This is a genomic window from Oceaniovalibus sp. ACAM 378 (assembly GCF_008085915.1).
Taxonomy (GTDB): Bacteria; Pseudomonadota; Alphaproteobacteria; order Rhodobacterales; family Rhodobacteraceae; genus Oceaniglobus.
Genome location: NZ_VSJK01000004.1, coordinates 280,798 through 338,468, shown reverse-complemented (window position 1 = coordinate 338,468; position 57,671 = coordinate 280,798). Strand labels below are relative to the sequence as shown.

Below are 57,671 nucleotides of genomic sequence, written 5' to 3'. Positions count from 1 at the left end.
TGTGGCGGGTCGAGGAAATTCCGACTTCCAGCATATATTTGCTCGCTTCACCGAGGCCCTCGTCTCCGTCAGCACTGATCGGCGTGCCGTGGCCCATTTCTTTGATAATGTATTCCTCGATCACCACCCGTCCGTCCGTGTCGCACCAGACTTGCCTGGGGAAGCTGTCGACCGTTTCCACCCGGGTCGGCGGTCCTTCGACGCTGTGGACTTTCTGCCACTGCCCGACGATGGAATCGGCATTGGAACTGTCGACGGTGTCATCGCTTCCGCCGTGCCAGACAGAGATTGTAGGCCAGGGCCCAGTGGATTCCGATGCTCCGCGCACGAGTGCGTCGAGTGTGTGGTCCGACGGGCCCCCATATCCCTTCATGCGAATGATCGCCTCCATCATGTTGCTGGCACTGCGGTAGGGCAGTCCAGCGATGATTGCGCCTCCCGCAAACACTTCCGGATAGGTCGCCAACATCACAGACGTCATTGCGCCGCCCGAGGACATCCCAGTGATGAAGACACGAGACGGGTCCACTTCGTGATCTTCGACGACCTGTTTGATCATTTGCCGGATAGAAAGTGGTTCGCCGCCGTCGCGGTGGCTGTCGCCAGTTTCGAACCAATTGAAGCTGCCAAGGAGGTTGTTGGCCAGTCTTTGCCCCGGAAACAGGAGCGCTATCCCGCATTCGTCGGCAAGCGTAGACCAACCCGAGCCGACATCATAACTTTCCGCTGATTGGGTGCTACCGTGCAGCACGACTACGAGCGGGCCGTTTTTTGGGAAGTTTTTCGGAATATAGGTGTCCGCACTCAGCGAGCCGGGGTCGGTTCCAAAATTGTCAAGGACAGTCAGTCGATTAGGGAGATTTGAGGATATCGAAATGAGTTTTCCTTTTCTGGAGCCCGTTATTGGTCACCGGGGATCAAACACACCAAGCAGAAAATGGTTCCCGCCCCAGGGCGGAATGAAGCTGGAGGCGACACTTATTGGACTATTCGAACGCGTCAGAGAATGGTGGAAGACAACCTGCCCAGCAAGAACAAAGGCATTCAACCGCGTCAAATCCCCATAGACCCAGCTGACCTACACAATTCCCACCCCGCGATCTCCCGCTTGAGCGGTTCTCCGACGGCAGGCAACACCCTGCGTCACTCAATGGCGCGCGTGACGTCGGATTACGGCGCCGGGCTTGCCGGAGGCTGATCTGTGTTAGTTACGCGGCCCTATCTGATCTTTCCAGAGCCGCGTAGAAGTTTGCCTCTGCGTCGGATGATGCTCCATCCTACTCATGAGTGGGAGCCTCCGGCAAACCCGGAGCAGTTCACTTACGACCGGGCGCGGTTCGCACGACGGTCCGAGAGGCCTGGTTCTGCCACGACGGGTGCTGCGGATGCGCAGCAGGCTTTCCTCTTCGAGGAGATCGAGACGGCTCTCCCGGCGCTACGGGCGCAGGTCGGCGAGGGCCGGGCTTCACCGGAGAAGCGGGTGTCCCGGCCCCGCTAAGGCTTTCCGCCGCATCTCGAGCGCGTCGAAGGGATCATCGAACCGGACCACCTGGAGCACGCCGGCAAGCAGAAGGTGCTGATCGGCGAGGACGTGGCCGAACGACTGGATGTGCAACTGACGATAGTTTGTGGCTATTCACCAGCCTCTATGCGAGGCCCAGAGCGTGTTTCTTATCCGTCGCCCATTTCATGATAACCACATCAAAAGTGAGCGCCATAAGTGATACGCAGATCCCAAGGACAAAGTTCTTTCCAAGGTCCGTCCCTGCAAGGGTGCGTTGCAATTCTTGTCCCAGATCCTGGGTTCCAATAAACGCGGCGATGATAACCATAAAAAAGGCAAACATGATCGCTTGGTTAAACCCAACAGCCATAGTTGGCAAAGCCAGAGGCAATTGGACATTCACCAACTTCTGCATGCGGGTTGCACCAGCCATGTCCGCCGCCTCAGTCATTTCCGGCGGCACGGTGCGCAGCCCCTCGATAGTATAGCGGGTCAACGGAACCATTGCGAAGATCAGGATCGAGCCTACAACCGCGGTGGCTGTAATCCCGAATAACATGATTGCGGGGATCAGATAAATGAAACTTGGGAATGTTTGCGCCGTATCGCAGGCGATCAGTATCCGGCGCGACCATTTATCAGACTGCGATGCCCAAATTCCAAGCGGGATACCGAGAAGCATCGCGATCGAAACGGCGGCCAACACCGAATACAATGTGATTATGGACCGGTCCCACCAGCCTGAAAGGGCTATCAGACCAAAGAAAATTGCGGCGATGATGCCCTGACGCCGTCCGCCCAACCAGACCGCAAATGCCACAACCATCATGATCATCGCAGGTGTCGGAATCGACAGCATGAAGTCGCGAAATGGGTTCAAAACCCACACGTTCAAGACATAGCGAATGCCATAGGTGACACTTTGCACGCCATCGACAGCAAGTAACCATTTGATGAAATTATCCAATTCCTTACCCTGGCTAAAGTCTTGTCCTCGCTCGATGGTTCCGGCGATGGGCACAACCTTTGAGAGCAGGGTGAAGCCGACAATGACGCACAAAGCCGATACAAGCGTCTTGTGACGGCAAAACCATGACGTTCCTTTATCGAAATGCACGGGCTGTTTGACGGCCCAAGCCTTGGACATGCGGTCAAGCGTTACGGCAAGCAATACGATTGTGATGCCAATTTCCAACGAGCGTCCAAGTTTGAAACTCCCCATCATCGCAAGAAGTTTTGCCCCAAGGCCGGGCATCCCGATAAAGGCGGTCAATACGACCATCGCCAGACACAGCATGATGACCTGGTTAACGCCAACCAGAATATCGCCCCGAGCTGACGGGATATAAACGTGGCGTAGCATTTGAAATCTGGTGCAGCCGGCCATTTTCCCTGCCTCGATGACTTCAAGTGGTACTTTTTGCAGGCCAAGCGTCGTCATCAGGATCATTGGGGGAATAGCATAGACAATAGTGGCCATGGCACCCGCCGTTGGTCCGACCTTAAAGAAAATCACGGCCGGCAATAGATACGTGAAAAACGGCAGCGTTTGTAGGACCGATAAGACGGGCCTTATCGCCTTATTGACCCAAGCATACTTCCAAGCGGCAATGCCGAATGACAGACCGATGACAAAGGCCAAAGGGGCAGCCACGACCAGAACCGACATGGTTTCCATCGCGATATTCCACTGGCCGATCAACGCTGTCCAAACGAATGTACCACCGCCCAGCAACGCCAAACGCCAGCCACCAAGGGAATAGCCTATAACGGCGGCAACACCCGCAACCGCAGTCCAAGGCATCGGGCCTAAGTGGGGCCAGCGGTATTTGCCGAAGAAAATATTACCCGTAGTATCGAGTACATTTTCCAAACCCTCCGTAAAGAACCGGGTAAACTTAAGTAGTCCAAGATCGTCTTTAACAAAGTTGAAAACCACGTCCAGCCATGCCGCGAAAGGCGGGACCATTGCATCGGGGATACGGTGCAGCCATGCAGGCAAAACGGCTGCATATTGCAAGGTCGTCAGGATCACAGCAACGGCGAGAAGCAGCATCGCGGCGCGGTTACAAGTGATCGCTTCGGCAGTCTTCTTCGACAGGGCAACCATCACTGATCCCCCAATAGAACATCCAGTGCTTCGGCCCGTGACAGCGCACCAATAGGTTTGCCTGCGCGGGAAACAGGTATGAAATCGCGGGTATCATCGACCAACATTCGGGCCATCTTGCGAACGGTTTGGGACGCATCCACAGGATCACCTGTGCCAGTTTGATCGGCCTCGGCCAGGCCGCCGGCACGAACCACGCGGGCCTTATCGACGTCTTCGGTGAACTTGCGCACATATTCGGTGGCAGGCTTCAGAACGATTTTATCGGGGGTATCGCATTGCTCGATCGCACCTTCCTTCATGATGGCGATACGGTCAGCAAGGCGCAGGGCCTCATCGAAATCATGGGTGATAAACACGATGGTTTTTTTGAGCAATTGTTGCAGGCGTAGGAATTCGTCCTGCATTTCTTTGCGGATCAGGGGATCAAGCGCCGAAAACGGCTCGTCCAGGAACCAGATATCAGGCTCGATCGCCAGGGACCGGGCGATGCCGACGCGTTGCTGTTGTCCGCCAGACAGCTCGCGCGGGAAGAAATCCTCGCGGCCCTCCAGGCCGACAAGTTTGATCACCTCTAGAGCGCGTTCGCGTCGGGTGTGTTTGTCCTGGCCGCGCATTTCCAGCGGAAAGGCAATATTTTCGAGCACAGAGCGGTGCGGCAGCAATCCAAAGGATTGAAACACCATCCCCATCTTCGAGCGGCGCAGTTCAATCAGGTCTTTTTCGGCCAAGGACATGATGTCCTGCCCTGCAACCTCGATCGTGCCGCTTGTAATGTCGTGCAGCCGGGAAAAACAGCGCACAAGCGTGGATTTTCCAGACCCGGAGAGGCCCATGATCACCAGCATCTCGCCCTTGTTAACATCAAGCGATACGTCTTTGACGCCTGCGATGTACCCGTCTTCGCTCATTTCATCGAACGACATATCGGGCGGCATTTTGGCAAGGTATCCTTCGGGGTCGTCCCCAAAAACTTTCCAAATATTTTTGCACGATATGACGGGGCGTTCAGACGACATGTTATTCCTCAGATATACGCAAGGCCCCGCCCGGCACCTGACCGGACGAGGAGACATTCACTCAAAAGAAGGGGTTTATTTAACCCAAGTTTCCCAGACGCCTGGGTTTGCTTCCAGCCATACTTCGGCTGCTTCTTTTGGCTCCAGTTCATCGATATCGACGAGTTTTGCCATTTCAGCGATTTGCGGGTTGGTGAAAGAAACGGCTTCCAGCGTCGCAAATGCCGCTGGCCACTTGTCTTCCATTCCATCCCAAGCTGCTTTTTTCAGGTAACCCGTCGCTGGGTTGCCGCAATCGAAAAGCGCGTCAGGGTTTGGACCCACGGATGGGTCCGTGTCACAGCCATCTTCCCACGTTGGGAACTCGACGAATTCACCGGGCCAAACGGCTTCGGCAAAGTTTGGTGTCCAGTTGAAAACAACGATCGGCTTTTTTTCGGCTTCAGCGGCACCGAGTTCGGCCCACAAAGCAGCGGCGGAACCTGCGTTTACCACAACAAAGTCCATATCCAGCGATTCAACGCGTTCCTGGCCGTGCTTGAGCCAGTCGACTGGACCATCAAGATAGCGACCTTTGTCACCCGTTTCAGGTGTCGCGAACAAGGCTGCGCAGTCGTTCAACGCTTCCCATGATGGCAAGCCCGGGCATGCGTCTTTGGTCCACATTGGGTACCACCAGTCTTCGCGTGTGACAGCATTATGGTCGCCCACATCAACGATGCCGCCTTTTTCCATCGCGGCACGGAAGGACGCGCCGAACGCACCTTCCCAAACCTCAAGCTCCATAGCGACATCACCAAGACGCACGGATTCATAAACCGCTTGGCTGTCTGTGGTAACATATTCGACGATTGCGCCCTGAGTTTCGAGAATTTGACCAACAACGTTGGACATTACGATTTGGCTGGACCAGTTGTGAATTGGAATGACGATTGGATCGCTGCTGTCGGCGTGGGAATCAGCAAATGCTGACAACGGCGCAAGTGCCAAAACACCTGCGGTTAACGCTGTAGTCATCGTTTTCATTGTCATTTCCTATCTATCTACTCTGATTTCAGAGCGTTCTCAGTTTCCCCGTGAGGGTCCCCGATTTTGTTTGGTTCGACTGGGCCCTTTGATGCAAACGCATGCAACTTGGCCTCCCTTTCCTTAGAAAAGGTGGTTTGGGGCGCAACAAAATGATGCCAAAAGCATCACCTTGAGTGCCAACAGTCGATGTCAGTCGGTAATGCGCTATCACGGCAGTTTTTTGGCCGCGTAAGCAACAATTGCATTTTTTCGATTTTGGGGCTGATGAAAGCCCAACATATCTTAGTAATCTATCAAAAAGGCTGACAAATTATGCAATCGACTGAGCGCACCGTATGTCTCATTAGAGCCGTGGCGTAAAGTGTTAGAATACCAAGCCTGAGCGAAGTCGGCTTTTCGCCCTTATTTACAAGGGCGTCAGGCGTGAGCGTGGTCTTGTCCAACGGCAGGTTTGGTGAAGGTTTTCTGATACGGGGCGCGTCGGAAAGTTGCGCACTGGCGCGACCACGACCCTCCCAAAGTGGAAGGCGCGGGGGTCTTGGTAGAGTGTGCAGTTGGTTTAGGCGACGGTTACATCAGGGGGGCGGCTGAAGGTGAGCATGGTCACCTATACGCTCGCCCATTCGGCCGAGAAGCTACGGCTGGGTTCGCGCCTGTTCCATGAGCGCCGACGCCGCGGCGAGGGTGTCCCGGGAGCCAGTGGTGCGGCCGGGGACCAGCAGCAATGCCTTGAGCCAGAGCGCGCCCTGGATGTTGCTGCCCCGTCCGAACCAGTCTTCGTCCAGGCGAGCACCGATGACCTGATCCGCCTCCGGTGTCCGCGTTCCGGAACGGCAGAAGTCGGCGGCGGTGGCCAGCAGCGCGTCGTTCCGGGCACCACCAATCCGCTTAAGCAGATCAAGGCCGCGCGCGCCCGCATTGGCCAGCGCCGCATCGCGCAGATAGGCCGCCGCGGCCCCATCGCGGATGCGGTCCGGGTTGGATTGGTCGGGCTGCGCAAAGAGCCGATCGTAGCGGTCGAGGGCCAGCGCATAGATGTCGGGCGCCCAGGTCTCCTCCGTCAGCCAGAGCGTGAGGCCATAGGCCTCATAGCGCTGCGCAGCGGCAAATTCCGGGAATTTGCCAAACTGCTCATCGCGCTGAATCGCATCCTCCAGCCAGTCGCGCATCTTCCAGACAAGACGCATTCCCGGCTCATCCATGCGCAGGACCAACGCCATGACGGCGGCGTTCAGCCCCATCACCGCCGCGTTGCCGACGGCATCGGGCAGATAATCCTCATAGCGCGTTTCAAGGTGGAACTTCAGACCGAAGCTCTCGAGCCCCTGACGCTCGCGATCGGGGTCAAAGCCCATGCGCCATCCTCCCGCTCATTTCGCATCCTCCCGTACTTCGCCCATCGTCGCCGGATAGACACCGGCATCGCCGGGGCCCGGCGCCTTCGCGGTATGGGTCGCGATCCGATACTTGCCCTTGCTCAGGTTAGCCAGTGCCTTGGCCTTGAGTTCGGGTGAGAGCCGCGGGTGATTGGTGATCACCTGCTGGGCCTCCTCCAGAGCCTTGGCAAGTTTGCCGGGTTCGGCGAAGGTGTCCGACATGGGCTGCACCGCGCCGCTTTCGCGGAACTTCGCGTCCCAGAGCGTCACCCGGCCCGTCGTCGGGTCCACCGAGATCACATCTGCGCCATGCGAGGCAGTGACGTGGTCGCCGTACCAGACCACGTGCTCTCCAAGGTTGTCGGCGATGTGGTTGGCAAGGCGCAGCTCTGCCTGATAGCCGTGGCGGTGCCGCATCTCGCTCCAGTATGAGGTGGTGTCGCTCGTTCTGGGCGGGCGGTAACCCCAGCCGTCAGCGCCTTTTTTCTGGACAATTCCGGGCAGCGGCAGCTTACGACTGAGCGGCACGCCGTTAAAGGTGAGATGGGGCGCGCTCTTCAGGTGTTCGATGGTCCGGCGCAGGCGCGAAACCGAATGCTCTGCGGCACGGATTTCCAGTTCCAAGGCGTGACGACGGCTGATCGCATCGAACCCGAGCACCTCGCCGCCCACGTGCCGGTAGGACCGCAGCAAGATCAGCTGTTCCCGGGAAAAACGGATGGCCCCCTGATCGTGGCGCGCGAGTTCGGTTTCGGCGTGCCGCAGGAGCGCCAGCACGTGGTCGTTGTTATCGAGATCCATCTCGAGTTTCGACCACGGCAGGTCGAACTCTTCCCGCATCTGTTCCAAAACCCGGTCCAGATGCCGCATAAGACGGTTCTCGTCACCGGCGATGTTGCCGAGGTGTCGCTGGCTGTCGATGTCGGACGCGGCGCGCCGACGAAGTTCATCCAGCCGCTTGCGGGCGGACTCGAGCCGACCGGTGAAGTCGATGATCTGTGACAGCGGGTCGGGGGGCGGGGGCGCCTTGGCATTGACCGGGACGAGGGCGGTGACCTCCTTTGCGCGTGACACGTCCGGCCGCGTCGCCGGACCCTCGCCCCCGGTGCGCCGAGCGGCCTGTGCGTCCGGGCGGAGGGGCTGTGCCTCGGGCCTCTCTCGCGTTGCGGTCTCGTCGGCGTCCTTGCTGCGCGTGGGTGTTGCGTCCTCGTTCAGGCCTTCGGCTGCCACATAGCCGCGCGGCTCGGCGGTGACGTCGCCCGAGAGGATCTTCGAGGCCCGTTCCTGCTGCGCCAGCAGATGCTCCACATCGCGTTCCAGCTTGCGCAGGCGGGCGGGGTTATCGGAGGCAAGGATCATGCGGCGGATGCGGTTCTCGATGATCGGGCCAAGCTTGCGCACCTCACCTGCAGCCTCGAAGCGGGCGCGGTCGGTGGGGTTGACCATGTCGATCCCGACCTTGCCGGCGAGGCTGGCAAGTTTCTGGCGCGCACGTCCCAGTCGGCCCATCCAGCCGCGTATCCGCCGAACCTCGCCCACGTGCAGCGCCACGTCGACGGGGCGCACACCGGGACCGACAATTATCTCGACGCCGGTGATCGGACCGTGCGCGGGCACCGGTTTCACCCGAACCGTGTCAGAGGGGAGCGAGAGGTCGCGGCGGATCGGGGTGCTCTCGCGGTAATGCTCGGGCAGGGCGGCCTCCAGGGTCATGCCGCCCGATCCGGCAAAAACCCTGTCGCGCAATTCACCCATCAGCGGCCGGACGGCAGAGGGGTTGGCGCCTTCGCGGATCACCACGATCGCCTGACCGTCACGATAGACCACCGCCGCCCCGCCGGGTACATCCCCCGCAATCGCGCGGAACTCGGCAGCGCTGAGTGTCTGGATCGGCACGCTCGCATAGCCGCCCCGCGCCTTTGGCGGCAGTTCTGACAGCAAGGCCTGCCGCGCCGCGCGCACCTGATCCCGGGCCGCCTGTTCGGCGTGAATCTCCACCCCGGCTGTCGCCTGCCGCTGGCGATAGAAGTCCCGGTAACCGCCTTCGGGATTGTCCACCTTCCAGCGACGGAAATCGGCAAGCCGATCTTCCGGTTTGCCCATCCGGCCGAGGATGTCGCGCGCGGGCGGCAGGTCCGGTTTCGGGGTGTTGTGGCTGAAGGCGGCGACCACCTGACCGACCAGCGGCCCAAGCAGCTTGCGTCCCCCGGCCATTCCTCCGGCGACGCCGATGCTCATGCCGATGCCCATCGCAGTGCTCGTCGCGGTTGTCGACAGCACATGCATCGGCCCACCGGGCTGGCGCCAGGTCCGCTCGTCCAGGAGCGCGCCGGTAAGATTGGCCGGGACGCTTTGCACCGTCTGTTCGATCAGTTCCGCCGTGCCTTGCGCAAACAGCTTCTTGAAACCGCCCGCCTTGATCATCCCCTCGAAGATCGCCTTGCCTTCGACCTGCCGCGCAAGCGCGCCCGCAGTGCCGAGCTTTGCAGCCGCGCCCGCGGCTCTGGCCTGCGCGCGGGCGGCAGCCTGCCCGACGCGGCCCATGCTGCGCAGGTACTGCTGCACGACGGACTCGCTTACCGGTGTAATAAGCCCCCGGGCGCCGCCGGTCAGCCCCTTGGCCAGCCCTGCCGTCAGCATGGCGAAGGCGGCATCAATGGCGCCGACGGCGAGGTCAGTGGCAAATTCTTCCGTCCCATAGGCGCCGCCCTTGATCAGCGCCTTGGTGCCGATGGCAGCAGCCGTGCCCGCAAGCGAGGCGATCAGCGCCGCGGCCACAACCGCCGAGCCGCCGCCCGACACCGGCGCCAGCAAAAGGCCGACAATCACCGCCGTCACGATGGCGGCGACCATCGACCAGGTGTCGGCCATCGAATCGATGGTGTTGCGCTGGATCTCGATGGCACCGAGCGAGCGCTCGACAGCGATGTCAAAACCGTCCGCCGCCGCACGCCGCTGCCGGGTGGTGAGTTTCGGGTTCTTCAGCGCCGCAAGCTGGTCATTCATGAAGGCCAGCTCGTCCCGTGCCGCCTGGATCTGGTGCGCGGTCGCAGAGGCACCGAAGCCGGAATCGTCGTCCCGGTCGCGGTCAAATTTCCGCTGTGCCGCTTTTGCCATATCGTCAAGGTTCTGCGGCGTGCCGTAGATCGCGAGATCCAGCAGGTCGCCTTGTTCGCGACCGCTCGTGTCCCAGATGATCGCGCCATAGATCGACTCGCCGTCGTGCTCCGTCTTCCAGCGCTCACGGGCCGCCGCGAGCTCTGTCGGTGTCATTGCCGCGAGGGCCGACTTGGCCTGCGGGACATCGGTCCCGAGGCCTTCGATCGAATACTTGAACCGCTGATAGTTGGAGAGCGTGCCCTTGTTCTCCAGCCGGGCCAGCGCCTCGTTCTGCGACGCGCCGGACATGTTGGCATCTATCATGGCGCCAAGGGTGCGCCCGGCAGACCTTTCGTATCGCAGGCCCAGCTCGTTGAAGCGGGTTTTCGTTACCGCGTCCGCATTCCCGCGCAACTGCCGTTCCCGCGCGAGCATCTGCTGGCGGATGAAGTTCTGCCGCCTGAGCTCGTCGCCGCCAAAGGCGTCGGCCTTGTCCTTCTCGGCCAGTTCGGCGGCGTCCTTGGCCCGCAGAATGTCGCCGTAGTCGCGGGTCGTGTCGGCAAGGGCCTCCTGATCCAGATTCCGCCAAACCATGTTGATTGCGGCATCGTCGGCATAGACGCCCGCGTCCTCGATCTGCAGCCGTGCGGTCTGGATACCCGGCCGGTCGTTGCGGGCGATGGCCGTCATCAGTTCGCCCTCGGCCTTGCCCTTTGGGCCGAAGTTGGAACCGAAAGCCACGTCAAGCGCCGACTGCCTGCCGTCGCCTTTCCCCTGCTTGGCCCAGAGCGCATCCTTGTACTGGGCGTTGAAGGCCAGGGAAACCTCGTGGTTGCGCAGCGCGACCTCGGCCTCGATCTGCTCTGAGGTCATCGGCGGGTCCCGTTCCGCGCCCTGCTTTTCTACGTCCTTTCGGATCTGGTCATAGACCTTCTGCGCCTCCTCGGTATCGATGGCCACCGTCTGGCCGTCGGGGTTTTCCCGCACCAGCAGCGTGGCGCCGATCGCATGGGCGTCGGCCTCGGCGATCCTCCCCTCGGAGAGCAGTTCGAGGTTGCCTTTTTCGTCTCCGCCAAGCCCCCATTCGCTCTGGATTTCGCTTTCGAGCGAGACGCCGTAGCGGGTCTTGTAGAGCTTGACGACCTCCTTTCGGTCCTCCGTGCTGAGGGTGCGCAGGATGTGCTGGGCGGCCTCCTTGTCGGTGCCCCAGCCGGAGAAAGCCGACCGCAGGCTGCCGACGGCGCCCTCGACGACCTTGCCCTCCAGCAGGGCGTTGGCGGCCTCCATTTCCTCGCTGTTGAACTCGTCCCTGAGAGCCGCATCAAGCGAGCGCCCACGGTCGAGCAGGGGGTACTGGATTCGCAGCGCCTTGACCGCGAGGGGCGTCAGTCCCTCAAGCGCACCAAGCACCTTGGCCTCGTCGGTGCCAGTCTTGTCTGCGCCGTACTTGAAGATCTGCTCGGCGGCCTTTTGCACATCCCACCCCGGCTGGACGCTCGGGAGCAGTTTCGCGAGCGTCCCGCGCAGGATTGTCGGCGTGTCGGGCAGGCCCATGACCTTGGCCTCGAAGGCCAGATCCAGCCCGGCTTGCTTGTCGCGCCGGACGTCCTCGCGGATGCCAAGGGCGAGACCCGCGACCACGTCGCCGCTGGCCATCGCCAGCACCACGGTCCGCCGCTCTTCGTCGAGCGATTTAAGGTAGGTCGCCGCGGCTTCCTTGTCGCCGGATTTCAGCTTGGCGGCGAGTTCGTTATACCTCGCGAGGTCCTGCGCCAGGCTGATCCGCAGGGTCTGGGCCTGTCCTGCAGCAAAGGCGTCGGACTCGCCCTTGGCGTCCTTCTCCCAGGTTGCGAGTTTGGAATCGAGTTGGCCGAACCAGTCCTCGGTGGCGAAATCCTGACTTTTCGCCCATATGCGCAGGTCGGAAAAGGCGATCCGTCCACTGGCCGCAAGCTCTGCGATATAAAGGTCCGTGGTCTTCTGAGCCGCAAGCCCCATGTGGGTCTCGACGGCCTTGAGCTTGCGGATCTCGCCGTCGGCCCAGCGGCGGGCGCGGGCCATGTCGCGGTAGTGGTCCCAGAAGCTACTTTCGCGGTCTCGGCCATAGAAGATCTCGTCCTGCAGCAGCGCCATCCGGTAGGCCGCGCTCTGCTTGCGGACGGCCTCGCTGATGCCGCTTTTGCGGTTCTCGAACTGGATGTTGTAACGCCCGGTTTCCTTTGCCACGTCCTCTCGGATCTTCTTGACCGTATCCTCGACACGCTCGCGCGCCGTCGGTTTCGGGCGTCTCGCCATGGCCGCAGCCTTGTCCCGGGCGATGGCGCGCTGCATCTGCTCTATGCTGGCCTGACTCTGTTCGGCCACCTGCGTGGTTTCGGCTGTGGCTTTGTCGGCGGCACCCTTGGCTGCGGCGTCGGTTTTTGCCTCCGCCGCCTTGCGCTGCGTGGCCACCGCCTGCTTGCGCAGGGTCACCGCCTCGCCGATCTGGGTCTTGGTCAGCCCGAGACTGTCACCCAGAAGCCCCGCCTGCGCCACGAGGGCCGACTTGATGGCGGGCTTCTCCCCCGGCAGCTCAATCTCGGGCGCGATCCGGTTGAGGACACCATCCTTATAGACCGAGTGATGCCCGGCGGCCTCCTCGACGACCTTGCCGGTCATCTCGTCGGCCTTGCCGACGATCTCGCCCACCACGCCCTCAAAAACGATCTGCTGTTCGGGTGTGATGTCCACGCCCGAGACCGGCGTGTCCTCGATCGGTACCGAGGTCGGCGGCACCGGAGCCGGCGGCGCAACATCGGGGGCGATCGGCTTGCCGTCCGGCCCCTTGAGCTTGGCATCAGGCTCGGCCGGCAGTTTCGCAGGTGTCTTGGCCGCATCCTTTCCGACAGGATCCTGCGCATCCGATCTGTCAGCCACCGGAATTTTCGGGGCGGGCGGGGTCGGGCTCTCCTTCGCGGGCGGCTCTGGTGCCGGAGCCTTGGCGGTCTGGCCATTCTCCAGTCGCGTTCGGATATCGAGGAGCTGTTTCTCCTCTGCATCTGACAACGGGAAAAGCTTGATCGCCATCGGGCCGAGCCGCACCAGCCGGACCTGTCCCGGAGTCAGGACGGGCGCGCTGAGGTCCGGCAGCGTGCCGCGCGGGCTGCGCGTCACTTCCGGCAGCTTCTGCTCACCCAGCGGGCGCGCGGTCTTGTTCTTGAGGGCGGTCATCGCCTCGGGGATCGGCCCCGGGTCGATCTTTGGTGCCGCGCCGGGGCGGGGCGCGCCACCGGCAAAGCCACGCGGTGCCCGGGTGGCGATGCGCAGCCGCGCTTCGGCCCGGGCGGCCGCTGACGCGCTGGCGGTGTCAATGGCGCCGGTGGCATCAAGCCGGGCGGCAATGTCGGGCCGGGTCATTGCCCGGGCGGCGCGGGCCGCCTTCTGCGCCACCTCCTCGGGGCCGAGCACCGTGCCCTCGGGCGTGGCTTCCATGAACTGTTGCGAGGCCGGGGCGGCCCCGGGGGGTGCTGGTTCCACGCTCGCCATCGCACCGTTCGCGTCCGAGGACGAATCCGCACCGTCCGGCGCCGTCGCGGCTTCCACCTTCCCTTCGCCGGGCTTGCCCTTCGTCGAAACCTTCGCCGTTGTCTCGCCAGCGGTTTCGGCGGTCGGCGGCGCATTCGGGTCGGCGACCGTGGCAGGGTGCACACCGCCTGCTCCGGGTGCCGCCCCGTTGCGCCGGAGCGAGGCGGCAGCGGCGTTCCCTGCGCGGGCCTGCATACCGCGAAACGCCGCCTGTACCTGCGGATCAGTTGCTGTCTGCGCCGCCGCCCGCTTGGCCCAGAGCGGCCCGTGGGCCATGAATGGCGTGATCGAGGCGATGGCTGCGGGCTTGCCGGTGGGCGTGGCGATGCTGGTGCCCTGAACGGGCGCGTGTTCGGCGAGGGGGCGGCGTGAGGCGCTCACGCCGACGGCCTCCGGAAGGCCGGGGTGGCGCCGTTGGTCTTGACGTCCGTTCGGCTTGGCATCCGCCCGCCCTTGCGCAACTCCCGAGCGACACTCTGCACCAGATCTGCCATGGCGATGGGCCGATCGTCTCCGGCGGCGGCATAGGCTGCCCCGAGTGCTGCGTTGCGAATGCCGCCGCCACTGAGCTCGAACCGCTCGGCCAAGGCGCGCCAGTCGATGGCGTCGTCGCGCGGCGCAGCCTCGGGGAGGGCGCGCGCCCAGAGTCTCCGGCGCAGCGCGGCATCGGGCATCGGAAAGTGCACGGCGACGGCGATGCGCCGCAGGAAGGCGCTGTCGATATGGGCCGAGAGATTGGTGGTCAGCACGATCAGCCCGTCGAAGGCCTCGATCCGCTGCAACAGGAAGGCGACCTCCTGATTGGCATAGCGGTCGCGGGCATCCTTGACCTCGGATCGCTTGCCGAAGAGGGCGTCGCCCTCGTCGAAGAGCAGCGCCGCCCCGACCTCCTCGGCCGCCGTCAGCAGGGTTTCGAGCTGCTTCTCCGTCTCTCCGATGTACTTGCTGACCAGCGCCGAGAGATCGACACGGTAAAGCGACAGCCCCGCCGTGGCGGCGACAAGCCCGGCCGCGAAGGTCTTGCCGGTGCCGCTCGCGCCGTTGAAGAGCGCGAGGGTGGCGCGGGGACCGGAACTGCGAAAGCCCCAGTCGTCGTGGACGCGGCTGCCATGGGTCAGGGCGCGCAGGAGGATCTCGAGGTCGGCGCGGGACTCCTCGGGCAGGACGAGGTCGTCGAGCGTGCCCTCGGCCTTGACCGACTGGCCGAACCGAAGCAGCGCGGGGCTAGGTGTCGGACGGATGTCGAGACTGCGGCCATGGCGCTGCAACTCCCGCGCCGCGCCGAGCGGCCCGAGACGGGTCGAGGCGGCGAGGCGGTGCGCCATACCGTCCGGGGCCGAGGCGGGCAGCAAGGCTGACCAGACCGCCTGCCGCTCCCTTATGCCAGCGGCTGGCAAACGGCATTCAAGAAGCCGGGCCCCCGGCGGCAGAAGGCGTTGATCCACCGGCTCTGTGCCGCACAGGAACACCGGACAACCGGGTCGCAGCCCCGCAGCGATGCGGGGCGCGTCCGACACCGGTGCGTCGCCTGACAGGAAAAGCGCTGCATCCGACAGGCGCAGCGCGCGGCCAAGGCGACTGGCGGCGACGGGTGCGCAAACGCCGGGGTGATGCGGATCGAAAGCGAGGAGCGGCCAGCCGAGCCGATGGGCCACGGCGGCGGCGAGGCCTTCGGCGCCGCAATCCGGGCGCGGAACGATCAGGGAAACCAGTGTTGGCGCCCCGTCCACGAGAGCGGCGAAGAGCCTCTTGGCCTCATCCTCCAAAACTGGCCAGAGCCGGGGGAGCGGCTTAAGGAGGTGCAGCGCCGTGGCAAAGTCCGGGTCCATTGCAGCAGCTTCGGCAGAGTCCCCAAGAATCCAGGGCAGCATCCCCGGGGCCAGCCGCAACGGGGTGGACAGACCGAAAGCTTGGTCATCGCCAGCCTCGAGCAAGGCGAAGCGCAGGAGTGGTGCCTCCGGGCCGAAGCGGCAGCGCAGTGCCGCGCGCGCCTTGAGGTCAATCCCTGTGCAGGCTTCGTTGCCCAGTTCCAGGATCAGGCCCAACGTTGGCCGTGTGCGTGAAGCGTCGTTCTGGGCGTAGGAGAAGAGCGTGGCAAAGCCGGGGTCAATTTCGGCGGCCGTCGCGGCGACGAGGGCGGTCATCTCGCCTGCGCCGAGGCCGAAGGTGGTTGCGAGATGAACAAGCGGCAGGCCCGTGTCGCCCATGCATGTCATGGCCGCCTCGATACCGGCGATCCGGGCATCGAACCGGGCCAACTCGGTTTGCGCAACGGGATCGGCATCTAACGGGTCAAGGATCGCTTCTGCCTGCGCCGCACCGACATAGAGGCCCCGAAACGGATCCTCAACGAAGCGTCCGGTTGCCCGAAGGAGTGCAACCTGCCGCGCCATGCGAAGCCGCAGAAGGTCCATGTGCGCCTCCAGATGCGCCAGGGCGGCCGTGCGTGAGGTCGCGCGGGCGGTCGTGGTCGCAGAGGCGGCGCCGTCCATCACCCGCCCCCCTGAAGTCTCAGGCCGATGGTGACAGGAGGCGTCCCCGGCAGGGTGTAACGGTCGCGATACGCGCCGATCATCTGAAGCAACAGGGCGAGCGGCGGTGGTTCGAGCGCGACATCAAGCTCCAGACCATCGGCGCGGGACCAGGCTGTGACGGTGGCGCTGCGCGGCAGGGCTTCGCGGGCAAGCTCGGCGAATCCCATGTGGGTGAGCCCCGGAAGCTTCGATGCGTAGTCGCGCAGGACATGGGCGCAGAGCGCGGCCCAGGCCCAACGGCTCTCGGTATCGGCGAAGGGCTGCGTCACCTGTGCGGCGTCACGCGCCAGTTGGTCCGGATCGCGAAGCAGTGGAGCCCCGGTTTCCGGGTTCGCTCTGTCTGTCATCAGGGCCACGAGCCCGGAAGCGTGTCGCGCGAGCACGGGCAGGCTGGGCATGGAGCGGGTGTGAAGCTCATCGGAGAGCCAGAGCGTGGCACCCGGGGCAACCCGGCGGCAGGTGGCACCGAGATCGACCGGACCGGGCAGACCCCCGGGCAAAAGCGCAAGCCAGCGGGCGGTGACCGCGCAGGCCAGTATCGCGACGCCGTCCGGCAGGACGCTGGCAAGGACATCGGCAGTCGGAGAAGGGAGATCCGCAAGTCTCCGGGTCAGTGCGTCCGCCGTGCCGACGGGCAAGGTGGGCGGCTGCGCGGGGGCTGCGTCGTCGTGCTGCCGCAACAAGGGCGCAAGGGTCGGGTCGTCAGGAGAGGGGCGATCCGCAGGTCTTCGGGTCACTGCGTCCGCCGTACCGACGGGCCGGGTGGGCGGCAGCACGGGGGCTGTGTCGTCGTGCTGCCGCAACAAGGGCGCAAGGGTCGGGTCGTCAGGCAGGAAAGCGCCGGGGGCAGAGCCCAGAAGCCCCCGCGCGAGGGCCAGCCGGCCGGTGGCCGGATCCCCGGCGAGACCGGTCGCCAGCGTTTCCAGGTCTTGCGCGGCCACAACCTGCCAGAGCGCGAAAAGCACACCGTGGGGCGTGTCGGCCACCCAGTCCGGGGTCGGCTCGGACTGGTGCGACGGTCGCGGAGTGTCGTTTCGGCGAGAAGTTTCCGTGACCAGTCCGGGAGCGGTATCCGTCTCTGTGGCGATCCGGGGCAGGGCAGGCGGCTGAGTTCGGGCGTGCCCCGGCGGCCACAGACGTCGGAAAACCGCCGCCCGGGTGGCCTGCCGCTCGGCCTCAGGGGCGTCAGTTAGGGCCAGCGCGAGAACCGCCACAGCCTGTTGCCAGACGTCCCGTCCGGGCAGCGCGGCCAGCGCGTCCCGCACGGCGCCGTCCACGCGTCGGCTGGCCGGGCCCCCGGGGCGCGGAGCCGGAACAGATCCGGGGCGAGGGCTCCAGGCAAAGACGACGCGTCGGCTTGCCCGGGGTCCGAGTGGGGCGAGGATCTCTGCCATGGTGCGGACACCCGCGCGGACAAGCGCCCGGGGCCCCTGATCCGGCGCTGCGGCCAGCAACCGGGCCACGGCCTCGCCACGCGGTGCGTCAAAGTGGCGGCCAAGGGCACCGTGGTGCCAGCGCCGCTGCAGGCCGCGCGCCAGGTCGTGCAAGGCGCGCGCGAGGTGGTCCACCGGGTCGACGTGGATCGTCCCCGGACGGTCCGCACCGCGCCGCGCCTGCGTCAGGGCGATCAGAATGCCCTGTGCGATCCGGTCGCCGATCTCGTCTTCCGGCCAGGCGAGGTCGATCGCAATCTCGACCTGCAGCGCGCGGATCAGGGTGATCTGACCGCCCTGCGGGGCGCTCTGACGCTGCCAGCCGTCCCGCAGGGCGGGGAGTGCCCGGCGCAGCAGAAGGTCACGCAATTCGGCCTGCCCCGGGGCCCGGGCCGTCTCGACCGGGAACCGGGCCCGGACGTCCAGATGCCCGACCGTCAGCATCGGCCTCAGGCGGCCGCGTCGGCTGCGGACGAAGGGACCGGCACCGCAGCGTCGCCTGCATCAAGGCATTCCTCCAGCACCGTGATAGCGCCGGAGATGCGCAGCAATGTGCGGACCACCTTGTCGCGTTCCGTGTCGATCTCGGCCAGTTGGTGTTCGCCGAGGCGCAGTTCGGCCCGCAGGGCCTCCAGCCGAGCGGTCATCTGGCGGCTCATTGTCTCGTTGCTGTGTGGTGTCGCCATGGGAAACCTCCGTCGGGGTCAATGGGTGAAGATCGCGATCCAGCTGAAGGCGACGAGAAATCCGTCGCTGTCATCCACCTGCCAGAAGATCGGAAAGCGCGCGGTAGAAGGGCCAATCGGCTGGGCCGGTCCATTCGGCTGGACACGCCAGCGTGCGTTGACGGCTGCGTTGTTGTTGCGGATGTCGCTGAGCGCCACCATCACCTGCGCGTTGCTGAAGGCGGTGAGCCGGGTGTTGACATCAAGGTTGAAGACCCCGCTCGCGGTGCTGCCGATGACGGGTGTCTGGTTGATCACCTGCATACCATTCTGCACGTCGATCACCGGCGCGCGCACCCCCCGGACGACGAGGCCTTGGGTGGTCCGCAAGTCGCCCGTCACCGCGAAGCCGTTCACGGTGTCGTATTTCATCGCAAGCTGTCCCCCGCCGGGGTTGCTCCGGCCATCGTCATGGAGTCCGCCCAGAAACCAGCAGTAGTCGAAGTTCGAGCGGAAATAGAGCGTCGCGTTCTGCACGCCCACGCCGTAGTCTTCGTTGTGCAGGTTCAGGGTCTGCTTCAGGCCGGGATCGAAGGTAAGCCGGCCCTGACGGTCGAGCACCATGAGCGTCGTGCCGCCCGGTCCGGGGTTTTGCGAAAGGTCGACGTGGCTGCCACCCCGGAACCAGGCAAAATCCCGGTTGGCGCGGCAATAGAACGTGCTGTTCTGCACGCCGATGGCGTATTCGTCGCGCCAGAGGTTCAACATCTGCCGGGTGGTGTCGCCGAAGTGGAGCCGCCCGCCGCCGTCGAGGCGCAGCAGCGTGGAGCCACCCTGACCGGGCGCGCCTGCGGTGTCGTCATGGGCGCCGCCGCGGTACCAGTAAACCTCGCCGGAGGTACGCGTGTACTGGGCGCCGTCCTGCACCCCGAGGCCCTCTGGCCCGTCAAGATTGTCGGCCCCCAGCGACAGGTCGATGACCTGGCTGCGCTGGCCCGGGAAGCGCAGCTTGCCGTCTGCGAGGTCCACCCGCCGGTCGCCGCGCACCGCCAGCACCGGCTGGTTGGCTGGCCCGCCGGTGCCCACGGTCAGGCGTCGCGCCGGGTCATCGGCATCTTCACCAAGCTCGATGTGCAGTTCCGCATCAATGCTGTTGAGGGCCGATGGTCGGCGGCCAATAGAGAGCGGTATGCCATCATCGAACCCGGCGTCGCTGAGAAAGAACTGCCGCCCCCAGAGGTCCACGTCGCGCTCTGCGGAAAGCCGACCGGCGATCCGCAAACGCCCCTCGACGGCGGCAAAGTCCTGCGCGTCGGGATCGGCAAAGGCGGCGCGGGGCGCGAAGCTGAGCGCACCGGACTCGCTGCGCAGCGCAGCGCCGACGAAACCCGCATAGATCCGACCCTCGGCCAGCACTTCCGGCCCGGCTGCGGCGGCGAACCGGCCTTGCGTGGAATCCCACAGCACGCTGCCCAGTTGCAGCATCCAGCGGCGCTGCTCGCCTGACGCCTCGAACTCCTGCACTGCGACGCTGCCATCCGCCGGGATCTGAATGTCCGGCGGCACCACGCCCGCCGCCGAAGGCCCGGCGATGGTCGCGCCCGCAACGAACACTTCCGCAGCTTCGAGGTCGTGGAAGCCGTCTTCCTGTGGCCCGCCGAAAAGCCGGAACGTCTCGCGCACGCGGGAATAGCTGTCCGTCCCTTCACAGATCCGGCGTTCGGCCATGTCGTCGCGAAGTGCCTGTTCTTCATAGGAAATCCACACCGGCCGGTTCTGCACTCCGCCGAGGCTGGCGAAAAGCGCGGTGTCCAGCGGCGCGGGCTCCAGAACCAGAATCTCGCGGCCGAACAGGTCGATGGCGAGACCGGGCATGACCACTAGGTCCACAAAGCCGGCCTCGCCCTCACGCGGCAATTCTACGAGGTGCAGCCCTGTGACGATGCCGATGCCGTGGGGGCCGAGATTGTGACGGCGCCGGTGGGTCCGGTGATAGACCTGCTCGTCGGTGAATGCCTCGGAGCCGAGCAGCATCCGCGGAAAGTAATGGAGGCGTTCAGCAGAGCCGGTCACGTCTTCTTACCCCTCTTTGTGGCGCTGGTGCCCGACCCTCGGGCCTTGCGCAGCTCCGCCACTTCGGCGCGCAGCGCGTCCATCTCGGCGCGCAGCAGGGCGATGTCGTTGGGTTCCTCGTCAAAGCGAGCCTCAGTGCCGGGTTTCGGCTGCACCTTTCCCGTGCCCCTCGCGATTCCGATCACTTTGCCGTTGTGAACCGCGAGGGTGAGCGTCTCTCCCTTGTCCGCGACCACGGCCCCCAGCGTGGAGAGCCGGATCCCGGCGCGCTTGGGGTCCTCGATCTCGAGAATCTCGGTGTGGATGCCGCGGGTCTTGAGTGTCGCCACAGCGGTGTCCGTCTCGGCACCGATGACGCCTGCGGTGGAGACTGGCTGCACCTTTGGCGCGGCTTCCGCAAAGATCCGGCCCAGAGAGAGTTCCGGCAGGATCCGGTTCACCGTCCGGACCAGCGCGAATTCGTCCTGTGCCACGGTATTGCGCCAGTCATCGTTGGGGTCGAGGCTCTGGATCAGCGGCATCAGGTGGTTGACCAGCGGCGAGTTGCGGGTGAGTGCATCCGGTGCGCAGCAAAGGATCGCCAGAAGCCGCTGGATCAGCGGCACCACCGGCACCAGCGATTGCCAGTAGTACAGCGACGGGAAGGCGCCGGCGTAGGTGCGGCAGGAGTGGTTGCAGATGTCGATCACCTGATCGCCACGCATGGTGACACAGGCGATGGGTACCCGGTCGTCGCAGGGGTCTTCCGAGCAGGGGGGTAGGAAGGCTCCGCAAATGCAGTCCATGACGGTCTGGAACAGAACGGTGAAGATATTCTCCAGCACTGGCCGGGCACGAATGATATAGTCGGCGGCGATCTCGTCGCCCTGAATCTGCGGCACGGTGATCGCGGCAAATGTGCGCAGCATCTGGCAGCGCACCGGATCCTTGGTCCGTACGAGGTCAAGCACCGCGGCGCGCGCGCGGCAGAGTGCGTCGCGCACCTGCTGTGGCGTGAGGTTCGCCGGGGGCGGATTGGTGCCCACCACATATTCCAGCGGCGCGAGGTCGGCGCCCTGCACACGGTCGGCGAGGTAGGCCGCCATGTCGGTGAAGCAGGCGATGATCCGCCCGAGCAGGCTGTCAGGCTTGATCAGGTCGGCGAAGAGGCCGCCGCCGGTGGGAACGTTCGTGGAGCCGACGGGGTCGCGCCGCCACTGTGGCTGGCAGGGGCCGTCGTGGGGCATGATGCCGATTTCCACGCATTCCACGATTCGCCGCGGCGTGCAGCCCGCGGTGGTATAGCCAAGGGCGGGCGAAGGAGAGGTGCCGCCAATCGGCGCATGGCTTCTGGCATTCGCGCTCTGCCCGCCGCAGCCGCACCCGGCCGAGCTTTGCGATGTGCCGCCGCCGCACCCGCAGCTGTGGCCGGAGCCGCCGCATCCGCAGTTCTTGCCGCCGCCACACCCGCAGCCGCCCGAGGGAACCGGCTGCTTTGACAGCGCGACGGTGTGCCCGCTCTCTACTTCACGGAAGCGCAGGGTGACGCACCAATGGCTCTCCACGTCGCGACAGCCGGGGTCAGGGGGCGGCACGAAGGGGTCGCAGTCGCCCAGCTTTGGGCGCTTGGCGTTGCAGCAATCCCGGATCGCCTTGGCGATGTCGAAACGTGTCGCCTCGGCCAGCACGAGGTCGTTGCCGCAGGGGTCGAGCGCGTAACCCGGCAGCACCCGCACCGAGCCCTCGCAATCGTCGCAGATCACCTTGAGCCCGCAAACCGTTCCGTTGCCATGCAAAAAGCGGTTCTGCAGCCGTGACTTGGCGCGGACATAGGCCTGCTCGCTGGAAAGGTCTTCCGCCGAAAGCAGTGCCCCGGTGCTGTACTTCGGGGCCTCGAAACAGGTGAGGCCGCGGCACACGGGGCAGCAGCATGCGCTGGCATGTGTCCGCTGGCCGTTCGTCGATGTCGTCTGCATCGTCCTAGCTCCCCTTTCAATCAACCCTGATCGCCGGTGACAGTGAACCAACTCAGGAACCGGCCACCTTCGATCGCATCGCCCGTGGGACAGCGCCCGGCCTGAAGGCCCGGGCTGAAATGGTCGGCATCAAGCCCCGGCCGGACCACGATCCTGTTTTCCGGATCGGTCGGGTCCGGGACTTCGACCTCGCGCTCACCCAGAATGTGGTGGCCGTCGAGCACCACCCGGTATCGGCCGGGCTCCCAAAGGCCGGGCAGTGGCTGCAACTCACCCTCGACGCCGCGGCGCCCCGGCACGATGCGCAGCGCCGAGACCGGCCCCGCAGTCACGTCCTCGTCGAAGGGCGGGGCATCGTCGATCAGGTCGCCGCAACCCCGCTCCAGCCTGAGGCCGGTGACCACGGCATCGACCTGACACCAGCAACTGTAGGTGAATCGCGAGTCTCGCGGCTCTGCATTGGCGCGCAGAAGTTGCACCGAATGCTCGTGGAATGTCTCCGCAAGGACGAGGTGACCCGGATCGAAGGCCACCAGCAACCCGTGGCGGAGGATCACCTGAAAGGCCGGTTGGTTCGGTCCGAGCCGTTCCCCATGGGGCCAGCCCAGGGCGACGATCCGTGGCAGGTCAAGTCGCGGCCAGCCGCCGGGCGGGCCTTGCGGTCCCGGTTCACCCTGCGCACCCGGCGGCCCTGCGGGTCCGGGCTCGCCCTGTGGCCCCGGCTCGCTTTGCGCACCCGACTCGCCTTGCGGTCCCGGTGGACCGGCAGGTCCCTGCGGTCCTGCGGGGCCTTCGCTCGCCGGGTCCATCGGTTGGTCGAGCAGGCAGAGCAGCGTCCTTTGCAGGGCCCAGGTGCTGGCAAGCTCGCGCCGGGCGGGGCCATGGTCGAGATCGGCCGCATCGACCGCATCGCCAAAGCGGTACTCGGGGATCGTGGCGAGGACGAGCACGTCGTCCGGGCCGCATTGGGGGCAGGTGTCGGCGCTCAGATGGTCCCGGCAGTCTGTCCCCGAAAGCGCAAGCACGGCCACCCCGCCCGACGGGCCGCCCGCGCCGTCATGCGTGGCAAGAAGCGTCGTGGGGCCCTCGAAAGCAAGCGCCCGGGGCGCGCCCTCTACGGGTTCGGGGGCGCTGAAGGCCACTGGCTCGTCCAGCGCGATGCGGTTGACCGGGGCGACCTGGACAGCACTTGAGCCGTCGGGCATCTTGCTCAGAACCGCCACCGTGGCACCACCGGGCGAGAGAGCGACCGCTGCTGGCGGCGCGGCCAGATCGGTCCGCGGCGCGCCAATCGGCGCGATCTGGTCCGCCGGATTGGCGGCTTCGGGTTGCACGCTCACGAGATGCACCGAGTCATCTGAGCCATCGACGATCGCCAGCGTGTCCGTACCGGCCCGCCGGCTGGCGGTCAGGGCGGTTGGCCGTGCTGTGCCGCCCGTTCCCAGCGCAAGCACGACAACCGCAAGATCGCTCAGGCGGATTGCGGCGATCTCGGCATCCTGCGTCGCGGCTATATAAGCGTGGGTCGCAGGGCCGGGGGGCAATGCCATCGGCCCGGGCGCAGAGGCGACCCCCAAGACGGCGGGCGCTGCGGGTGGTGCATTGCCGGTGACATCGCTGCCCCAGATGCGAACTTCGTCGGCCGCACCCACCGCGACGGCCAGACGCCCGTCCGGAAGCGCCAGCAACCCGAGCGGACCACCGTCCCCCCCGGTCAGGGCAAGGGTTTGCAGCGGCGCGGCGGCGAGGTCGTTCGCATCAAGCACATGCAACTCCGGATCACCGCCGCCCTGGGGCGCGAGGATCAGGAACAGGTGTGCCCCGTCCCCCGAAACGGCCATTTCGCGCGGGTCGAACCCGGGAAAGGCGGCGACATCAAGCAGGGTGCCGGTGTCCAGCGCGGCGGAAATGACCGAGGCCTGCGGCCCTTCGGCGAGAATGAAAAGCCGGGTTTCGTCGGTCACCGCGCGCATGGCACCAACGCGGGAGATGGTCGAAGACCAAGCGACCGAAAGCCCGGCAAGGTCGGGCTCGGGCAGGGGGCGGTCCACCCTGAGGCCAAGTTCGAACCCCTCGGCGATCCGGTCGGGCAGGCAAGACTCGCCGCCCGGCGCGCAGCCCTCGAAATGCACCGGCACCGGCTCTGTCGGACACTCGGCATAGTGCAGGACGATCTCCAACCTGTGCGGTTGGTCGTCCGGCTCTACGCCGGCACCGTTGTTGCGCTGCCAGTCTGCCAGAAAGGCGGCGCGGAAATCGAAGAGTGTCGGCGTGTCCACCCGGATGTCCCGACCGCAGCAATCCACTGCGGCCCCGGGCTGGACGACGACCCATTGCTCCCGGCAGGCGGGGTTCGGGTGTTCGCTGACGTGCAGCCCGCAAACCACGCCCCAGCCGTGCAGCAGCCGGGTGTGGCGATTGGCACGGGACAGGAAATAGGTCTGCTCGTCCGCCATGACCCGGTCAGTGACGATCTTTCCCGGAAACCAGGTGTTCCTGATCCGCCGGTCCTCCGGGCACGTGGGACACTCGATCGCGCCCAGGATCCTTGTATTGTGATCCATTCTCTCCCCCTATCCGGTCAGATGCGTTTCGGTTCCCAGCCGCGCGCCGCCGCGCGGACCGAGCTGAAAGCGTGGCGCGCCCGCAAGGCGAACGGGTGGGCCGAGTTCTGTTTCATCAAGCGTGACGCGGCCCGGCTCGCAGCGCAGGCGTGTCGTGGTGCCGATGATGGCACCGCAGCCGATCACGAAGTCCGGCTCCACAACGCGGATTTCAACCGCGACATGGGCCGGAGCGGCTGCCGCCACGATCCGCTCCAGCGTCGCGGTGAGGACCTCCCGCTCGGCGCGTGGTCCTGGCGGGACCGCCACGATCAGCGTTGCCCTGTGGGCAAAGACGTTGAACGGATCGAGCAGCGGATCGCCGCTGTCCACGAGCACGAAGCGACCGATCTGGTCGTAGGCGTCAAGCTCCAGCCGCGCGGCTGCTTCCGGGCCCCAGAGCGCGGTGTCGGCACCGAGCCTTCCCTGTCCGAGGGCCATCCAGCGGCGCAGGCGGAAGTGTTCGATAAGTTGCGGCTGGATGCCGGTATAAAGCTCCACGTGGCGCTTCACCCCTTCCGGCGTGCCGCGCATTCGGTAAAGTCGCGCCGCCTCGCGCACCAGCCGCCGCCGGGCCTCGACCGGCCAGTTCCGCTCAAGCGTCAGACCGAGCCAGCCGCCAAGCCAGTCAAGGAAATCGCGCCCCGCTGCGCCTTTGGGTGCGGTGGGCGTGGCGCATGGATCGAAGAGCCCGGCGATGTCGTCGAGGATCTCGGTATAGCCGCTGCGGATCTCTCCGAAGAGATCCATGAACCGTTCCAGAAAGTCGTGCGAGGCCGGGTCCGGGGCAAGGGCGGTCGGCAGGTGCCGGGCGAGGCTGTTGCGCGGGTAGCGCAGATCGATCCGCGAGACGCTGGGGCTTGCCGCGCCGTCGCCGGAAAGCCGCAGACGCAGCCAGAGGTATCTGCCCGCGGCACTGCGGATCGCGGCATTCCAGGTGCCGTCGTGGTCGAAGGCGGTGAGCCGGGTTTCGGTCCAGCGGGCCTCGGGCAGGGTGGCGATTTCGTCAGCCGTCCAGACGCCCTCGGCGGTGAAGCTGGCCACGGTCAGGCGCGAACCTTCGGGCAGGCGTCCGGTCAGCGCGATGCGGTCCCAGACGCAGCCCGAGCGGCGACTGTCCAGTGGCGTGGTATAGAGCGTGCCGTCGGTGGCGAAGGCCCGGGCAGGGGCGCGGCTGAGGCAGGGCTGCCGCGCGTCGCCAAGGATTGCCGCGCCGTCCCGGTCGAAGGCCAGCACGGGGCAGTGGGCGGGCACGCGCCGAACCTGCTCGCAGGGTGTGCACCGCCCGGTGGCGTCCCGGCGGATGCGCTGCTTTGGCCCGGGAACGCGGGGCGAGATCCAGATCGACCCGTCGGCATCAACCGCAACCACCGGCGGAAAGGCGCGGGGTTCCAGTTCGGCAAAAAGCGCCACGTCCTCGACAAAGCGGCCCTGAGGGTCGAGAATCCGCACCGACGCTTCGCCCTCCTCGATCACGGCGACACTGCCATCCGCCAGCGATGTCAGGGCCACCGGTGCGCCAAGCGGCCGCCCCGCCGGATCGTCGGCGTCAAGCTGACCTGCGGGGCGGCCCATCGGGTCGATCCGGTGAATTGCCTGCCCGGCCCGGTCGGCCACCCAGAGCATCGCGCCCGTCCGGGGCAGGGCCGCCGTCGGCTCCCAAGTGCCGGTCGGATAGGTCAGGGCACCGGTGGGCAGACCGTCAGGGTCCAGCTCAGGGGCGGGCGACACCGGCACAAGTGCCCCGGCCTCGGCGCGGAACGGTCCGATCACCTGCGTGATCCGAGAGAGACGCGGATCGTAGACCTGCACCCGTCTGTTGCCGGTGTCCGCGATCACGAGCCGACCGGCGGCATCCACCGCAAGGCCACGCGCGCCGCGCAACGCACCGATGCTAGAGCCGGGGCCATGGAAACACGCGAAAGGATGGAATGCCTCGTCGCAGGGATCGAAGGCGAGGAGCCTCGCGCCTTCCTTGTCGAGGATCACCAGAGCGCCGGCGCGAAAGACGGCGGCCCAAATCGGCCCGGAGAGCCCGCCGAGCCGGTTAGAGGGGTCGGCAATGGGGTCGGGGGCGACGGGGTGATCGGCGAGGCGGATCTCATCGCCCACGGCGATCTCGAAGCTGGCCGCTGCGGGCCAGCCCAGCCGGGCATCCAGCACCAGACGGCGGACGATATCCAGCCCCGCGGTCATGACCCGTTCCCCCGGAACCGGACAGTGACGTCATGGCCCTTCGCGCAGGTCAACTCGTTTGGGCAGAGCGGGATATCCCGGCAGAACTGGCTGGCCTCGCCATCGACGCGGACCTCCATCTGGCCATCGGCGAGTCGGGCCACGCCATCGGTGGCGAGGATGAGCTGAAACAGGTCCGAGACGAATATCGTCGCGCCGAACGGCAGGCCGCCTGCGCCGGGATCGCCCGTGGCCGGGTTCAGGCCGCCCTCGAGCGGGTGGAAGAAACTGTCGAGCCGCTGTTCCACCAGCCGCCGGACCTCGGCGGCATCGGCGTCCGGCCGGGCCTCTACCGTCACCGCCACACGGACCTCGCGGTAGCGCGGCGGGGCAACGTGAACCTCGGAGGTCATGAGGCGTACGGTATCCAGATGCTTGCAGACAAGCGTCAGGGTCGAGGCACTTGGCATCGGCGCGGGGCCGTCGCCATCGGGCACGACGATGACTGTCACCACGCCGGGCACCTCGGCCCCCGGGAACTGCGGATGAAAGCGTGCCACGGCATGGGCGCGGCGGATGCGGGCGCCGGGGGTAGAGAGCGCCCGGGTCTCGAAATCGGCGGCGGTTACGGCGCGGCCATTGCTGGCGATCTCGGCGGCGGCACGGCGCTTCACGTCCTCCACCGGCTCCTCTTCGGCACCGCCCTCGGCGGCGAACGGGTTCGTGACCTCCTCGATCCCGGCAACGAAGCTCTGGATCTGGGTCACGGTTCCGGCGGCAAGGTTGCCGCGCCGACCGCCGCCCCAGAAATACTCCTGCGCGACGATTTCTCCGCCGCCCACCGCTATGGGAATGCGTCCGCGCCGGTTGTCCCCGAGGGTCACGAGGCCGGTGCCATGGTTCAGCGTGAAATGGCGATCGTCGGGGCCGCTGGCAAGGAAGTCGGGCACCTCCTGCCATGGTACAAATCCCTGACCCTCATCCACCTCCAGCCGAAGACTGGGGACTGAAATCGCCACGCCGTCCGGCGTAAGCAGCTTCATCGGTCTGTCGCGCGGCACCACGGGGAGGTTGGCCAGTGTGAAGCTCTGGTCGGGTCGGCCATCGCTGCGGCCAAGGAATTCTTCGGTCGCGGTGGAGGCCTGATGCGCGGGCACAGTGTTGATCAGCACCGAGTCGAGGCGTGGCGGGCGTTCGTAGGCCCCGCGCTGGAGGCGGCAGCGCAGCCAGTAGAGCGGTGTCTGCACCTCTCCGACGATGGCCTGACGTGCCACTGTGCCGGGGCCGGCGATGCGGACATAGCCGTCCTGAGTAAACGCGCGGCTGTTGTCGCGGATGGTGGAAATCGGCTCCCATCCGGTCGCGTTGCGCACTTCCCAGACAAGGTCCGCCGGAAGCGGATCGATCGCCACGTTACAGCTCAGCGGCGTGGGCGGGCGCTCGTTCCGGGGCAGGCGGATCAGCAACGAGATGTCCTGAGCGGTGAAATCGGCGGTGGGCTGGAAACCCAGCAAAAGCGCAGAACCGTCGCGGGCGAGCGGGCCGAAAGGGTCGATGGTCTGGCCCTCGGCCCGGGCGCGGGTGGTGGCGATCCGATAGCCGAAACCGTCATAGACCTGCACCTCGACAAGCGGCGTTGCCACCACGCTCAGAGGCTCCAGCGTCTCGAACAGGATCGGCCCGTCTTCGTCTGCCGCAGCGGCGACCTGAGTGCCTGCGGGCACCACGATATCCGGAACATCCTGCCGGGCGGGCGTGAAGCTCAGCTCGGTGCGGGCAGGGCTCGCGGGCTTCGGCGTCACGTCGATCAGTTCGAGGAATTTGACGTAGGCCCGCTCGGGGATGCGATTGACCCGGTAGAGCGTCAGGTCCGTCATCCAGCAAAAGAGTTTGGCGATGAGGATCGCGGGCTGGCTGTCGGTGAGGTCGGTCTGCTCCGGCGCATAGCGCGGCATCAGGGTGCGGACCTCCTCCAGCAGGTCGTCATAGCGGCGGTCGTCGAGGTCGGGGGCTTTGAGGACCATCACAGATCGCGTCCTTCGCGCACATAGAAGGGGTAAACCAGGTTGAAAAAGGCGTTGTTGGAGCGCAGCCGATAGTCGATCTCGATCCGGATCTCGGTGGGTTCGGTCCCTTCGGACACGCGGAGGTCGATGAGGTCGATCCGGGCCTCCCATTCGGTCAGCGCCTCGGCCACCTGCTGGGCGATGATGGCGCGGGCGGCGGCTGTGTTGTCAGAGAACACCAGCCCGTGGATGCCGCAGCCAAAGCGTGGTTCCATCTCGACCGAGCCGCGCGGCGTCGTGAGGATGATCCAGATCGACTGCTCCACCAGCGCGGGACCACTCACGAGGTCCAAGCCGCCGCGGGTGTTGGGGCGGAACGGAACCGCGGTGCCGCGGCCCAGAAAAGGACGGATGTCGGGGGATTGTCTCATGGGATTGTCTCCACCACCTGTTCAAGCAGCACGACGATGTCCTCGATCTTTTGGATTGCCTCGGTCATCGCCTCCAGGTCTTCCGGGTCGGCGGCTGCTGGCAACTCCACCTCGACAGGGATTCCGGCAATTTCCAGAAGGGGTTTCACTAGATCGATAAGGTTCACGACCGGTCCCAGCCCGTCCTGCAGGGTCTGGTTGGAATTCGCCGCGTTCTCGCGGGCGCATTCGTACAGTTGTTTCAACTCGTCATTGCCAAGCGCCTCGGCCTCGCCGATCTTTATCGTCAGCCCGCCGAGTGTTTCGATCATCGATTTCATCGCGCCGATGAAACATTTGAGGAACTTGATGATGAGAAGCAGAAGGTCACGGATGAAATCGAAAAGGCCCAGCGGCGTAAAGGCCAGTACGCAATCGGCGATCCCGTCCGCCGCCTTGAAGAACTTTTCCAGAGTTTCGAAGGACGGGATGGGGAGATCCTCGACAACGCTCTTGACGGCCTCGAGCATGGCCAGAATCTGGACCAGACAATGCGTCGACATCAGGAACGGGGCGATCTGAAGCGAGATCGACAGCGCGAAGGAGCAATCGGTCGGAATCCCCTTCGAGATATCCGCGAACGCCTGCACCTTGGGACCGCCCGGCATCTGTACCGAAAGCGGCTTTGGCCGGTTCAGCCGCAGGAGATCGCAGCTCGGGATCTTCAGGAGTTCCTGAAGGTCGGCCTCGATGGGGATCTCCTTGGTTGCCATGGATCGTACCTCAGAGCGGGTTGTTGTTGGGGGTCATGACACGGCGCCAGCCGGACCCCGAGAAAGAGAACATCTCGGCCTTGAACTCCACGAGGCAGACCGAACTGACGGTGATCTTGCCGTTGGAAAGGGTGATCCGGTTGCCGTAATGATCCTCGATCACGACGGCGCCGAAGTCGCCCTTCTCCCCCTCCTTGTCGAGCATCCGGAAACCGGGATGCACCAGCGACGACCAGCGCCGCTCGCGGTAGGAGGTCGAGGGCGGCTTGTCCTTCCCGTTGTAGAGCGCACCCAACATGTAAGGATGCTCGGGGTCGCCGTAGAGAAAGCCGCAGAGGACCTCGTCGCCTTCTTCCGGCATTGCCCACAAGCCGCGGCCGTTTCCGGCCATGGGTGTGACAACCGGCGCCCAGGCGAGCACGCTGCGGCCCTCCTGCGTCTGCAATTCCAGCAGGACCTTGCCCTCGCCATCCGGATCATCAAGCGACACCACCGTGGCAATCGTCTGTCCGGACATTCGGGGGCGTTGTGCGTCAGAGCGTTTCATGGCGGTCCTCTCATGTTTCCGGGTTGATGCGGCGTGCCTGGAACCGGGTGCGGTAGCCGTTGATGCCGATCGTGTGCCTTGTGCCCGTCACAAAGTACTTGCCGTCGAAGGGGACGCCGGTGCCGCGAATGGCGACCACGCGGCCGGCGCGCAGATCCACCAGCCCCACCGTCTCGCCGGCGGCGGTGATCATCTGGTGCTGCTGCTCGCGCAGGATGTCGGTGGCATGGCGCTTGGCTTCTTCCTTGGATTTCACCGGATGGTCGGTGATCACGTCCTCGCGGTTTGCCACTCGCGCGGGCTCGATCAGGTCCTTGTTCGGCAGATCGACCGGGTCCATCGAATCCAGCGTGACCCGCTCGGAGATCTTCGCCTTCTTGCGCCGGTCCCAGCCGGTGACGGTGACGGCGTAGAGCTGCTTGGCCGAGGAAAAGACCGGTTTGAAGCTGGTGAGCGACTTGCCCCATTCCAGAACGTAACTCACGTCCTTGAGCGAGATCGTCGGGCCGAAATACAGGATCTGCTCCGACTTCCCGCTGGGCTGGATCTCTTCGTCGATGGTCACCTCATAGCCGCGCCGCCGGGCCCGCTCGAGCAGGAAGACGATGGGCACTTCGTTGTTCATCATGATGTGGTCCACGGGAGGCTCGCGATCCCGCGCGCCCTTGTCGATGCGCACCCGCATTCCAAGTCCGGGGCGGCCCTTCTTGTCGTCCGCCGGGCGGGCGAGGGCGAGCGCGACGTCACTGTCGCGGATCGTCTTTGCCCCGTCATCGGGCCAGGTCCAGGTGAATTGCCGCTGGCGCAGCCGGTCGATCACGTTGAGTCCGTGCACGGTGAGGGCGGTCGCCCCGTCTTCGCGGTATTCCACATCCAGCATGGTGATATAGCCGGTCATCAACAGCGTCAGATCGCCCTGATAGCCCATGAAAAGCTGTACCTCGTTGCCGGGTGAGAACAGCTTTGCATCCTTGGTGTTCTGGCGGTCCTTTGACAGGCCGACATATTTCGGCCGCCGCTCGGTGGCGTCCCAGTTGGCAAGCGAAAGGTGAAAGCCGTCCACCTTGTCCACGTTGTCCTCGTAGACGACTTCGGCCACGTCCCGCACCACGTTGCGCGGCAGCGGCGCGCCCTTCACCCGCAGCTCGAAGGTGGGCACGTAGTAGGAGGCGTTGGTTTTCGCCAGTTCGATCAGGGTGGGGCTTGCCGGGGGTGCCATGGGTCATACCTCCGGAGGCACGGCAAGCTGCGTGCCAGGTGCGAGGGAGAATGGGTCGTCGATTGCGTTGGCCTCGGCGATCCGCCGCCAGGAGCGCGGATCGCCCGCCGTCTTCTGCGCAATGCGGGTGATGGTCTCGCCGGTCTGCACCACATGGGCCTTGGTGTGGTCGGGTGAGCGCAGGTTCAGTTCGGCGATCTGCTGGTCAAGGGTCTTGTACTCCCTCAGCGTCAGGCTCAGCGTTGCCCGGAGCGGCACGCCAAGGCTGGAGAAATAGGTGAAGCGCTGGCGCACCTGCTCCACAAGCGCCTTGAACCCGTGGCGGCTTTGGCTGTCGGGGCGGCGGTGGCCGGGGAAGGTATCAGCCCCCCAGGCAAACAGCACCACCGGCGGCGCGTGGGTCTCGCCGTCGATCTTGATCAGATCATAGAATTCATCCGTGCGTTTGGTGACCGGCTTGGCCTCGGTCCCGGTGCCGTCCTCGGTGGAGTCGAAGAAGAGCTCGAAACTCATCGTCTCCGAGGTGCCGGCGACGAATTGAAGGATCGGGCTGTCGATGCCGAAAATCGGGATCTGGGCGATCTTGGCACCCTTGACCAGCGTGTATTCGTTGGGATTGAACTGCACTGTAAGCGACTTGCCCGCAGGCGTGCCGTCGGGGTTCAGCCTGTGGATTTCTGCCTTTGCAAGCGCCTGGACCATGGCTCAGCCTCCCTCGAATGTGCGGTCGGCGGGCTGGCCGAGGTTGCGGTTGGCGTTCTGGAGTTGGCGCTTGCGGGTGTCGTCAGCGAGAATCTGGCGGACGAGCGTCAGCACGCGGGCCTCCTGCGCCGGGGTCAGGCTGCCGCCATCGGTGGCGGTGATGTCCACGTTCAGGGTTTCGACATGCACGTCGTCCATTGCGGTCTCCTTCAGAACAAGGCGCCGATGGCGCTGACAAGGTTGGGGCTGCCGGTGCCGGTGATGCCCTCATGCGCGATCTCGATCTCCTCAATCGCGACCGCCGCCTCCATCGCGTTGAAATTCGGTCCCAGCCACTTCACCGGCAGGCCATTGAGAAAACGCCAGGAGCGCACGGCGTCACGGTTCTGGTCGAGCAGGGTGACGACACCGTCGCGCCGCACGCCGCGACCCTCGATAAAGCCGATGTGCCAGTCCCAGAGGTCGGAACTTTTCACCACGCCGCGGCGCAGTTTCAGCGTCGACCAGCTTGCCGCACCGGGGAACACAAGCTCGGTGCCGTTGTTGCCGCCTTCCTTGTACTTCTCGGGTTCGATCGAGACCTCGAGTCCCGATACCTCGCTGAACCCCGCCTTGGAGGGCACGCCGGTGGTGAGAGAGAGGAACGCGCCGACGCTCTGGGCGTCCACCAGTTCGACCTCGAAGTTGTAGGCGAGGGCAGGATCGTTTCGGTCGCCGGTCATGCCGCACCTCCCTGCGCCACGCCCGCCGACACCGCCGGTTCGCCGATCGAGATGGCCTCGTCGATCCGGGTGACGGTAAGCACGACAAATTCCGCCGGTCGCACGGGGGCGACGGCGATTTCGACAAGCAGGGTGCCGGGCCCAAGCGCCTCGGGCAGGGCGATGTGGACGAGGAAGGCCTGATCTGCCGTGGCACCTGCAAACCGCCCAGCCCGCCACCAGCGTTCGAGAAATCCTTCGACGGCGGTCTGCAACCGGCGGCGCAGCGCAGCGTTGTCGGGTTCGAACACGACCCATTGCAAGGACTGGCGCAGACTGCGGCGAAGCTGGATCAGGATGCGCCGCACGTTGAGCAGCGCAAGGTCTGGCTGTGGCGAGAGTGTGCGCGCGCCGTAGATCCGGACGCCTGCGCCCGTGAAAGGCCGGATCGAGTTGACGCCCCCCGCATTGAGCAGGCCCAGCCGTGCGGTGTCTGTCTCGCGGCTCAGCGCCTCGACAAACAGCAGCGGCTGGTTCGCCGGGGCCTTCTGTGTCCCGTGGGCGACATCGGACCGGGCCCATGCGCCAAGGACGTGCCCAGAGGGCGGGATGGTGCGAAGCCCGCCGAGCCTGTCCAGCGGGTCCACGGCCAAGACCCAAGGCCAGTAAAGCGCGGCATAGGAGCTGGCCTGTCCCAAGGCCCAGTCGATCGCGCTCTCCGGGTCAAAGGGATCTGCGGCGTCGAGATCGCGCGGGGCGTCAAGCACGGCGATGCGATCACCCCGGCCTTCGCAATGTGCGACCAGTGCGCGGGCCAGCGCGGCGTGGGCCCCGGCCGAAATGACCGGTGCGGCTTCGACGATGGTCGAGAGTCTGTCGGGGATCGGAACCGCGGCCGATGGGTCCAGGGCGCAAGGGTCCGGGACCACCGGGGGAGACGGCAGGGTCTCGGAGGCGGCTATGACAGGTGGCTGGATGTCCGGCATGGCGATCGCCGCAGGCTCGTCCTCGTCGTCATAGGGAGCGAGCCCGGCGAGAAAGTCTTCGGGCAAGAGCGCGGCGATTCCGTCGAGCCCGCCATCAAGTCGCAGCGCGCCGGATGTCGCGAGTTGCTCGGGATGGGGCAGGGGATAGGGCTCGCTGGCGATGGCCAGACGCTCGGCGATAATCCGGCTGCCCGCGATAAGCGGCAAGACGCCTGCTTCGGGCAGATCGAGATCCGAATGCAGCTCCACCAGCCGGTCCCGCTCCACTACGGAGAGGGTGAAGGTCTCGCGCCGCAGCCGAACCGGCCGGACGCCTGAGGCCGCCTGAGCCATGGAAAAGCTGACGGGCAAGTCTGCATCCAGCCGGATCTGCCGCTCCGGGCCGAGCACCCCGGCCACCCGGCGGCGCACCGGGGCGGCACCCTCCTGTTGGAGCGTCAGTGTCGCGCCGACGGGCAGGCCCTGAATCCGCGCGAGCGAGAGCAGGTTCGGCGCGTCGGGTGGCAGAGGCGCTGGGCGGGTGCGGGTCTCGGTCTCGGCCGCCGAGCCGCGCGCGAGCCGGACCACCAGCGCGTTTCCCCAAGCCCCCGGTGAACTTGCCTGTATTCGCAGCAGCGGCACGCCACGCTCGGAGGGCAACTCTCCCCCCGCCGTGCCGCGGCCACTGCGATAGTCGATCTGCCGGTTGCGCACGATGTTGCCCGGCAGGGGGCGGGTGAAGGTCAGCACATTGCCGCCCGCGGTGGCCATGAGCCGGGTTGCGGTATGGGTCACGGTGAAATGGATCTGCTGGGTGAGGTCGTAGTCGAGCGTCAGCGGCTCCCGGAAGGTGATCGCGCTGGCGGCGTCGTCGACGCGGGACAGCACCCGCCAGAGCTGGGTCAGGTCCCCCTGGCGGACCCGGACCATCGTTCCGGCCTGGAGCCCGGCGGTCGACGCCACGATGGAGGAGGCCCGGTCGGCGGGCTGCGGGCCGACGGACGCGGTCTCGATCTGTTGGGATGCATGTATCGCCGCGCCCGCAACGAATCCGGCCGAGGCGACCACCGCTGCGGTGATCCCGTCGCCCGAGAGCGGCTGGAGCGGGTCCGATTGCGTCTCGGCCGCCGGGGCTGCGACGCGGGTCACATGACAGCGCGCGCCGCCGTTCTCGAAAAAGGCGAAGACGGCATAGGCGAGATGCGCATTGGGAAGGTAGCCGCCGAAAACCTCGCGGTAGGCCGGCCAGCCCGAGAGCGCCACGCTCTGCCCGATGGTGCCCCGCTCGGCCACGCCGATGAAGGCGGGTACATCGATACGGCTCGCGTCGATCCGCGCCGGAGGCGCTGGTGGCAGGATATGAAGCCCCGGAGTGCGCATTCAGACCTGCGCCTCGATCCGCTCCACCGCGATGTCCAACGCTTCGATCGCGACCTCGTTGGCGGTGGCGTTGAAGCTTGGACCCTCCCACTTGGTCGGAAAGGCCTCGAAGAACAACCAGTGCCAGCCTGTGGGCTCTCCATCCTGGCCGAGGAGCGTGATCGAACCGTCCCGCCGGGGGGCGTTGCCGTTCAGCGCCTCAAGGTACCAGAGGTAGAGCTGCCGGTCCTCGATGATGCCGCGCTTGAACTGGAGGTTCTGGAAGGTGCGCAGCCCGTAGAGTTTTCTGACGTTCAGATTGCGCGAGTTGCCTTCGCGGTACTCCACCGGTGCCACTTCAAGCGAGAGCCCCATGCACTCGCGAAAGCCGATGTTGGTGATCGCGCCGATACTGACGCTGAACATATAGCCCAGATAGGGGTCGATCCGGTTGCCGTTTGCCATTTGGAAACCTCCTCAGCTTTCATCGATGAATGCGCCGGAAGCCATCTGGCTGATCCGGATGATGACGAATTCGGCGGGTTTCGACGCGGCGACACCGACGGTCATGATCAGCCGCCCGTTGTCGACGTCGTCCTGCGTCATGGTGTTGAGCCCACAGTCGATGAAGAAGGCGTCGGACTTCTTCAGCCCCAACAGCGCGCCATCAAGCCAGAGCCGCGTCAGGAAGGCGTTGACACTGTCGATGAGCCGCTGCCAGGTGGTGGGATTGTTCGGCTCCCAGACGGCCCAGGCGGTGCCGATCTCGATGGATTTCTCAATAAAGATGAACAGCCTGCGCACCGAGGTGTAACGCCAGTCCTGCAGGCTGGTGGCCATGCGCGCACCATAGAGGCGGATGCCGCGCCGGTCGCCGCGGAAGTCGCGGATCACGTTGATCGCCTCGGGGTTCAGCACCTCGTGCTCGCGCTGGTTGACGGTGCTCTCCAGACCCAGAATCCCGCGAACGATCTCGTTGGCGGGTGACTTGTTGACCCCGCGCACGGAATCCACCCGCGCGATCAGCCCGGCCACGTGCCCCGAGGGCGCGATGGCCCGCCCGGTGCCACCCAGCGCCGTCGGCACCATGATGCGGGGGTAGAAGACAGAGGCATAGCGGCTGTCGACCTCGTTTCGCTGGTCGCGGATCTGCTGGATGTTGGGGGCGACGCCGCCCACCAGCCGCGGGTCGAGCAGGACAATGCGGTACTTCAACCGCTCGCACTGGTCGATCATCGCCTGCTTGACCACGAGGTCTCCCCAGCCCGGAGCGGCAATCATGCCGAGGCTCGGCTCGTCCTCGAACGAAAAGAGGCCGGTGCGCTGTCCGGGACCGTTGTCGGTGCCGACGATGTCGTTGGCCGAGGGGACAGCATCGACGCCGGACACAGCCAGCGTGATCCGCGCACCATCGTCGCCCGCCGGGAAGAGCAGGGGGTTGGTGTTGGTGCCGAAGAGTGGTGCGTTGAGCGGCAAGGCGGCCTCTTCCATGCGGATCAGGCTGGAGCGTTGCAGGACTTCGGTGATGAAGTGCCCCGGCACATTGGCCAGAGTAAGGCCGGTGAAGGTTTCGCTCTGGGTTTCGAAGCGGGCGGTCAGCGTGAACTCGCAGACAGTGAATCGGGTGATGGACCCGGCCGGGGCCGGGGCGACGTCTCCGGCCACGAGGGCCCCGCCGAGCAGAACCAGCACCGTGCCTTCGACGTGATCAAGCTGGCGGTACCGTTTACCGGCGTTGGGGCCGCGGTCGATCTCCACCCATGCGCCGGGATAGAAGCCGGCCGTCGAGACGACCTGGATCCGGTTGTCGTCGACCGCGCCGAAGATAAAGCCTGCGAGCGTGGACTGCGCGCCGTCGCCATGTTGCGCGGTGACGACAAGGCCGTCGCCCCAGGCCCCGCCATTGGCGGCAAACAGGTCACCGATCACTTGGCGCGCGCCCGTGTCGATGAGCCCGGCCGCGTCGATGTCGTTGGCGTTGGTGACGACTCCTGTGGCGCCCGGGGCGAACGACGCCGGTGTGTTGGGGCCAGCGGGGGCGATGTCGATGGCCGCGGTAAGGGTCACCGTGCCGGTATCGCGGTCAATCCCGTTGGCGGCGATGGTCAGCGCGCTGGAGCTATAGGCGACCCCGCTCACGTTGGTCTGGAAGGTGACGTTCAACCCGTCGCGCAGCCCGCGCAGGGATTGCGGGCGGAAGGTCGTCTGGCCGACCACCGCAGCCTCGCCGGGGCGCAGCCGTGTCAGGATGCCGCCGCTCATCGAGAACGCGGCCGGAGTCGTGCCCGCCGGGGCCACGCGCCGGACGTAGAGCCGCCGCCCGCCATTGGCGAAGAACCCTTCGACGGCGAAAGGCAGATCGCCCACCGGGTTCACCGGCGAGGTCGGATCGAATGGCCCACCGAAAGTGCGCAGGAACTCCGGATAGCCGGTGACCAGCACTGGCCCGCCATCGGTTGGCCCGCGCCGGGTTGCGCCGACAAAGCCCGCGGCACTGAGGCTTACGCCTTCGATCGCGGGTGGTTTCAGGTCCACTTCTTCTACAAAGACGCCGGGGGCGAGATATTCTGCCATGTCGCGTGTCCTCGTTGGCTGGGGTTACGGTGCGAGCCGGAAATCGAGCTGCATGCGCAAACTTGAGGTCTGAGTCAGGGTACGGGTTTGATCGGTGAAGCCGGCGGCGCTGGCCGTGACTTCAAGAAAGGGAAATCGGGCGAGGCCCGGTATCGTATAGCGCCCGTCTGCGTCTGTCGGGTCGAGAGGGGCCATCACCCGATCGTCTGCAGCTGGGCCGATGCGCAGCAGCATGCCCTGCACCGGCTGATCCGTGAGAAGGAGAGCCTCGCCGCTCCGCGCAGTGCCGATGCTCTGCCCGCCCTGTACGAGGCCGCCCAGGGTCATCGGCGCGGCCGGTGCGCCCTGAGGCGCGCTGGCGGGAAGCGGGCCGACCAGAAAGACCAGCCCGGGTTGCGTGAGATCCGCCGGCACCGGAGAGACGGCTGCGATCTCGGCCAGAGACCGGCTGCGGCCCGCGCCAAGGCGCAGGTACTGCCCCGCAGCAAGGCTCTGGCGGTCATCGAGCAGGAGCGCCCTGTCCCCGGCATTTGCGGTGGCCCCGAGTGTCTTGACAGGGACAGGTCCAGCCACAGCTGCAAGGCCAAATCCATCGATCTGGGTTCCGGGGGGAACATCCCAGGGCAAGGGCGTGGCCAGTTCGATCAGGTGCTCCCCGGCGACAGGCGGTACCGGCACGACCGAGATCGTCGCGCCGGTGATTGGCGTGCCATCGGCCTCTCGGACAACCCGGCCCTGCAGGACGCCGGGCTGACGCCTGAGAACTATGTCGGGCAGGTTTTCCGGCAGGATGGCGTTCTGGGCAACCGAGATGGCAAGCGTCTCGGAGCGGTAACCGACCTCCCCGACAGTGAGCGTGGCGTCCAGCGGCGCCGGGGCCGGTGGGAACGCGGTGTCGGGATCACCCGAGAGGCCGACGAGGCCGGAGCCGAGATGGCGTGCGGTCACACCGGGCGGTCCGTCGAGATCGAGGGTCAGACGAGCCAGCGGCAGTCCGTCGGTTCCGAACACCCGGAAGGTTGCCAGACCCACCTGCAGGATTTCCCGATCGAGGGTGCGGGGGGCAAGGCTCATGACCGACCTCCCGAGGGCACCGCGGCGTATTCCAGGCGCTTCTCCACCACCGGTGGCCCGGCGCGATCCTCACGCATGGAGGGCAAGGGCAACACGTCCACGAGATAGCAGGCGGAGAGTTCGTAGGGTCGGGTGAGCGCGTGCCAGACCCGTGTCAAATCCTCCAGCGATTGGGAATTGAGGTGGATCGACAGGCTGCGGATGCGTGCGTTGATCAGCGGTTGTTCAAGGTCGCCGGGCTCGACGAAAGCGTTGTCATGCATGGTCTGCATCGCCATGCCCAATACCCGCTGGCGGGTCAGCGTGTCCGCGCCTAGCGGCGTCATGAGGTAATGCAGGCGCAGCGGCAGGGGGCGGCGCTCGACCCGATCCACCGCGACGCGTCGCGGCGGCACGTTGAGCAGGTCGGGATGGCGCTCGACCATGTGCAGCCAGACCGAGACCGCGATCTCGTTGGCCTGCGGCTGCGCGAGGTTCGGCGGTTCCAGCGTTGCAGTGGCGGCGGGGAAGGCGATGCGCACCCCGTCCTCGACGAGGGCGCGGAGGGTTTCGCTGGCATCTGCTATGATGGTGCCGTCCATGTCACACCCGCCTTGCCGTTGAAAGTGCGTCAAGCAGCGCGTCGGAAGAGGTCTCTGGCAGCGGTTGCCCGTCGCAGGAAAGCCTGTACAGCCACGCCTCTGCGCCGCTCTCGCTTAGGGCGAGCACCACAAGATTGTCGAGCAGTGCAAGACGGGGATCATTCGTGAAAGGTGCGCGGGGATCCGGAACTGCAAGCATGATCGCGCTTGCGCCGGAAGCGGCGGCCGCACCAAGCAGGTCGCCCGTGGTGCCGCCCTGCCGGGCGACGCGAAAGCCAGGCGAGCGCTTCAGGACCGTCTGGACGATGTCCTCCAGCATTCGTGGCATGTTGGCGAGGAAGATTGTCGTCGTCACTTGCACAGTCCTGGTTAGGGAATCCGCTTTCATGCAGCGTAAAAGCGAGGCCTGCCCCAGAGCAATGGACCCGATGGTCCACCGGGCGGTCCAGACCCTTGCGCCCTTTTCCCATGGTCCGAATGGGCCAGTGCATAGGCCCTTCCATGGGCCGTCGTGTGGGGATGCGGATGAACGGCTGGTGAGGCACCGCCAGTGGCCACTGGCGTGCAAAGCCGGTGCGATCTTCCCGGCCTGCGGTAGGGAGAAGTTTCCTATCTAGCGGAAAGGAAATGCAAAAGTTCCGTGGTACCGTCCGTTCAGCCAGCGCCATCAGTTGGCAAAACCTCGATCAGAACCACCGTCCCGGCGCATTTGCCGGGGGTCGTGCGGTCTGGACCTTTAGGGCGGGTCTTGATGGGCAGGGCCGGGGGCTCGGCCTAGACGATGGGGCGCGAGCGCAGGCGGGACAGGGCCTCGCCGCGGCGCGACACCATCAGCTTTTGCAATATGTTGTGCATGTGGTTCTTCACCGTCGAGTCGCTGATCCGCAGCTCGCGGGCGATTTCCTTGTTGGTTTGCCCGGTGTCGGCAAGCGTAATGATCTCCGTTTCGCGCGGGGTCAGGACCGCACAGTCGAGAGAGGAATGCGGGGCCGGTGGCTCGCTGTGATGAGCCAACCGCCGGAACAGCGCGGAGGAAATGTGAGGCGGGCAGCACAGGCGGCCGTCGAGCGAGTCATACAGCGCCTGCAGCAGGTCGCTCGCCCCGCATTGCCGCGAGACATAGCCGCAGAAACCCGCATTGGCGCAAGCGATCACCTCCTCTTCGACCTCGGCCACCGCAAAGGCGATCAAGGCCGCCTGAGGGCAGAACTGCTGAATCCGCCGGGGCACCTGAAGCCCCTTTCGGGTCGTCACATCCACAAGCACCGCGTCGGGCCGCAACTGGCCGATGCGCGGGAAGGCCTCGGAAGAAATCTCGGTGTGTTCAACCACCCTCACGCCGGTCACAGGGTCGAAACTGCCTGCGACACCCTCGTGCACAAGGCGAACGGCGCTGAGAATGACCAGTCTTATCGGGGCCGGGCGTCCCGTGCGGGTCTGCCTCGGCGCGGCTGTATGTTCTTCCGCTTCGGTCGATGCTCCAGGCATCGGTCATCTCCGCAATGAATGCAGTGCGATGGTGCCGACTGGCATACTTAGAAAAAATGAATACCGCCTGTCGCCAGGCAAAAGGCGCAGAAACAAACTTTCTAACCTATCGATACAACTATCGCGAGAAGTTGACGTTGGGTCAAGGGTTCCGTTCGTGCCTCCCGGCCCGGCCACCAGTGCGCGATCCGGCCGGATGCGAGCCCGGCGGGATCAGAAGTTCAGGCCGATCAAGCGCTTCCGACCGGAGCTGCGGTCCTGGGCAGATTGGCAGGATCGGCGACTAGTCGCCCGTGACCCACTGGTGGGTCCCGGGCGGGCTTTCGGTGCTGCAAGCGCGCTATCCCCTGAACCCGATGGGGGCGGGCGCATTGGACGCAATCGCCTTCCGGGGCTGTATCTTCTGCGGGCCGGTTTTCGCCGGAGTCGAGGAATTCCGTTGACCAGGACGACGACAGGCTCTCGTCGACCCCTTCATGGCGGGACAGCGCAGCAAGGCTTTCCTCCGCCCCCCAGACCGGCGAGGGGAACCTTGATCTTCTAAGCCGCCGCGTAACGCAACCCGATCAGCAGGAGCAAAGAGTAGCTTGGGAAGCGCCAGATCCTGTCGAAAGAATGGGGGCACCTTGGGCAAAGTCGCGTCGAGACCAAGATGCGCTGCGTAAAATTGCGGGGGCAGCGCCTTATGGCAGGGAGCTTCGACCGAGAGGTCGTCAAAGTCCAGGTCCGTATCGCGATGATGAACGGCTATACTGCGCTCGGCATACCTGTCACAAAAATTGTAAGATCGTGGGATAGTTGTGTGCGGGGAAAGGGGACGCCCGGTCTGCAACGGCTTTGTGCGTCAAGGCCATGCAGGGCAATAATGTATTGATTTCGCGAAAAATGATCGTGCCTGCCGTCACGATGGCTTCACAAGCCCGAGACGGCCTGACACGATGTTCGAATCTATCAGGGAGAGTCGAAATGACCAAAACACAATATCTTGCCGCCACGGCACTCGCGCTGGTGCTGGCTGCACCGGCCAGCGCCGAGACGCTGCGCCTGCTGACATGGGGTGGTTATGCCCCCGACGCGGTGATCGACAAGTTCGAGGAAGCGACCGGGCACACCGTCGAGGTGACCCTGTCCAACAACGAAGAAATGATCGCCAAACTGCGCGCGACCGGGGGCGGCGGGTTCGATCTTGCCCAGCCCAGTCAGGACCGCATCGCCGGACCACAGCGCGAATTCGGCATCTACAAGCCCTTTGATATGAGCAAGATAGAGACCGGACTGTTCATACCCTCGATGCTTGAGTCGACCAAGACGAACACCACTGTCGACGGTGAGGTCTATGGCCTGCCCGACATCTGGGGCACATCCGGTCTGATCGTGAACGCCGCCGAAGCGGGCGACGTCAAGGATTACACCGATCTGTGCAACGAGGAACTGAAGGGCAAGGTCAGCTATCGCCTGAAGCGTCCCACGCTGATCGGATTTGCCTTTGCCATGGGGATGGACCCTTTTGCGGCCTACGAAGACGAAGCCGCCTATAAGGACATCCTCGACAAGGTCGAGGCCAAGCTGATCGAGTGCAAGCCGATTGTGAAGGCCTATTGGGGTGGTGGTGACGAGCTGCTGAACTTCATGCGCTCGGGCGAAGCGGTGGCTTCCATGGCCTGGGACACCGGTGGCTGGAAGCTGAACGCCGACAATCCCGACATCAACTTTGTCGCGCCGACGTCGGGCGCTTTGGGGTGGGTCGATACCTTTGCATTGCCGGCACAGGGGCGGGCCGATCAGGCCGCTTATGACTGGATCAACTTTGTGATGCAGCCGGAAATCGCCGCGATGGTGACGGAATCCGCCGGCAACTTCACGGCTTCCAAGGGGGCCGACGAGTTCGTCAACGATACGCTGAAAGCGCAGTATCAGGCCAGCTTCCCGCCCGAAGCGGTGGACAATATCCGTTGGTATCCGCCCGTGCCCGCGACCCTTGAGCGGATCGAAGGCGAAGCTCTGGACCGCATTCAATCGGCCAAATAAGGCCCATTTGACTGCCAAAGACAGGTGGCCCGGTTTGCGCCGGGCCACCGCACCTTTCCGATAGACAGGACTATCCATGAGCGCCGATTCAGCCCCCGATCTGGAATGCCGCGGCCTTACCAAGCGGTTCGGCGACATAACTGCCGTCAAGGATGTGGATTTCTCGGTGCCTGCGGGGTCGTTCTTTTCCATTCTCGGCCCGTCTGGCTGCGGCAAGACGACGATCATGCGGATGATTGCCGGGTTTCTCGAGCCGAGCAGCGGCGATATCCTGATCCGCGGCCGCTCGGTTCTCGGGGTGCCGCCCAACAAGCGCCCGGTCAACATGGTGTTTCAGCATCTTGCCCTGTTCCCGATGATGAACGTGGCCGAAAATATCGGCTATGGGCTGCGCCGTCAGGGCGTGGCCAAGGCGGAAATCACCCGGCGCACCGGCGAGGTTCTGGAGCGGATCAGCCTGCCCGGGATCGGTGCGCGCAAAGTGTCCGAGCTTTCGGGCGGCCAGCGTCAGCGTGTCGCCATTGCCCGCTGCATGGTGCTTGAACCCGAGGTTCTGCTGCTGGACGAACCGCTGGGCGCGCTGGATCTGAAGCTGCGCGAGAAGATGAAGATCGAGCTGAAATCGCTGCAGGCTGAATTTGACACCACTTTTGTCTATATCACCCATGATCAGGGCGAAGCCCTAGTGATGTCTGACGCCGTGGCGGTGATGAACGCCGGTCGCTTTGAACAGATCGGCGCGGCCCGCGATCTTTACTATCGGCCTGCCACCGCTTTCGTCGCCGGTTTCGTCGGCGAGGCAAACCGTTGGAGCGGGCGAGTGACCCGCGTGGAAGGCGACACCGCCGAGGTGCAGACCGATGCGGGACTGACCCTGCGCGCCCCGGCGGACGGTCTGAAGACCAATGACAAGGTCTCCGTGTTCGTGCGCCCCGAAGCGATCAGCATCGGACCGGACGCCGCCGCGATGCAGGATCAGGCATTCGGCACGAAAGTTCAGGTGACGGCGATGCTGTTCAACGGGGCCAACAGCCGCGTTCTGGTCCGCGACCCGCAATCGGGCAGCGAGATCGACGTGGCACTGCCGCAATCGGCGGGTTTTGCCAATCTCGACAAGGGCGCCGAGGTGCAGATCGGCTGGACCCGGGAACAGACGCTGTGTTTTGCGGACACGGCGTCGTGACGGGCCGGGGCCTTGGGTTCTATCTTTTGCTGGCGCCCTTGGTGTTGTGGCTGGGATTGCTGATCATCCTGCCGCATATCGACATGGCCATCGTATCCCTGCGCACCCGTGTCGCCCCGCGCGAATATGTCCCCAGTCTGGACAACTATGCCGCTTTCATCACCGAACCGCTCTATATTGTGACCTTTTTGCGCACTGCGATCATGTCGGTTCTGGCCACGGTGATCACCCTGATCATCGCCTTTCCGATCAGTTACTATATCGCGAAGATCGCCAAGGGCCGCAGTCAGGCCGCACTGTTCCTGATGTGCCTGATCCCGTTCTGGGTGTCCGAGCTGGTGCGCACCTTCGGCTGGATCATCCTGTTGCGCGAAACCGGGGTGATCAGCGGGTTCCTGCAATGGCTGGGTCTGGCCGATCAACCGATTGAAATGCTGTATAATGACGCGGCGATGATGCTGGGCCTCGTTTATACTTCGATGCTGTTCATGGTAGTGCCACTGACCACGACATTGGAAAGTCTGGACGATGCGGTGATCGAGGCGGGCTATGACCTTGGCGGATCGGGTTTCAGCGTGCTGCGGGAAATCGTCATTCCCCACGCTATGCCGGGGATCGTTTCGGGCTGCATCGTGGTGTTCATGCTGAGCCTTGGCAACTATCTGACGCCCACCATGCTGGGCGGCAAGGGCAGCCTGTGGTTCACCGAGCTGATCTATTCCCAATTCATCGTCCGCTTCAACTGGGAGCTTGGCGCCGCCTTCGGCTTCTGCCTTCTTGGCGCATCCTCGCTGATCGTCTGGAGCATCTTGCGGCTGACCGGACAAACCCTTGAGCGCACGATGGGAGAGGGCAAATGATCCCGTCGATCCCTCAGTCGGGCGCGGTAAAACTGATCTACAAAGCCTATGTGCTGGTGTTTTTCCTGTGGCTGGCGCTGCCTCTTGCCACCGTTGTCGTCTTTGCCTTCAACGACAGCCAATTTCCGTCGCTGCCCTGGCAGGGGTTCACCTGGGGCTGGTTCTTTGGCGACGCGCGCCCGCAGATCGGCCTGTTTCACGAACGCCGGATCCTGTCGTCGATCGGCACATCGGTCTTTGTCGCGATCTTCGTCTCGGGGCTGTCTGTCCTGGTCGGCACGACCAATGCATTCCTGTTCAACCGCTACAGCTTTCCGGGGCGCGGGTTACTATATATCCTGATGCTGCTGCCTCTGGTGGTGCCGGGGATCGTGCTGGGGATCTCGATACTGGTGTTTTCCAGCCGGATCGCCGGGGTGGTTCAGGACGCATCGGGTCTTTACGTCGACGCCCTGCGTCCCGGTCTTGTGCTGGTCATCGCCGGTCAGTTTTCTTTCATCACCACCATTGCGACGCTGGTGATATCGGCCCGGCTGATCAAATTTGACCGGTCTCTGGAGGAAGCGGCGCTGAACCTTGGCGCAACCCCCCTGACAGCGGTGCGCACGATCACAATTCCCTATTTGCTGCCTGCGTTGATCGGTGCCTTTGTCGTCGCCTTTCTGATGAGTTTCGAGAATTTCAACACCACGCTGATGCTGGTCGGCTCGGACGCGCCGTTGACCATCACCATGTTCGACCGCCTCAAGGAGGGATCGACGCCGGTGCTGAACGCTGTGTCGCTGCTGCTGATCCTTGGGTCCAGTGTGCTGGCGCTGGCGATGATCGCCCTGCAACGCCGCTGACAGGAGCAAAGCAAGGGAATTCAAAACCCGGCGTGAGCAATACGCATTGTCGTCGGCATCTGGCGAAACTCCGTCGGTTAATTGCTGTAGTTCGGACTGCGCGCGCCTGATGCAGTCGCTCTGCTGGGCGATGGGAGTGCGAAGCCCTGACGTCGGTTGAAAACCTTACCGCGATTCGGCAATCGAAATCAGGCCAATCCGGATTTTATGCCGTGACTGATCCACTTGGCGGTCTCTCTGCGAACAGGGTGCCCGGTGGACCCCAAGCGGTTTCATTGCACTTACCCCGCTTTGATTGACGCTATTGCATGAGTATTTGGACAAAGAAGAAGCCGAAAGCGGTTCGGGCTGAGATGGCAGTGCAGATCTCGTGTGACGGCATGCAGGGGCGGCGGTTGGCTTTTCTTTCGCTCCGGGACCGCGCAGGATGACGTTCGGGGGCGCTGGCGACACGGGCGGGGGCGTTGGCGAAATGGGGAGTAGCTCAATCATGGCCGGGAAACCTGTGTTGATCGCGGGCGGAGGCATTGCCGGGTTGGCGATGGCGCTGACGCTGCACCAGATCGGCGTGCCCTGCACCGTGTTCGAAGCCTCGCGTCGGATGCGGCCGTTGGGCGTCGGGATCAACCTGCAACCCAACGCGGTCCGGGAATTGCACGATCTGGGGTTCGGAGCCGATGCCTTGGGCGAAATCGGCGTGCAAGTCCGGGAATGGGCGCTGGTCGGGCTGAACGGCGCGACGATCCATGCCGAACCGCGCGGGTTGGACGCCGGATATCGCTGGCCGCAATATGCGGTGCATCGCGGCGCGCTGTTGATGATGCTGTACCGGGCCGTCATCGAACGGATGGGTGTCGATGCGGTGCGGCTTGGCGCGCGGGTGACGGGATATGCGCACAGCGGCGATGGGGTGACCGCGCAGGTGCTGCAAGAAGACGGTTCGATCACCGAGGAAGCGGGCGCGCTGCTGGTCGGGGCGGACGGTATTCATTCGGCGATCCGCGCGCAGATGCATCCCGACCAACCACCGGTACATTGGGGCGGTGCTTTGATGTGGCGCGGCACGGCGCGTGCCCGGCCCCTTCGCACCGGCGCCTCCTTTGTCGGGCTCGGGACCCACCGCCAGCGGCTGGTGATCTATCCGATTTCGCCGGTCGGGGATGACGGATTGGCAACGGTCAACTGGATTGCCGAGGTGACGGTGGACAGCGCGGCGGGCTGGACCGGCGAGGGCTGGTTCCGACCGGTGGAGATCGATACATTCGCCCATCATTTCGAGGCGTTCCGCTATGACTGGCTGGATGTGCCTGCCTTGCTGCGGCAGGCCGGGGCGGCCTTCGAGAACCCGATGATCGACCGTGATCCGGTTGCGACTTGGGTGGACGGGCCGGTCGTCCTGATCGGCGATGCGGCGCATGCGATGTATCCCACGGGGTCGAACGGCGCCAGTCAGGCGATCGTCGACGCAAGGGTGCTGGGGGCGAGGATCTGCGACCATGGGCAGACGCCGCAGGCCGCTGCGGCGTTTGACGCGCAGTTGTGCGGACCGGTGTCGGCGCTGGTCCTGCGCAATCGCGGGGCAGGGCCGTTCGGATTGCTGAACATGGTAGACGAACGCTGCGGTGGTGTGTTCGAGCAGATCGACGAGGTTATTCCGGCCGCGGAACGGGCCGCATTCATGGCGCACTATAAGGCGGCGGCAGGGTTTGACATCGGTTTGCTGAATGCGGCGCCGCCGGTCATCGCGCCGGAACGGTGGTTGGCCTGAGACCGGGCATCCGCGACCCCCTATCGCGCAGGCCGCCAAGCCCGGTTCGCCATTCGCCTGACCCCGCGTTAATAACTGTACGTAACCGCCATCCGGCCTTTGCAAAAACCGAAAAGAGATACGATCATGGCTGACAGCACAGAATGGCCACAGGTTGCCGGACCCGCGTTCACCGACAGGCCGGTGCACCGGGACTGGTTGATGGATCAGGCGCGGGGGCTGATTTCCTTCTTTTTGCCTGTTTCGATCAATCCGGTGGGCGGGTTTCACGTTTTGGACCGGGCCGGGCGGCCGCTGTGGCCGGATTCGACGGTCCGTGCGCTGCACGGCACCACCCGGATGGTTCATTGCGCCGCGATTGCGCATATGCTGGGCCTGCCGGGGGCGGATGATGCGGTGGATCACGGGCTGAAATACATCTGGCAGCGGCACCGGGACAACACGAACGGCGGCTATTTCTGGGGTGTCGGCGACGGAGGCGCAGTGGACGACAGCAAACAGGCCTATGGTCATGCCTTCGTCCTGCTGGCCGCATCATCGGCAAAGGTCGCCGGTCATCCGGACGCGGACCGGCTGTTGGCGGATGTGACCGGGATCCTGCAAGAGCGTTTCTGGGATGCCGCGGCAGGGGCCACGACCGAGGAATATCACGCCGACTGGTCGCCGATCAGCACCTATCGCGGTCAGAATTCGAACATGCATCTGACCGAAGCATTGATGGCGGCATTCGAGGCTACGGAGGAGCAGCACTATCTCGACAAGGCCAATTCGATTGCCGCACTGATCATAAACCGCCACGCCCGCGCGCAGGGCTGGCGGGTGGCCGAGCATTTTGACGCCGCGTGGACGGTTGATCGCGGTTATTCCGGCGACCCAATGCTGCGCCCCGCAGGCGTGACGCCGGGCCACGCTCTGGAATGGGCGCGTCTGCTGATCCAACTGTGGGAACTCGGGGGCAGGGCGGCTGACTGGATGCCGGTGGCGGCGCGGGAATTGTTCCTGACCGCATGCCGAACCGGGTGGGACGCCGCCAATGGCGGCTTTTACTATACGCTTGATTGGGACGACCGGCCAATCGTGCGCGATCGATATTGGTGGCCCTGCTGCGAAGGCATCGCCGCCGCCAGTACCCTGTATCGAGCGACCGGCGACGCCGTATTCGAGGGCTGGTATCGTCGCATCTGGGGGTTCACCAACCGGTATTTTCTGGATCGGGAATGTGGCGGATGGATTCCCGAACTGGATGACACCCTTGCCCCGTCGCAAACGGTGTTCACTGGAAAGCCCGATCTTTATCATGCACTTCAGGCCTGTTTGATCCCACTTTATCCAGCCGACGGCAGTGTGACCCGGCAGATCGCGCGATCATTCGATTGATCCGGCGGCGGTTCCAAGGTTGGGACAGCCGAACCGCGTCTTCGGTGGTGTTGCCCTTGGAAGCGGTCTTGCACAGAGACGGCGAACCGCGCGACTATTGGCGATGGAACCCGAAACCAGTCCTCCCCGTCTGCGCATCCGCATCGTCTTTGGCGAGGACGAGATCATGGGGCCGGGCAAGGCAGAACTTCTTGAACGCATCGGGCGCTGTGGCTCGATCGCTGCGGCGGGCCGTGAGATGAACATGAGTTACAAGCGCGCCTGGAGCCTGATCGGGACGATGAACGCGATGTTCAGCGCGCCAGTGGTCGAAAGCACGCGCGGCGGTGCCGGGGGCGGCGGCGCGGTTCTGACGGACCGGGGCCGCGACGTTCTTGCGCTTTATCGACAGTTCGAGGCTGATGCCGCCAAGGCAGGCTCACCGCGTCTTGACGCACTGAGCCGTATGATGACGGATATGCCCGGCGGAAAATAACACCGCGTCTTCAGCCACGCTGATCGCGGGCACTGGCCAAATCCATTGCCGCCTCATCTTGCTGGCGAAACGCCTGAAACCAATGGCGGCGGCAGACGGATTTATAGCTCGCGTTGCCGCCGATCTGAACCTGTGGGCCGGTAAAAACCGCCGTGCCGGAGGCATCAAGCCGCAGCACAGCCGTCGCCGCCCGCCCGCATTCACAGATCGATCGCATCTCGCGGATGACATCGGCAATCGCAAGAAGGGCGGCGGCACCCTCAAACGGGTGCATGCGAAAGTCGGTCCGCAGACCATAGGTCAGCACCGGAATGTTAAGTTCGTCTACGCCGCGGGCAAGCTGCATCACCTGCTGCTGAGTCAGAAAATGCGCCTCATCGCAGAGCACAGCAGCCACTTTCGCCGCCTGGGCCGGAATCATGATTTTCTCGAACAGATCGTCGTCTCTTGCAAAGGTTTTGGCGGGTGAGCGCAGCCCAAGGCGGCTGGCGATAAAACCCTCGCCCGCCCTGTCGTCAAGCCTTGCGGTCAGCAAATGACAATCCATGCCCTTGGCGCGGTAGTTGTGTTCGGTTTGCAAAAGCAGGGTCGATTTGCCTGCATCCATGCTCCCCCAGTGAAAAAACAGTTTCGCCATGAATTGCTCCGCTCTGTGCCAGGTCCGGGGCCAAGGCTGGGGATGATGCGCTTGCCCCGGGTTTCGATTTCTGGCCGACATATCGCAGCAATACAGATTTGACGATCCACAAGCGGGCTGTAGCCGAACGACAGCCGATTGATCACGGGCAGAAGTCCGGCCCCGGTCAGGGCGTGGTGAAGGTTTCCGACAGTTGATCGCGCAGCAGGTTTTTCTGCACCTTGCCCATGGTATTGCGCGGCAGGGCATCGACAATCAACAGTTTGCGCGGATGTTTGAAACGGGCCAGATCGACCTGCGCCGCCGCCATGATGGCGTCAAGATCGGGAGAGGCCCCCGGTGCAGGCACGATCAGACCCAGCACGGTTTCCCCCAGATCGGGATGCGGCACGCCGATCACCGCGCTCTCCAATACGCCGGGCTGTTCATCCAGCAACATTTCGATCTCTTTGGGATAGATGTTATAGCCGCCCGAGATGATCAGATCCTTGTTGCGCCCGACAATATGGACATAGCCGTCAGCGTCGATCCGGCCCAGATCACCGGTGATGAAAAACCCGTCGGCGCGCAGTTCCGCCGCTGTCTTGTCGGGCATTTCCCAGTATCCCTTGAACACATTCGGACCGCGCACCTCGATCTGGCCGATCTCACCCTGTGGCAGTTGTTCACCGCTGTCGGGATCGGTGACCTTTAACGTAACCCCGGGCAGGGGAAAGCCGACCGTGCCCGCCCGCCGTTCCCCGTCATAGGGGTTCGAGGTGTTCATGTTGGTTTCCGTCATCCCATAGCGTTCAAGGATGCGGTGTCCGGTGCGCGTCTCGAACTGGCGGTGGGTGTCGGCAAGCAGGGGCGCGCTGCCCGAAATGAACAGCCGCATATGACCGGCCAGATCGCGGGTAAAGCGTGGATCGTCCAGCAACCGGGTGTAAAACGTCGGAACGCCCATCAGCACGGTTGCCCGGGGCATCAGGTCAATCAGCCGGTCAATGTCGAGCCGGGGCAGAAAGATCATCGCGCCCCCGGCCATCAGCGTCACATTCGTGGCAACGAACAATCCATGTGTATGAAAGATCGGCAGCGCATGGAGCAAAACGTCATTTGCTTCGAACCGCCAGTGATCGACCAGAGTGCGGGCATTCGAAATCAGGTTGTCCTGAGTCAGCATCGCGCCTTTCGACCGTCCGGTCGTGCCCGAGGTATAAAGCAGCGCGGCCAGATCGCCGCCTTGGCGCGCCACGGTGGCAAAGGTGTCGGGGCAGACACTTGCGCCATCGCTCAGGCTGCCCGAACCGTCGGCGTTCAGCGTGGCAAGTTGCGTGTTCATCCTCTCGGCCAGCGGGCGCAGGGCGGCAGCTTCGGCTCCGTCACAGACGAGCAGCGCGGCGCCGCTGTTTTCGAGGAAATAGCCAAGTTCCCCATGGGTATAGGCCGGGTTGAGCGGCAGAAACACCAGCCCGGCCTGAACGCAGGCCGCATAAAGCGCCAGCGCGTCGGGCGATTTGTGCACCTGCGCCGCCACACGGTCGCCCGGGGAAAGGCCAAGTTTTGTCAGATGCCCGGCGAACCGCGCTGCCATTGCCAGAAAGGCGCGATGGCTGATCACCTTTCCTGAGTCGAGGATCAGAAACGGCGTTTCCTTCCCGGCATGCAGGTCGAACAGTGAATCATACAGCGGGTTAACGGTCATCTCAGCTTTCCTCAGACCGGGCCGGAGCATGGCCCGCCGCCAGAGATGTCACCTCGGGCGAGGCGGCGATGGCGCGTTCGGTCGCGAACTTTTCGTGGTTTCGTGTCACCTTGTCCAGATCATAGAGGTAATTCACCATCACCCCTGCCGACTGCGCCATCCCCTTGGCCGAAGTGTCTGCGCCGGTGTGGATCGCATGGATCAGCGCCCCATTGCCCAGATGGAACCGCGCCACCGGGTCAGACGGGCCGCCGTCCGGCGCTTTAACCTTCAGCAGGAAATGCGCGGCGGCCGAGGCCGGATCGGTGTCGTCGGAGCCATCCAGCAGCACCTCTTGGTCGCGTGCCCAACGGGCAAGCCCGGGGATCGGCGACAGGGTGACAAAGGTGGCAAGACCGGGCAGTTCAGCCGCCAGATCGGCCGCCACCTGTTTGATCAGCAAATTGCCAAAAGAAATCTTCGCCAGCCCGGCCTGACAGTTCGATATGGAATAGAAACAGGCGGTGTCCGCCTCGGTTGCGGGCAGGATCTTGCGTTGCCCGGCCAACAGGTCTTGCACCGATCCCGGAATGCCCCGGGTCAGGGCGACCTCGACGAAAATCAGCGGCTCATCGGGCATCGAGGGGTGAAAAAACGCGAAACAGCGCCGGTCGGCGGGTTGCAACCTGCCGCGCAGATCGTCCCAGCTGTCGATGGCGTGCACCGCCTCATAGGCGATGATCTTGTCCAGAATATACGCCGGACTTTGCCAGCTTATCGGCCGCAGCACCAGAAAGCCCCGGTTGAACCACGAAGCGAACAGATGCCGGAAATCAAGATCGAGCGGTTCAAGCGTCGGATCGCCACGCCCAAGGCGCAGCAGATCGGCACGCATCCGCACCAGTTGCCCGGTCGCGCCCGGGACGCTGTTCAGCCGGCGGATCAACTCTTGGCGGCGCGGCTCGGACGCCTCCATGAAGCTGCGATAGCTGTCCTTGGTCGGTGCGTGCTCATAAGCCGCAAGGGCTTCGCGCACGGTATCCGGATCAATATCCATGTCACGCTCAAAATGATGGAACAGGGCGAGCTTCTCGGCGTCATCAAGCCCGTCGAACCGAACAAGAATCTGTTGCGCCAGCGCCAGACCCGACATCTCACCCTGCGATCCAACCAGCGCCGCGGCCAGTTCCTCAATCGGGCGAGAGTCGGTCTGGGCGGTCGGACCGGCGCGATAGCGTCGCTCGAACACGGTGGACAGAAGATCGGCAAGAAAGCTCATATCGCCACCCCCATGACGGCATCCGGCAGCCAGGTCGCAATCCCCGGAAACACGCACAGCAGGAAGATCGCCAGCACCATACAGGCGACATAGGGCAGCGATCCGTAAAGGATCGTCTTCAGCGAGATATCCGGCGCGATCCCGTTGATCACATAAAGGTTCAGCCCGACGGGGGGCGAAATCAGCCCGATTTCCATGTTGACCGTCAGGATCACCGCGAACCAGATCGGATCGAAACCCGCAATGGTGATGATCGGCAGCAGGATCGGCGCGGCCATCAGGATCACCGCGACCGGGGGCAGAAAGAAGCCGGCGATCAACAGGAACACGTTGATCAGCCCCATCAGCACCCAACGGTTCACATCCAGCGTGCCGATCCACTCCGCGATGCTTTGCGTGATGAAAAGCGAGGACAGCATATAGCTGAACACCCCCGCCGCGCCGATGATGAACAGGATCATCACCGACTCCTTGGTACTGTCGCGCAGCACCGTCCACAGGGCGGCGGGCGACCACAGGCGATAAATGATGATCGCGATCACCAGACACAGCAGTGCCCCCACCGCCGCGGTCTCGCTGGGCGTGGCGATGCCGCCGTAAAGCGTAAACAGAACGCCGATGATGATGACGAGGAAGGGCAGGACACGGGGCAGGATTTCGAATTTCTGCTTCCACGAGTACGTGCGCGGCGAGAGCAGGTTCACATCCCCCGAACGCCATGTGGAATACAGCGACCAGGCCATGAACAGTGTGACAAGCATGAGGCCGGGCATGACCCCGGCCAGAAACAGCCGCCCGATCGACGTTTCCGTTGCGATGCCGTAAACGATCATCGTCACCGAGGGCGGGATCAGAATGCCAAGGGTGCCGCCCGCCGCGATTGAACCGGCGGCCACCCCATCGGGATAGCCGCGCTTGCGCATTTCCGGGATGCCCATCTTGCCGATGGCGGCGCAGGTGGCCGGGCTTGACCCAGACATCGCCGAAAACAGCGCGCAGGCCCCGAGGTTGGAAATCACCAATCCGCCGGGCACCCGAGTCAGCCAGCGCTCCAACGCCTCGTACAGGTCGGCGCCCGCACGGGTCGATGCGATAGAGGCGCCCATGATGATGAACATCGGAATCGACAGCAGGGCAAAATTGTTCAGCTCGCCAAACACGATTTCGGGGATCAGCTCCAACGACCGCGTCCCGTCAAAGATCACCAGAAATCCACCGGCAACGATCAGCAGGCCCAGAGCCACGGAAACGCCTGAAAACAGCAACAGAATGGTGGTCAGAGCGACCAGCCCACCCAGAATCAACGGGTCCATCGCTCAGCCCTCCAACCCGAAGGGCCGGTCATGGCCCAGAGCCACCGCTGCCAGATCGGCCATCAGTTGCAACAACATCAGTCCGAACCCGACCGGAATCGCCAGATAGGGAATCCACAGGGGCACCCCAACCACGGTTTCAGACCGCCAACCGCGACTCCAGGCGAGTTGCCACAGGTCGTATCCGTACCACAGGATCACCGCGACGATGATGATCGACAGAACCGAGGTGAACCAGAACAACAGGGTCCGCGCCCGCCGACCCAGCGCCAGCGGAATCAGATCGACATTCACATGGCCGCGCAGCAGCTGGACATAGGACAGGCCCAGCAGGGTGGCGCTGATCGACAGATAGATCACCGTTTCGGTCTGCCAGACGGTCGAGACGTTCAGCACGAAACGCACGAAAATCATCTGGCAGGTGATCAGCACCGCCGCGACGATCATCGCCGCCGCGATCCATCCGGCAACAGTGCTGACGGCGGCGACGGCGCAGAGCACCGGATTGCCGCCGAACCGCGCAAACGGCGACACGCTGTCAGCGGCCAAAGGAAGTGAGCCTGACATGGAAGGACTTTCTGCTGTTTCGGGGGCCGGGGGACGCCTGAGCCGGCACGCGTAGAAGTCGCCCCGAAGATTGCCCCCGGGGCGGACGGTCATTCGACCGCCAGCGCCATATCGAGAAGCTCCTGCCCATTCGGCGTCTCTTCGACAAACGCCTTATAGGCGGTCTCTTGCGCCAAAGCCCGCCATGCGTCGAATTCTTCCGCCGTCATTGTAGCGATCTCGACCCCGTTGTCGGCGAACACCTTGGCCGAATCCGCGTCTTCCTTTTTGGCCTCTTCCAGATAGTAGGCTTCGGCCTTGGCACCCGCGTCGGTCAGCGCGGTCTGCTGTTCCGGGGTCAGCCCGTCGAAGGCGGATTTGTTGACCAGCAGCGGCTGATACATGAACCACAAGGCGTATTCGCCCGCCGGGGTATAGCAGGACACCTGCTCATACAGCCGATAGCTGACAAAGCTGGACGACGAAGTGTTGACCGCATCCAGAACGCCCGATTGCATCGCGTTATACACTTCGGACGATGCCATCGACGCGATTGAGGCACCAGCGCCCGCCAGCATTTGCTCGAACGACTTGCCTGCCGCGCGGGTTTGCAATCCCGCCATATCTTCGGGTTTGGTGATGCACTTGTCCTTGGCGGCGAACCCACCGGCGAGATAGCCGTGAACCAGAACCTTGACGTCATCCCCGGCCATGATCTCTTCGACAGCCTCCATGAACGGGCTATAGTTCATGCGTGCGGCGTGATCGTGGTTCTTCACCAACCCGGGCATCAGCGTCAGGTTATAGGCCGGCTGTTGCCCCGCCGCATAGCTGAGCGGGAGCACCGCCATGTCAAGCTGGCCGCGCGACAGCGGCGTATATTGATCGCGCGCCTTGAACAGGGATTCGCTCGGGAAAATCTTGATCTCAAGATCGACACCGGCAGCCGCGACATCATCGGCGACCATCTGTGCCACCTTGTGGCGGATATCGCCGGTTGACCATTGGTGTGACAACCGCAGCTCTGCCGCCATCGCCGTACCGGCAACCGAACAGATCACAAGCGCCGCAGCGCCTGACATCAAATAGCGTTTCATCGAACCCTCCCCTTGGTGATGCGGGGATATTTCCCCTGTCACGGGTAACGATCAACGATCAGGTATTTTCTGTCAATGCTTGCGTATACAAGAGAACCCTTCTTGTGCGCGATCGGCGATAGGCTATTCAGTTGCCATGACAAAACGAAGATCAGATGAGATTGCCGAGTCTCTTGAGGTGATGATTCTTGACGGTACCTTTGCCAGCGGGGATCGTCTGGACGAGGCCGGACTTGCGAAAAAGTTCGCCGTATCGCGGACTCCGATCCGCGAGGCGTTTCAACGGCTGACCGTGTCGGGGCTGGCCGAACAGCAACCGCGCCGGGGCGTGTTCGTGCGCCAGCCCGGGCCGGTCGAACTGGTCGAGATGTTCGAGGTGATGGCCGAGCTTGAGGCGGCCTGCGGGCGGCTGGCGGCGCGCCGGATCGATGACGCGGGGCTGACTTTGCTTGATGCCATCCACCAGCGTTGTCAGGCCGCGGCGCAGGCCCGCGATACCGATGGTTACTATGGCGAGAACGAGCAGTTTCACCAGACGATCTATGCACAGTCGGGCAATGCGTTTCTGCAGCAAGAAACCCTGCGGCTGCAACGAAGGCTGCAACCGTTTCGCCGGATGCAACTGCGTCACCGGGGCCGGATGGAGCAGTCAATGGCCGAGCATACAGCCATACTGGAGGCGTTGCGCGCCGGCGATGGCGAGGGCGCCGCGGCGGCCCTGCGTCTGCATGTGACGGTTCAGGGCGACCGGTTCCATCGCCTGATCGCCAGCCTGCGTGAAGACGCGGCCTGAGTCGCCCGCGGCTCTACCTGCCAGATGTTACCGGCCCGTGATGCCCGGAAACGCCACCAAAAGCCCGACGGCGAGGATCTGCAAGCAGATGAAAGGCACCAGCGAGCGGAAGATGTCGCCAAGTGAAATGTCGGGGGGTGCCACGCTTTTGAGATAGAACGCGGCTGGACCGAACGGGGGCGACAGGAACGAAATTTGCATGTTCATACAGAACAAAACGCCGAACCAGACCGGATCCATACCCATGGATTTAACAATCGGCACAA

At 64.4% G+C, this 57,671-nt stretch carries 44 protein-coding genes and 2 pseudogenes (2 of these 46 only partly in view); 11 read left to right on the top strand and 35 right to left on the bottom strand.

Going from position 1 to position 57,671, the window contains the following annotated elements; all coding sequences use genetic code 11:
* Positions 1-847 carry the 5' portion of a PHB depolymerase family esterase gene (locus FQ320_RS07490; protein ID WP_255509412.1) on the bottom strand. The gene continues 29 nt to the left of window position 1, outside the view, so only the first 847 of its 876 coding nucleotides appear in the window; its start codon is at positions 845-847; its stop codon lies off the left edge, out of view.
* A 474-nt stretch (positions 848-1,321) separates the two neighbouring features.
* On the opposite strand from FQ320_RS07490, the pseudogene FQ320_RS26335 reads away from it, so the two are divergent.
* Positions 1,322-1,612 (top strand): annotated as a pseudogene (locus tag FQ320_RS26335) (IS66 family transposase); the annotation flags it as partial.
* 34 nt (positions 1,613-1,646) lie between these two features.
* Here the strand turns inward: FQ320_RS26335 and FQ320_RS07480 are convergent.
* The 27 genes from FQ320_RS07480 to FQ320_RS07350 form a co-directional block, all read right to left on the bottom strand.
* Positions 1,647-3,614 (bottom strand): proline/glycine betaine ABC transporter permease, encoded by a 1,968-nt coding sequence (locus tag FQ320_RS07480; protein WP_148471079.1) that lies wholly within the window; start codon positions 3,612-3,614, stop codon positions 1,647-1,649.
* On the bottom strand, positions 3,614-4,633 hold the full coding sequence (locus FQ320_RS07475) for a glycine betaine/L-proline ABC transporter ATP-binding protein (RefSeq protein WP_148471078.1): 1,020 nt from the start codon (positions 4,631-4,633) through the stop codon (positions 3,614-3,616). Before FQ320_RS07475 ends, FQ320_RS07480 begins: the two co-directional genes overlap by 1 nt.
* Positions 4,634-4,708: 75 nt before the next feature.
* Positions 4,709-5,659: an ABC transporter substrate-binding protein gene (locus FQ320_RS07470; protein ID WP_148471077.1), complete on the bottom strand. Its 951-nt coding sequence runs from the start codon at positions 5,657-5,659 to the stop codon at positions 4,709-4,711.
* Between the two features lie 638 nt (positions 5,660-6,297).
* Positions 6,298-7,017, bottom strand: coding sequence for a hypothetical protein (locus tag FQ320_RS07465; protein WP_148471076.1), 720 nt, complete (start codon positions 7,015-7,017; stop codon positions 6,298-6,300).
* A 15-nt stretch (positions 7,018-7,032) separates the two neighbouring features.
* Positions 7,033-14,082: an annexin gene (locus FQ320_RS07460; RefSeq protein ID WP_148471075.1), complete on the bottom strand. Its 7,050-nt coding sequence runs from the start codon at positions 14,080-14,082 to the stop codon at positions 7,033-7,035.
* Positions 14,079-16,193 (bottom strand): ATP-binding protein, encoded by a 2,115-nt coding sequence (locus tag FQ320_RS07455; protein WP_148471074.1) that lies wholly within the window; start codon positions 16,191-16,193, stop codon positions 14,079-14,081. The genes FQ320_RS07460 and FQ320_RS07455 overlap by 4 nt, the downstream gene beginning before the upstream one ends.
* Positions 16,193-18,037, bottom strand: coding sequence for a hypothetical protein (locus tag FQ320_RS07450; RefSeq protein ID WP_148471073.1), 1,845 nt, complete (start codon positions 18,035-18,037; stop codon positions 16,193-16,195). Before FQ320_RS07450 ends, FQ320_RS07455 begins: the two co-directional genes overlap by 1 nt.
* 80 nt (positions 18,038-18,117) lie before the next feature.
* A complete protein-coding gene (locus tag FQ320_RS07445) occupies positions 18,118-18,354 on the bottom strand; it encodes a hypothetical protein (RefSeq protein ID WP_148471072.1) in 237 nt (78 codons plus the stop codon).
* Positions 18,355-18,372: 18 nt separating this feature from the next.
* A complete protein-coding gene (locus FQ320_RS07440) occupies positions 18,373-20,406 on the bottom strand; it encodes a hypothetical protein (protein WP_148471071.1) in 2,034 nt (677 codons plus the stop codon).
* The gene (locus FQ320_RS25585) at positions 20,403-22,361 is read right to left on the bottom strand and encodes a hypothetical protein (RefSeq protein ID WP_187393809.1); all 1,959 of its coding nucleotides are present in this window, start codon (positions 22,359-22,361) and stop codon (positions 20,403-20,405) included. The genes FQ320_RS07440 and FQ320_RS25585 overlap by 4 nt, the downstream gene beginning before the upstream one ends.
* Before the next feature lie 20 nt (positions 22,362-22,381).
* A complete protein-coding gene (locus FQ320_RS07430; protein ID WP_148471070.1) occupies positions 22,382-24,925 on the bottom strand; it encodes a hypothetical protein in 2,544 nt (847 codons plus the stop codon).
* A 9-nt stretch (positions 24,926-24,934) separates the two neighbouring features.
* Positions 24,935-27,160: a phage tail protein gene (locus tag FQ320_RS07425; protein ID WP_148471069.1), complete on the bottom strand. Its 2,226-nt coding sequence runs from the start codon at positions 27,158-27,160 to the stop codon at positions 24,935-24,937.
* The gene (locus tag FQ320_RS07420; protein ID WP_255509411.1) at positions 27,157-29,163 is read right to left on the bottom strand and encodes a putative baseplate assembly protein; all 2,007 of its coding nucleotides are present in this window, start codon (positions 29,161-29,163) and stop codon (positions 27,157-27,159) included. Before FQ320_RS07420 ends, FQ320_RS07425 begins: the two co-directional genes overlap by 4 nt.
* The gene (locus FQ320_RS07415; protein ID WP_148471067.1) at positions 29,163-29,576 is read right to left on the bottom strand and encodes a GPW/gp25 family protein; all 414 of its coding nucleotides are present in this window, start codon (positions 29,574-29,576) and stop codon (positions 29,163-29,165) included. The genes FQ320_RS07420 and FQ320_RS07415 overlap by 1 nt, the downstream gene beginning before the upstream one ends.
* Complete coding sequence (locus FQ320_RS07410; RefSeq protein WP_148471066.1) at positions 29,573-30,328, bottom strand: hypothetical protein; 756 nt, start codon at positions 30,326-30,328, stop codon at positions 29,573-29,575. The genes FQ320_RS07415 and FQ320_RS07410 overlap by 4 nt, the downstream gene beginning before the upstream one ends.
* Positions 30,329-30,338: 10 nt before the next feature.
* On the bottom strand, positions 30,339-30,875 hold the full coding sequence (locus FQ320_RS07405; RefSeq protein WP_148471065.1) for a phage baseplate assembly protein V: 537 nt from the start codon (positions 30,873-30,875) through the stop codon (positions 30,339-30,341).
* 10 nt (positions 30,876-30,885) lie between these two features.
* A complete protein-coding gene (locus tag FQ320_RS07400; RefSeq protein ID WP_148471064.1) occupies positions 30,886-32,094 on the bottom strand; it encodes a phage late control D family protein in 1,209 nt (402 codons plus the stop codon).
* A 3-nt stretch (positions 32,095-32,097) separates the two neighbouring features.
* Positions 32,098-32,796, bottom strand: coding sequence for a LysM peptidoglycan-binding domain-containing protein (locus FQ320_RS07395; protein WP_148471063.1), 699 nt, complete (start codon positions 32,794-32,796; stop codon positions 32,098-32,100).
* Between the two features lie 3 nt (positions 32,797-32,799).
* Complete coding sequence (locus FQ320_RS07390) at positions 32,800-32,994, bottom strand: hypothetical protein (RefSeq protein ID WP_148471062.1); 195 nt, start codon at positions 32,992-32,994, stop codon at positions 32,800-32,802.
* 11 nt (positions 32,995-33,005) lie between these two features.
* A complete protein-coding gene (locus FQ320_RS07385) occupies positions 33,006-33,518 on the bottom strand; it encodes a phage tail protein (protein ID WP_148471061.1) in 513 nt (170 codons plus the stop codon).
* The gene (locus tag FQ320_RS07380) at positions 33,515-35,842 is read right to left on the bottom strand and encodes a phage tail sheath subtilisin-like domain-containing protein (protein ID WP_148471060.1); all 2,328 of its coding nucleotides are present in this window, start codon (positions 35,840-35,842) and stop codon (positions 33,515-33,517) included. Before FQ320_RS07380 ends, FQ320_RS07385 begins: the two co-directional genes overlap by 4 nt.
* Positions 35,843-36,286, bottom strand: a complete 444-nt coding sequence (locus FQ320_RS07375; protein WP_148471059.1) for a phage tail protein — start codon at positions 36,284-36,286, stop codon at positions 35,843-35,845.
* A 12-nt stretch (positions 36,287-36,298) separates the two neighbouring features.
* Entirely contained in the window at positions 36,299-38,395 is a 2,097-nt protein-coding gene (locus FQ320_RS07370; RefSeq protein ID WP_148471058.1) for a phage tail sheath C-terminal domain-containing protein, read from the bottom strand.
* Positions 38,396-38,419: 24 nt separating this feature from the next.
* Positions 38,420-39,469 carry a carboxypeptidase-like regulatory domain-containing protein gene (locus tag FQ320_RS07365; RefSeq protein WP_148471057.1) on the bottom strand — a complete coding sequence of 350 codons (1,050 nt, stop codon included), beginning with the start codon at positions 39,467-39,469 and terminating at the stop codon, positions 38,420-38,422.
* A complete protein-coding gene (locus FQ320_RS07360) occupies positions 39,466-40,050 on the bottom strand; it encodes a DUF4255 domain-containing protein (RefSeq protein ID WP_148471056.1) in 585 nt (194 codons plus the stop codon). Before FQ320_RS07360 ends, FQ320_RS07365 begins: the two co-directional genes overlap by 4 nt.
* Position 40,051: 1 nt before the next feature.
* The gene (locus FQ320_RS07355; RefSeq protein WP_148471055.1) at positions 40,052-40,405 is read right to left on the bottom strand and encodes a hypothetical protein; all 354 of its coding nucleotides are present in this window, start codon (positions 40,403-40,405) and stop codon (positions 40,052-40,054) included.
* A gap of 419 nt (positions 40,406-40,824) precedes the next feature.
* Positions 40,825-41,382 (bottom strand): response regulator transcription factor, encoded by a 558-nt coding sequence (locus FQ320_RS07350; RefSeq protein WP_187393808.1) that lies wholly within the window; start codon positions 41,380-41,382, stop codon positions 40,825-40,827.
* 449 nt (positions 41,383-41,831) lie between these two features.
* Between FQ320_RS07350 and FQ320_RS25580 the strand changes: the two genes are divergently transcribed.
* From FQ320_RS25580 to FQ320_RS07315, 9 genes and pseudogenes are all read left to right on the top strand, one after another.
* The gene (locus tag FQ320_RS25580; protein ID WP_187393807.1) at positions 41,832-41,981 is read left to right on the top strand and encodes a hypothetical protein; all 150 of its coding nucleotides are present in this window, start codon (positions 41,832-41,834) and stop codon (positions 41,979-41,981) included.
* 185 nt (positions 41,982-42,166) lie between these two features.
* Positions 42,167-42,412: pseudogene (locus tag FQ320_RS26835) on the top strand (hypothetical protein); the annotation flags it as partial.
* Positions 42,413-42,504: 92 nt separating this feature from the next.
* Positions 42,505-43,566, top strand: coding sequence for an extracellular solute-binding protein (locus FQ320_RS07345; RefSeq protein WP_148471053.1), 1,062 nt, complete (start codon positions 42,505-42,507; stop codon positions 43,564-43,566).
* Positions 43,567-43,642: 76 nt separating this feature from the next.
* Positions 43,643-44,749, top strand: a complete 1,107-nt coding sequence (locus tag FQ320_RS07340; protein WP_148471052.1) for an ABC transporter ATP-binding protein — start codon at positions 43,643-43,645, stop codon at positions 44,747-44,749.
* Complete coding sequence (locus FQ320_RS07335; RefSeq protein WP_255509406.1) at positions 44,725-45,609, top strand: ABC transporter permease; 885 nt, start codon at positions 44,725-44,727, stop codon at positions 45,607-45,609. Before FQ320_RS07340 ends, FQ320_RS07335 begins: the two co-directional genes overlap by 25 nt.
* The gene (locus FQ320_RS07330; protein ID WP_148471051.1) at positions 45,606-46,454 is read left to right on the top strand and encodes an ABC transporter permease; all 849 of its coding nucleotides are present in this window, start codon (positions 45,606-45,608) and stop codon (positions 46,452-46,454) included. The genes FQ320_RS07335 and FQ320_RS07330 overlap by 4 nt, the downstream gene beginning before the upstream one ends.
* Positions 46,455-46,944: 490 nt before the next feature.
* On the top strand, positions 46,945-48,222 hold the full coding sequence (locus FQ320_RS07325) for a flavin-dependent oxidoreductase (RefSeq protein ID WP_148471050.1): 1,278 nt from the start codon (positions 46,945-46,947) through the stop codon (positions 48,220-48,222).
* Between the two features lie 126 nt (positions 48,223-48,348).
* Positions 48,349-49,599 carry an AGE family epimerase/isomerase gene (locus FQ320_RS07320; protein ID WP_148471049.1) on the top strand — a complete coding sequence of 417 codons (1,251 nt, stop codon included), beginning with the start codon at positions 48,349-48,351 and terminating at the stop codon, positions 49,597-49,599.
* Positions 49,600-49,702: 103 nt separating this feature from the next.
* Positions 49,703-50,074 (top strand): winged helix-turn-helix domain-containing protein, encoded by a 372-nt coding sequence (locus FQ320_RS07315; RefSeq protein ID WP_148471048.1) that lies wholly within the window; start codon positions 49,703-49,705, stop codon positions 50,072-50,074.
* 10 nt (positions 50,075-50,084) lie between these two features.
* On the opposite strand, the gene FQ320_RS07310 is transcribed toward FQ320_RS07315, so the two are convergent.
* From FQ320_RS07310 to dctP, 6 genes are all read right to left on the bottom strand, one after another.
* Positions 50,085-50,711, bottom strand: a complete 627-nt coding sequence (locus FQ320_RS07310; RefSeq protein WP_148471047.1) for a thymidine kinase — start codon at positions 50,709-50,711, stop codon at positions 50,085-50,087.
* Between the two features lie 166 nt (positions 50,712-50,877).
* Complete coding sequence (locus FQ320_RS07305) at positions 50,878-52,398, bottom strand: malonyl-CoA synthase (protein ID WP_148471046.1); 1,521 nt, start codon at positions 52,396-52,398, stop codon at positions 50,878-50,880.
* Between the two features lies 1 nt (position 52,399).
* A complete protein-coding gene (locus FQ320_RS07300) occupies positions 52,400-53,656 on the bottom strand; it encodes a malonyl-CoA decarboxylase domain-containing protein (RefSeq protein WP_148471045.1) in 1,257 nt (418 codons plus the stop codon).
* Entirely contained in the window at positions 53,653-54,969 is a 1,317-nt protein-coding gene (locus tag FQ320_RS07295) for a TRAP transporter large permease (RefSeq protein WP_148471044.1), read from the bottom strand. The genes FQ320_RS07300 and FQ320_RS07295 overlap by 4 nt, the downstream gene beginning before the upstream one ends.
* Positions 54,970-54,972: 3 nt before the next feature.
* Entirely contained in the window at positions 54,973-55,536 is a 564-nt protein-coding gene (locus FQ320_RS07290) for a TRAP transporter small permease (RefSeq protein WP_148471043.1), read from the bottom strand.
* A gap of 89 nt (positions 55,537-55,625) precedes the next feature.
* Positions 55,626-56,612, bottom strand: a complete 987-nt coding sequence (gene dctP / locus FQ320_RS07285) for a TRAP transporter substrate-binding protein DctP (protein WP_148471042.1) — start codon at positions 56,610-56,612, stop codon at positions 55,626-55,628.
* A gap of 136 nt (positions 56,613-56,748) precedes the next feature.
* On the opposite strand from dctP, the gene FQ320_RS07280 reads away from it, so the two are divergent.
* A complete protein-coding gene (locus tag FQ320_RS07280) occupies positions 56,749-57,405 on the top strand; it encodes a GntR family transcriptional regulator (RefSeq protein WP_148471041.1) in 657 nt (218 codons plus the stop codon).
* A gap of 27 nt (positions 57,406-57,432) precedes the next feature.
* Here the strand turns inward: FQ320_RS07280 and FQ320_RS07275 are convergent, their stop codons facing one another.
* Positions 57,433-57,671: the final stretch of a TRAP transporter large permease subunit gene (locus FQ320_RS07275; protein WP_148471119.1), read on the bottom strand. 1,078 nt of this gene lie beyond the right edge of the window; the window shows 239 of its 1,317 coding nt (coding positions 1,079-1,317); its start codon lies beyond the right edge, outside the window — the gene reads right to left on this strand; its stop codon occupies positions 57,433-57,435.

Excerpts from the sequence above, each read along its gene's own strand:
- FQ320_RS07300 (WP_148471045.1), bottom strand. The coding sequence starts at position 53,656 with ATGAGCTTTCTTGCCGATCTTCTGTCCACCGTGTTCGAGCGACGCTAT.
- FQ320_RS07370 (WP_148471058.1), bottom strand. The coding sequence starts at position 38,395 with ATGGCAGAATATCTCGCCCCCGGCGTCTTTGTAGAAGAAGTGGACCTG.
- dctP (WP_148471042.1), bottom strand. The coding sequence starts at position 56,612 with ATGAAACGCTATTTGATGTCAGGCGCTGCGGCGCTTGTGATCTGTTCG.
- FQ320_RS07415 (WP_148471067.1), bottom strand. The coding sequence starts at position 29,576 with ATGAGACAATCCCCCGACATCCGTCCTTTTCTGGGCCGCGGCACCGCG.
- FQ320_RS07395 (WP_148471063.1), bottom strand. The coding sequence starts at position 32,796 with ATGGTCCAGGCGCTTGCAAAGGCAGAAATCCACAGGCTGAACCCCGAC.
- FQ320_RS07290 (WP_148471043.1), bottom strand. The coding sequence starts at position 55,536 with ATGTCAGGCTCACTTCCTTTGGCCGCTGACAGCGTGTCGCCGTTTGCG.
- FQ320_RS07345 (WP_148471053.1), top strand. The coding sequence starts at position 42,505 with ATGACCAAAACACAATATCTTGCCGCCACGGCACTCGCGCTGGTGCTG.
- FQ320_RS07295 (WP_148471044.1), bottom strand. The coding sequence starts at position 54,969 with ATGGACCCGTTGATTCTGGGTGGGCTGGTCGCTCTGACCACCATTCTG.
- FQ320_RS07365 (WP_148471057.1), bottom strand. The coding sequence starts at position 39,469 with ATGAGCCTTGCCCCCCGCACCCTCGATCGGGAAATCCTGCAGGTGGGT.
- FQ320_RS07315 (WP_148471048.1), top strand. The coding sequence starts at position 49,703 with ATGGAACCCGAAACCAGTCCTCCCCGTCTGCGCATCCGCATCGTCTTT.
- FQ320_RS07400 (WP_148471064.1), bottom strand. The coding sequence starts at position 32,094 with ATGGCACCCCCGGCAAGCCCCACCCTGATCGAACTGGCGAAAACCAAC.
- FQ320_RS07430 (WP_148471070.1), bottom strand. The coding sequence starts at position 24,925 with ATGGATCACAATACAAGGATCCTGGGCGCGATCGAGTGTCCCACGTGC.
- FQ320_RS07280 (WP_148471041.1), top strand. The coding sequence starts at position 56,749 with ATGACAAAACGAAGATCAGATGAGATTGCCGAGTCTCTTGAGGTGATG.
- FQ320_RS07375 (WP_148471059.1), bottom strand. The coding sequence starts at position 36,286 with ATGGCAAACGGCAACCGGATCGACCCCTATCTGGGCTATATGTTCAGC.
- FQ320_RS07325 (WP_148471050.1), top strand. The coding sequence starts at position 46,945 with ATGGCCGGGAAACCTGTGTTGATCGCGGGCGGAGGCATTGCCGGGTTG.
- FQ320_RS07385 (WP_148471061.1), bottom strand. The coding sequence starts at position 33,518 with ATGACCGGCGACCGAAACGATCCTGCCCTCGCCTACAACTTCGAGGTC.
- FQ320_RS07305 (WP_148471046.1), bottom strand. The coding sequence starts at position 52,398 with ATGACCGTTAACCCGCTGTATGATTCACTGTTCGACCTGCATGCCGGG.
- FQ320_RS07420 (WP_255509411.1), bottom strand. The coding sequence starts at position 29,163 with ATGGTCCTCAAAGCCCCCGACCTCGACGACCGCCGCTATGACGACCTG.
- FQ320_RS07480 (WP_148471079.1), bottom strand. The coding sequence starts at position 3,614 with ATGGTTGCCCTGTCGAAGAAGACTGCCGAAGCGATCACTTGTAACCGC.
- FQ320_RS07310 (WP_148471047.1), bottom strand. The coding sequence starts at position 50,711 with ATGGCGAAACTGTTTTTTCACTGGGGGAGCATGGATGCAGGCAAATCG.
- FQ320_RS07465 (WP_148471076.1), bottom strand. The coding sequence starts at position 7,017 with ATGGGCTTTGACCCCGATCGCGAGCGTCAGGGGCTCGAGAGCTTCGGT.
- FQ320_RS07330 (WP_148471051.1), top strand. The coding sequence starts at position 45,606 with ATGATCCCGTCGATCCCTCAGTCGGGCGCGGTAAAACTGATCTACAAA.
- FQ320_RS25585 (WP_187393809.1), bottom strand. The coding sequence starts at position 22,361 with ATGCAGACGACATCGACGAACGGCCAGCGGACACATGCCAGCGCATGC.
- FQ320_RS07380 (WP_148471060.1), bottom strand. The coding sequence starts at position 35,842 with ATGCGCACTCCGGGGCTTCATATCCTGCCACCAGCGCCTCCGGCGCGG.
- FQ320_RS07425 (WP_148471069.1), bottom strand. The coding sequence starts at position 27,160 with ATGACCGCGGGGCTGGATATCGTCCGCCGTCTGGTGCTGGATGCCCGG.
- FQ320_RS07455 (WP_148471074.1), bottom strand. The coding sequence starts at position 16,193 with ATGGACGGCGCCGCCTCTGCGACCACGACCGCCCGCGCGACCTCACGC.
- FQ320_RS07475 (WP_148471078.1), bottom strand. The coding sequence starts at position 4,633 with ATGTCGTCTGAACGCCCCGTCATATCGTGCAAAAATATTTGGAAAGTT.
- FQ320_RS07445 (WP_148471072.1), bottom strand. The coding sequence starts at position 18,354 with ATGGCGACACCACACAGCAACGAGACAATGAGCCGCCAGATGACCGCT.
- FQ320_RS07320 (WP_148471049.1), top strand. The coding sequence starts at position 48,349 with ATGGCTGACAGCACAGAATGGCCACAGGTTGCCGGACCCGCGTTCACC.
- FQ320_RS07405 (WP_148471065.1), bottom strand. The coding sequence starts at position 30,875 with ATGAAACGCTCTGACGCACAACGCCCCCGAATGTCCGGACAGACGATT.
- FQ320_RS07340 (WP_148471052.1), top strand. The coding sequence starts at position 43,643 with ATGAGCGCCGATTCAGCCCCCGATCTGGAATGCCGCGGCCTTACCAAG.
- FQ320_RS07360 (WP_148471056.1), bottom strand. The coding sequence starts at position 40,050 with ATGGACGGCACCATCATAGCAGATGCCAGCGAAACCCTCCGCGCCCTC.
- FQ320_RS07390 (WP_148471062.1), bottom strand. The coding sequence starts at position 32,994 with ATGGACGACGTGCATGTCGAAACCCTGAACGTGGACATCACCGCCACC.
- FQ320_RS07470 (WP_148471077.1), bottom strand. The coding sequence starts at position 5,659 with ATGAAAACGATGACTACAGCGTTAACCGCAGGTGTTTTGGCACTTGCG.
- FQ320_RS07410 (WP_148471066.1), bottom strand. The coding sequence starts at position 30,328 with ATGGCAACCAAGGAGATCCCCATCGAGGCCGACCTTCAGGAACTCCTG.